The organism is Ancylobacter moscoviensis (assembly GCF_007559435.1).
Classification (GTDB): domain Bacteria; phylum Pseudomonadota; class Alphaproteobacteria; order Rhizobiales; family Xanthobacteraceae; genus Ancylobacter; species Ancylobacter moscoviensis.
Genome location: NZ_VMBP01000006.1, coordinates 1 through 56,956 on the forward strand (window position 1 = coordinate 1; position 56,956 = coordinate 56,956).

Sequence of the window (56,956 nt, forward strand, 5' to 3'; positions counted from 1 at the left end):
GAGCTCTTCTTCCGCGACAACACCATGATGCTCTTCGCCGACGCCAAAAAAATGGTCGAGGATATCGTCAAGAATCTGTAATCAGGTTCGAAATTCGAAATAAGCGGCCGGAGGTCTTTTCCGGCCGTTTTCTTTTTCTGCGACATTCGAGGCGACTGCTTAACCCGCTGTCAACCAAACCCCGCCTAGCTTGCCGCCATGACGCGCGGCGTATCCTGGTTTCTCGTAGCCCCGCTCGTCCTTCTGGGGCTTTCCGGTTGCAAGTTCGGGCTCGAGCAGCGCGAACGATGGCGCACGGATGCCGAGGAACGGTGCGTGGCGGGGGGCCTCGTTAAGCCCTCCGCCTACACCATCCCCATCAAGGAGATCGACGGCGCGGGAACCTGCGGCATGGACCGCCCGTTCCGCGTGCTCGCCTTCAACGAAGGCGCCGTCGAGGTCTCGCCCAAGGCGACGCTCGCCTGCCCGATCACCGCTTCCGTCGACCGCTGGCTGCGCGACGACATCCAGCCCGCCGCCATGGCCTGGTTCGGCCAGCCGGTGGCGAAGATGAAGCAGATGTCCGCCTATTCCTGCCGCAACATGAATGGCGGGCCGCGCGGCAAGATTTCCGAGCACGCCTTCGGCAATGCCTTCGACATCGGCGGCTTCGTGCTCGCCGACGGGCGCGAGGTCACGGTCAAGAAGGGCTGGAAGGGCCGGCCGGACGAGCAGGGCTTCCTGCGCACGGTGCAGGCCACCGGTTGCCAGCGCTTTTCCACCGTGCTGGGACCGGGCTCCAACATCTATCACTACGACCACATCCATGTGGACCTGATGCGGCGCGCCTCCGACCGTTCCGCCTGCAATCCCCGGGTCACGCCCCCGCCGCCGCCGAACCTGCCCGTCTACAAGGCGCCTGCCTATAAAGCCCCGCTTTTTGGCGCTCCCTGGGGAGAGTCGTCCGCCGCGCCGGCGGAAGAGCCCGTGGGCGTCCCGGCCGGCGAGGAAGGATTGGCGCCGGAGGATGGCTACGGCTCCGCGCCGCCGCCGTCCGCGCCGCAACCCGCCGCCCGACCGGCTCCGGCCCACATGCCGGCGGCCGGCGAGCCGATGGTGCTGTCGCCGCCACCATCCGACCCTTATGCGAGCAGCTACCCCGCCGCCGATCCCTATCCGGCACAGGCGACCCCGGCCGCGCCTTCGCAAAACTATCCGGGCCAGACTTATCCGGCGCAGGGTTATCCCGCTCAAGCCTATCCCGCGCCGTCGGCCTATCCCTCGCCCGCGCCCTATCCGGCGGCGTCGGATTACCCGTCGGCCTATCCGGCGGCGCCCGCCGCGGTGCCTCCCGCGGCCGCGCCGAGCCGTCGCGCCCCGCCCGGCGTGCCGCTGCCGCCGGCGAGCATTCCGCTGGCCAAATGGCTGGGGCTCGATCCCACCCCGACCGGCTCCACCGGCAAGGCCCGCTCCTACACCGACGGCCGGTGAGCCGCAGGGCGTTCGCCGTCAGTCCAGCAGCGTGTCGAGCCCGCGCCTCACACCGATCCAGCCCTTAACCTTGCGGGCGGCCAGCAGCGTGCCCGCCACATAGGGCGCGGCCGAGGCGCCGGCGTCGTGGCGGATGGTGAGGCGTTCGTCCGGCGCGGCGAAGATCGTTTCCACGCCGAGAACGAAGGAGGGCAGGCGCAGCGCGTGCACTCGCACCTCGCGCGCCCCTTCCCCGAAGGCGCCGCCGCGCGTCGCCGGCACGCCGACGACATCCGCAACCGGCCGGCTGGTCGCCGGCTGGCGCACCTCGGCCAGTGCCTCCGCCAGCTCGCGCCCGGTACCGGAGGGCGCATCCGGCTTCCCGGCCGAGGCGTAGTCGATGATCTCGACATCGGCGACGTACTTCGCCGCTTCCAGCGTGAAGCGCTTCAGCAGCGTGGCGGTGATGGAGAAATTGCCGGCGGCGAGCAGGCCGGCCTCGTGCTGGCGCGCCACGGCGTCGAGCTCGGCATAGTCGGCGGCCCCGAGGCCGGAGGTGCCGATGACGACGCCGAGGCCGGCCTTCAGGGCGGCGAGCGCGTTGGCCTTCACCACGCCGGGCTTGGTGTAGTCGATCAGCACATCGGCGGGGACGGCGAGCGCCTCCTCGACGCTGGCGAAGACCGGCACGCCGGACGGGGCGCCGCCGAGCGCGATGCCCAGATCCTTGCCGGCATGGCTGCGGGCGACGCCGGCGACGAGCTCGAGATCGGGCGCCGCGGCGAGCGCCGGCGCGAGGGCGCGGCCGACCCATCCGGTGGCGCCGGCGAGGATGATGCGGATCGACATGGCGGGCTCCTTCGGCTGGCGGGGAGCGAAGGAGTAGCAAAGCGGCCGTGTCGGCGCCATGCCGGCATCGTACCGGCCCGGGGCGGGCAGGCCGTGGAAACATGTCCGCGCGGCGACGGCAGGAAGAAGAGTGCCAGCCGGCCTGTAAGCCGGGTTCTGTAAGGCGGGATTGCTCCCGCGTGACGGCCATTCCTCTGGGACGCCAGTTGCCTGGCGCCTCGAGCAGTCAACCCGGGCGGCTGTCCGAAGACGGGACCTGAAGCGAAGCTTCGTGCCACCCCTATACGACTTTGCTCCCGGTGGGGTTTGCCGTGCCGCTTCCGTTGCCGGACGCGCGGTGCGCTCTTACCGCACCGTTTCACCCTTACCGCGGGCGAACCCGCGGCGGTCTGATTTCTGTGGCACTTTCCCTGGGGTCGCCCCCGCCGGACGTTATCCGGCACCGTGTCTCCGTGGAGCCCGGACTTTCCTCGGCATCCCTGGGGATGACGCGGCCGTCCGGCCGGCTGGCAGGTTCAGCACATGAGGGAGAGCGGCTCCGGCGTCAAGTCCGAAGATGCCGGCCGGGGAGGGAGCGCACGGGCGGGGGCGACGCGAAACCAGTGAGCCCCCGCCGCGCGCAAGACGATGACCAGCGTCAGTTGGAGGCCATGATGGTGCGGGCCTTGCTGCAATAGACCCGCGCGGCCGAGGACATGCGCTTGGCGCCGTGGCCGCCCTGATAGCGCATGACGGTGCCGCAGGTGTCGCCGGCGGCGAGGCGATAGGCGCCGGCGAGATAACGCATGCCCCAGCGGATATTGGTGGCCGGCTCGTAAAGCGCGGCGCGGCTGCCGGAATAGCCCATGCCCTTCGCGGTCTGGTGCTTGATCTGCATGAGGCCGACCTCGCCGGCGCGGCCGGTGAGCCTCGTGTTCCAGTTGCTCTCGATACGCACCACCGCGCGGGCAAGGGCCACCGGTACGCCATTGGCGCGGGCCTCACGATCTACAAGGGAGGCAAGGTTGTTCGAGGTGGAAGGAACGTTGACTTCGGATGATTTGGTGAAGATCGACTTGGCACTGGCGATGTTCGTGCCGGAGGCGGCAAAGACGGCGACGACAAGCGAAGCACTGATTACGCGAGAAACATTCATTACGAGCCGATGGCCTTTTCGTCTGACTGCGACGGCCGGGAAAAATCAGCTCGAATCTGTCTCGAATGAGGCCGATACGATTTCAGGATTGTCGCAATCCCTGCATCGGTTGGTGTTTTTCGGTAACCTATACCTCTGGCTGTGGCGCAACCGCAACGTTCATGAACGATACTTGCGCGTGCAAATGCCAATGCGCACGATCCTGTCGTGCGCTGCCGGCATTATGTGCGTGCGCATATTTCAGGCGATATTCGGCGGCTCTGCCGGCTCGGGTTCCGCCGTGCCCGGACGCGAGGCGCACAGGGCATAGAGCGTCGCCAGCGTCGAGACGTCCGCGATACCGTCCACCCGTGCGCGGCGGAAATGACGCTGGAAGGCACGCACCGCCGCCTCCGTTTCCTCGCAATAGGTGCCGGTGACGGGCACGCCATAGCCGTAGAAGGCGAGCATGGCCTGCAGCGCCTCGATGGGCTGGCCATGCTCGCCGCGCATGAAGTAGCGCCCGTCGCTCGGCGGGGCCTCCTCCACCAGATGGCCGACGCCGAAGCGGTGCAGCACCTCCCAGGGGAATTTCTCGCCGGGGTCTTCCTTGCGCATCGGCGCGACGTCCGAATGGGCGAGCACCCGGTCGGGCGGGATGGGATGGCGTGTCAGGATGTCCTTGCACAGCGCCGTCACCGCCTCGATCTGGATCGCCGGAAAGGGCGGATAGCCGAAGTCGTGGCCGGGATTGGCGATCTCGATGCCGATGGAATGCGAATTGATGTCGGTGGCGCTGGCCCAGTGCGCGGCGCCGGCATGCCAGGCCCGGCGCGCCTCGGGCACGAGCTGGGCGATGCGTCCGTCCTCGAATACGACATAGTGCGCGGAGACCTGCCGCTCCGGCGAGCGCAGCCACTCTACCGCCTGGTCGGTCGATTCCATGCCGGTGTAGTGCAGCAGCAGCATGTCCGGGCCGGCCACGCCGAGGCGCTCGCCATGGTTCGGCGAGGGCAGCACCTGCGCCACCAGAGGCGAGTCCGGCGCGAAGGGCGGGGCGGGCGGATTGTCGGTCGGCGGCTCTGTCATGGCTCGCAGCTACGCCCGGCCGGTGCCGGATTCAACCGATTCTTAAGGTTCATGGGGCGTTAATGGCCAATCGCCGGCCGTGGCGGAATCACCGTGTCGCAACCGGCGGCGCGGTGTTGAAGTCGCAGTCGTTCCATTGACGCCCAATGTATCCCATGCTATCCCAAGTCATCCCGTTGCAGTACCGAGTCAGCGAAGCCGATGGCGCGTTTGCCGCGTCCGTCGACGGGCTGTGCTTGGTCTCCGGAAAGCCTGTAGCGGGGCGTGCAACGGGGCGTGTTTGCGTAGGGGCGTGCCGGGCCGATGGAACGTTTCGTATCGACCTATGCGATGCGGCTCGATTCCAAGGGCCGGATGTCGATCCCGGCGCCGTATCGCGGGCTTCTCGCGCGGGACGGGCTGGAGCATCTCTACTGCCATCCGGCGCTCGACCTGCCGGCGCTTCAGGCGGGCGGGACGCGGCTGATGGCGGGGATCGACGCCTTGATCGAGCGCTATCCGCCCTATTCGGAGGCGCGCGAGGAACTGGCCGGCGCACTCTACGGGGCGATCGAGATGCTGAAACTCGATCCGGAGGGCCGCGTCGTGCTGAGCGAGGGTTTGAAGACGCACGCGCATATCAGGGACGAGGCGGTTTTGGTCGGCCTCGGCGACAGTTTTCGGATCTGGGAGCCACAACGCTTCCGGGCGCATCTCGCGGAGGCCACGGCGAAGGTGCGTGCGCTGAAGCAGCAGATCGGCTCTCAGGGGGCGACGCGGGAATCCCGCGCCGATGGGGCATGATGGCGGGTCGCGGCGGTTCGGAGACGGACGCTGCCGGCGGACCGGCCCGCCATCTGCCTGTCCTGCTCGACGAAGTTCTCGAACATCTCGCCCCGCGCGACGGCGGCGTCTATGTGGACGGCACCTTCGGCGCCGGCGGCTACACGCGCGCCATTCTCGGCGCAGCGGCCTGCCGGGTGATCGCCATCGATCGCGACCCGAACGCCATTCGCGACGGGCAGGCGCTGGTCGAGGAAAGCGGCGGGCGCCTCTCTCTTGTTCATGAGCGTTTCAGCGAACTCGCCGAGGTGGCCACGGCCGTCGGCGAGCCGCTGGTGGATGGCGTGGTGCTCGACATCGGCGTGTCCTCCATGCAGATCGACGAGGGTGAGCGCGGCTTCTCCTTCCGCCGCGACGGGCCGCTCGACATGCGCATGTCGAGCGAGGGGCCCTCGGCCGCCGATCTGGTGGCGAAGCTCTCCGAGACCGATCTCGCCAACGTCATCTACCGTTTCGGCGAGGAGCGCCGTTCGCGGGCGGTCGCGCGGGCCATCGTTGAGGCGCGCGGCCGGGAGCCCATCGAGCGCACGCTGCAGCTCGCCGACATCGTGGCCAAGGTGGTGCGCGCCAAGCCGCACGAGCCGCATCCCGCCACCCGCACCTTCCAGGCGCTGCGCATCGCGGTGAACGACGAGCTGGGCGAACTCGCCCGGGCGCTCGAGGGCGCCGAGCGCATCCTGCGGCCGGGCGGGCGGCTGGTGGTCGTCACCTTCCATTCGCTGGAAGACCGCATCGTGAAGAATTTCCTCGCCAACCGGGCGAAGGTCGCGACCGGCTCGCGCCATATGCCGGCGGTGCAGGGCGCGGCGCCCAGCTTCACGCTGGTGGCGCGTGGCGCGGTGGAGCCGGGCGAGGGGGAACTCGCCCGCAACCCGCGCGCCCGCTCCGCCAAGCTTCGTGCCGCCGAACGCACCGGCGCTCCCGCCCATGCGTCCGGCGACCTGTCGTCATTGCTGCCGCCGCTCCCGGTTCTGGACACCCATCGCCGTCGCTGAGGTCGAGACATGTTCCGCGTACTCAATGCCGTCTCGGTCATCGCGCTTCTCGCTGCGGCGGGCGCCGTCTACCACGTCAAATATTCCTCGGCTTTCGAGGCGCAGGAGATCGCGCAGCTTCGTACCGAGATCCGCGCCGAGCGCGACCGCATCGCGCTGCTGCACGCCGAGTGGGCGCGCCGGACCGCGCCGGACCGCATCCAGGCCCTCGCCAAGAAGCATCTCGACATGCAGCCGCTCGACGTCGAACACATGGATCGGCTCGCCAGCCTGCCGTCCAAGCCCGCGCCCAACGGCGACGCGCTCGGCGGCATGATCGAGGCGCTGGTCGACGGGCCCTCGCCGGAGCCGGTGCCCTCGGCCGCGAAGCCGGCTGCCAAGCCGTCGAAGCCGTCCGCGCCGGTGGCCCGCCTTCCGGACGACGCGCCGCTGCCGGAAGGGCCGTTCTCGGAGGATACCCTGCCGCTCTCCGCCATGCCGCCGGCCGGCAGCATGGCGCCCCAGCGTCCCAGCCTCGTGGGCCCGCAGGGGGTCATCGGTGCGCCGCTCAATCCCGCGGCGGAAAGTCCGTTGCTGCCGCCTGCGGCGGTCGGCCAGTAGTCCCGGAGTCGCCGCCATGTCCGCGTTGCTCGCGTCCCTCTCGTCCCGCCTGAAGACCATGCTCGCCGCGCTGCCGGCCCGGCTCGCGCGCCTGCCGCTGACGCTCCTGCGCGCGTTCATCGGCGTGGTGCGCGCCGCCTTCGGGCGGGAGCGGCCGGAAGCCCATGCGGTGGCGCGGGCGCGCCTTCTCTTGTGTATGCTGGTGTTCGCCGGGGTCTATCTCGCCATCGGCGGGCGGCTCGCCATGTTCGCCTCCGCGCCCGAGGGAACGCTGGCGCGGCGCGGCGCCGGTTCCGACGCGGTGGCTTCCGCCCGCCCGGACGTGCTCGACCGCAACGGGCTGGTGCTCGCCACCGATGTGAAATCGTCCTCGCTGTTCGGCGAGCCCAAGCGGCTGATCGACGTCGACGAGGCGGTGGAGGCGCTGACCGCGGTCCTTCCCGACCTGAACGCCGACGAACTGCGCCAGCGGCTTTCCACCAATCGCGGCTTCGCCTGGCTGAAGCGCGACATCACCCCCCAGCAGCAGCGCGAGATCTACAATCTCGGCCTGCCGGGTATCGGCTTCATGACCGAGAACCGCCGCATCTATCCCGGCGGCACGCTGGGCGCCCATGTGATGGGCTCGACCAACATCGATAACCAGGGCATCGCCGGCATCGAGAAGTGGGTGGATTCGCGCGGCCTCGCCGAGCTGCACCTCGCTGGCTTCGCCTCGGACCGCCAGCAGGAGCCGGTGGAGCTGGCGATGGACCTGCGCGTGCAGCACGTGCTGCGCGATGAGCTCAACGCCGCCAAGGAGAAGTTCAAGGCCATCGCCGCCGCCGGCACGGTGGTGGATGTGCGCACCGGCGAGATCGTCGCCATGGTGTCGCTGCCCGACTTCGACGCCAACGATCCGGCGCGCTCGCTGGACCCGAAGAACCTCAACCGCCTCACCACCGGCGTGTTCGAGATGGGCTCGACCTTCAAGGCGCTGACCTTCGCCATGGCGCTGGACAGCGGCCGCTTCAACATCAACTCGACGCTGGACGCGCGCGGCGCGCTGCATTTCGGCCGCTTCAAGATCAGCGACTACCACGCCGAGAACCGCGTACTGACACTGCCCGAGGTCTTCCTCTACTCCTCGAACATCGGCACGGCGAAGATGGCGCTGGCGCTCGGCGTCGACGCCCACAAGGCGTTCCTCGCCAAGGCCGGCCAGCTGGAGCGGCTGCGCACCGAGCTGCCCGAGAGCGCGATGCCCATCGTGCCCAAGCGCTGGGGCGAGCTGAACACCGCGACCATCGCCTTCGGCCACGGCCTCGCCGTCGCGCCGCTGCAGGCGGTGATGGCGGTGAACGCGCTGGTGAACGGCGGCTATCTCATCCCGCCGACCTTCCTCAAGCGCACGCCGGAAGAGGCGCGGGCGCTGGCCAAGCCGATCATCAAGCCGGAGACCAGCGCCAAGATGCGCTATCTCCTGCGCCTCAATGCCGAGAAGGGCTCGGCCAAGAAGGCCAACGCCCCCGGCTTCTATGCCGGCGGCAAGACCGGCACCGCCGAGAAGGTGATCAACGGGCGCTACTCGAAGACCAAGCTGCTCACCACCTTCACGGGCGTCTTTCCGATGGACAACCCCCAATACCTCGTGCTGGTGATGCTCGACGAGCCGCAGGCGGCCGAGGGCACCTACGGTTTCGCCACCTCCGGCTGGAACGCCGCGCCGACGACGGGCAAGATCATCTCCCGTATCGGCCCCATGCTCGGCATCATGCCGCGCACCGACGTCCCGCCAGCGGAGAGCCTGCTCGCCAACACCACGCTGGCGCGGGCCCAGTAACGCGCGCAGGCCGATTTCCGGTGCGTCACCGCCCTGGAATCGGCTATGCGGAACATGCAGCCGGAGGTGGCCGCCCTTACGGCCGGTCCGGCAGGAGGCGTCGAAGGACGCGGGATGACGGGCATGCCTGATCCGATACGACCCACCGCCGACTGTCCGCAGAACCTCACTCTGGGCGACCTGATCGGCGATGACGCGGACTATGCCGGCGCCGACCGTGCGCTTGCCGTCGCCGGTCCGGTGCTCGACAGCCGCAAGGCGCGGGCGGGCGACGTGTTCTTCGCCCTGGCCGGGGCGAAGGCCGACGGCATGGCGTTCGCGCGGGACGCCATCGCGCGCGGCGCCGTCGCGGTGGTGGCGGAGACGGAGCGCCCCGCCTCCCTCGATCCAGCCATCGCCTATGTACGCGTCGGCAATGCCCGCCGCGCCGTCGCGCTTGCCGCCGCGCGCGCCTTCCCGCGCCAGCCCGAGACCATCGCGGCGGTTACCGGCACGTCCGGCAAGACCTCGGTCGCGACCTTCACCCGCCAGATCTGGCAGAAGCTCGGCCATGCCAGCGCGAGCCTCGGCACGCTCGGCGTGGTCGCGCCTTCCGGCGCCGTCTACGGGTCGCTCACCACGCCCGATCCGATCGAGCTGCACCGCACGCTGCACACGCTCGCCGGCGAGGGCGTGACGCATCTGTGCCTGGAGGCGTCCTCGCACGGGCTCGACCAGCACCGGCTCGACGGCGTGCGGCTGAAGGCCGGGGCCTTCACCAATCTCTCGCGCGATCATCTCGACTATCATCCCACCATGGAAGCCTATCTCGACGCCAAGATGCGGCTGTTTCGGGATCTCGTGCCGCGCGGCGGCGGCGCGGCGGTGTGGGTCGACACGGCGGAGGGCAGCCACGTCGCGCAGGTCGCCGCCGACCATGAACTGAACGTGCTCGGCATCGGCGTCGCCGGCGCCGGCATCTCGCTGCTGTCGCGGCAGGACGAGGGACTCGGTCAGCGCCTCGAGATCGAGGCGGACGGCACGCGCCTGTCGCTGAAGCTGCCGCTCGTCGGGGCCTTTCAGGCCTGCAACGCGCTGGTCGCGGCGGGCCTCGCCATGCTCACCGGCGCCGGTGCCCGCGAGGCGCTCGCGACCCTGGAGACGCTGGAGGGCGTACCCGGCCGGCTGGAGCTGGTCGGCGTGAAGCCGGGATCTCGGGACGGTGCCGGCGTCTTCGTCGACTATGCCCATAAGCCGGACGCGCTCGCCAACGCGCTCGACGCGCTGCGGCCCTATGCGACGGGCCGGCTGATCGCGGTCTTTGGCTGCGGCGGCGACCGCGATCGCGGCAAGCGGCCGCTGATGGGCGCCATCGCCGCCGAGAAGGCGGACGTGGTCATCGTGACCGACGACAATCCGCGCAGCGAGGACCCTGCGGCGATCCGCGCCTCGATCCTCGCCGCCGCCCCCGAGGCGCGGGAAATCGGCGATCGTGCCGAGGCGATCAGTGCTGCCATCGCCATGGCGCGGAGCGGGGATGTCGTGCTGATTGCCGGCAAGGGTCACGAAACCGGCCAAATCATCGGCGACCGGACGCTGCCTTTCTCGGACCGCGACGTCGCGGTCGAATTTCTCGGGGGATGATCGCCATGGTCGGCGCTACGGCCGCTGCCTCCTCGCCGCTCTGGACGCCCGCCGACCTCGCCGGGGCGACCGGCGGCACGCTGTCGGGCGCGGCGAGGGCGATCGGCGGCGTGTCCATCGACACCCGCACGCTGCAGCCGGGCGACGTGTTCTTTGCTATTCGCGGCGAGAACAGCGACGGCCATGCCTATGTCCGCACGGCGGCCGATCGCGGCGCGGCATTGTGCGTGGTGGAGCGCGCCCGGGCGACCGAAATGCCGGAGGGCGTCGCGCTGCTCGCCGTCGACGACGTGCTGCTGGCGCTGGAGGCCGCCGGCCGCGCGGCGCGGGCGCGGACGGCGGCGCAGATCGTCGGCGTCACCGGCTCGGTCGGGAAGACCACCACCAAGGAAGCGCTGCTGCTGGCGCTGGGCGCCGACGGGCCCACCCATGCCTCGGCGGCGTCCTACAACAACCATTGGGGCGTGCCGCTCTCGCTCGCCCGCATGCCGGCGTCGAGCGCCTATGGCGTGTTCGAACTCGGCATGAACCATCCCGGCGAGATCACGCCGCTGGTCGCGATGGTGCGTCCGCACGTGGCGGTCGTCACCACCGTCGAGCCGGTGCACATCGCCCAGTTCGACAGCGTCGAGGCGATCGCCGACGCCAAGGCGGAAATCTTCACCGGCGTCGAGCCGGGCGGCGCGGCGGTGCTCAACCGCGACAACCCGCATTTCGAGCGCCTCGCGGCGGCGGCGCGGGCGGCCGGCATCGCCAACATCGTCGGCTTCGGCGAGGCGGCGGAGGCGCAGGCGCGCCTCGTCTGCGTGAAGCTTCAGGCGCAGAGCTCGACCGCCATGGCCGACATCATGGGCGAGACGGTCAGCTTCAAGATCGGCCTGCCCGGCCGGCATATCGTGCAGAACGCGCTCGCCGTGCTCGCCGCCGCCAAGCTTGCCGGCGCCGATCTCGCGCTGGCGGCGCTCGCCCTGTCCTCGCTCGGTCCGCCGCCCGGACGCGGCGTGCGCACGCCGCTCGCCGTGAAGGGCGGGCTCGCGACGCTGATCGACGAAACCTACAACGCCAATCCCGCCTCCATGCGCGCCGCGCTCGCCGTGCTCGGCACCACGCCGGTGGCCGGGCGCGGGCGGCGGCTCGCCGTGCTCGGCGACATGCTGGAGCTCGGGGCGGCCGGCGAGGCGATGCACCGCGACCTCGCTCCCGCTGCCGACGCGGCCGATCTCGTCTTCTGCGCCGGGCCGCTCATGCGCGCGCTCTGGGAGGTGCTGCCGGAGAACCGCCGCGGCGCCTGGGCGCCGGATGCGCAGGCGCTGCTGCCGCTGGTTGCCGAGCGCCTGCGCGGTGGCGACGTGCTGATGGTCAAGGGTTCGAACGGCAGCCGCATGGGCCCGCTCGCGCGCGGCCTTGCCGAACGCTTCCCCGCCGGCGCGCTCGCCGAGCCGGCCGAAAGCCCGGAATGAGCGACGCTTCCCGCCATAATCCCGATCCGAGCACGCGGCGCGCCGCGCGCGTGCCGCTGTGCCTACCGGAAGGTTGATCCCCCATGCTGCAATGGCTTGCCGAACTCCAGGGAAGCGTCCCGGCGGTTAACGTGTTCCGCTACATCACCTTCCGCACCGGCGGGGCGATCATCACCGCCCTTCTCTTCGTCTTCATGTTCGGGCCGGCCATCATCGCCCTGCTGCGGCTGAAGCAGGGCAAGGGGCAGCCGATCCGCACCGACGGGCCGCAGTCGCACCTGCTGACCAAGAAGGGCACGCCCACCATGGGCGGGCTGATGATCTTCTCCGGCCTGATGGTCGCCACGCTGCTGTGGGGCAACCTCTCCAACCCCTATGTCTGGGTGGTGCTGTTCGTGACCATCGGCTTCGGGCTGATCGGCTTCTACGACGACTATCTGAAGGTCACGAAGCAGACCCATAACGGCCTTTCCGGCAAGGCACGCCTCGCCATCGAGGCGCTGATCGCCGGCACCGCCGCCGTGGTCATCATGCATGTCGGGCGCGAGCCGCTGTCCTCCTCGCTGGCCTTCCCGTTCTTCAAGGACCTGCTGATCGACCTCTCCTGGTTCTTCGTGATCTTCGGCGCCTTCGTCATCGTCGCCGCCGGCAATGCGGTGAACCTGACGGACGGGCTCGACGGCCTCGCCATCGTGCCGGTCATGGTGGCGGCGGCGAGCTTCGGGCTGATCTCCTACCTGTCCGGCAACGTGCTGTTCGCGGATTATCTGCAGATCCACTACGTCGCCGGCGTCGGCGAGCTGGCTGTGATCTGCGGGGCGCTCATCGGGGCGGGCATCGGCTTCCTGTGGTTCAACGCCCCGCCGGCGCAGATCTTCATGGGCGACACCGGCTCGCTGGCGCTCGGCGGCCTGCTCGGCACCATCGCGGTCGCCACCAAGCACGAGATCGTGCTGGCGGTGATCGGCGGGCTGTTCGTGCTGGAGGCGGTGTCGGTGATCGTGCAGGTGGCCTCGTTCAAGCTCACCGGCAAGCGCGTCTTCAAGATGGCGCCGATCCACCACCATTTCGAGCAGAAGGGCTGGACCGAGCCGCAGATCGTCATCCGCTTCTGGATCATCGCCGTGGTGCTGGCGCTGATCGGGCTGTCGACGCTGAAGCTGCGGTGAGGGCGCGCTACAGCGCCAGCACCTGCTTCACGTTGTTGGCGTGCACCGCCTCGTAGGGCGCGAAGTAACGGATCGCCCCCGCCGCGAGATCCTCGGCGACGAAGGTGGAGAGGTCCTGATCGGCCAGTGCCATGTCGATGCGCGTGTGGAGCAGCTTTTTCAGGTAGCGGATCGTCGCGTCGATGAATTCCGGCCCGTAGCCGCCGCCGGCGATGATGTCCGGCGCGCCATGATTGGGCAGGATGCGCTGGTACCCCCATTCCCGGATGCGCTTCAGCTCCTCTATGTGCACCCCGAGCCGGTCGGGCTCGCCGACATAGGTGACGGTGTCCTCGAGCGTGTCGCCAGCGAGCATGAGGCCGAGGTCCGGCAGCAGCAGGATCAGCCCGTCACTGCTGTGAATCTCCGCCGGCCGCAGCTCGACGCGCAGCCGGCCGACCTTCAGCTCCGTCGGCCCGGTGATGACGCGGTTCGGCATGACCAGCGGGTGGATCGGCGGGTCGGCGTTCTCCAGCGCCACGCGATTGGCGGCGAGCGCCTGCTCGGTGCGGTTGAGCGCGATGATCTCGCAATCGGCGAACACCTCGTTGCCGGCCACATGGTCGTCGTGCCAGTGGCTGAGCGCCACGCGGATCGAGCGCATGCCCGCTTCCTCCAGCGTCGCGCGCATCATCCGCGCATGGGTGAGCGAGATGTGGGTGTCGTAGAGGATTGCCTCCTCACCATCGACCACGGCATAGACGCAGACGCCCAGCGCATAGGCGCCGTCATCGAGCCAGTTCGGCCCCGCCGCGTGGGCCCGCGCGCCCTCGATCCGCCCGTCATAGAAGGCGTAGATGTTCGGGTAGGGGCGCAGCACCCGCATCGTCGATCCGAGGGGAAGAAGGGCAGGCGCGGCCATGGCGAATTCTCATGCGTGGGGCGACTCCCGGATCATTTCATCGGCCCCGGAAATGCGCTAGCCAGATGTGCCCGCATCGGGCCGCCCATTCGAGGTCTTTGCGCACCATGATCCCCGTCACGTCCCTGAAAGACCGCCCGGTCGCTCTGTTCGGCCTCGGCGGCTCCGGCCTCGCCACCGCCCGCGCGCTGATCGCCGGGGGAGCGCGGGTGACGGCGTGGGACGATTCCCCGGCCTCGGTCGCCAAGGCGGCGGAGGAGGGCATCCCGACGGGCGATCTGCGCGCGCTCGACTGGAGCGATATCGCCGCGCTGGTGCTGGCCCCCGGCGTGCCGCTCACCCATCCCGAGCCCCATTGGAGCGTGGGGCTGGCGCGGGGCGCGGGCGTCGAGGTGATCGGCGACATTGAGCTGTTCTGCCGCGAACGCCGGCTCGCCACCCGCCGTCCGCCGCTGGCCGCCATCACCGGCACCAATGGCAAGTCCACCACCACCGCGCTGCTCGCCCATCTTATGAAGGTCGGCGGGCGCGACGTGCAGATCGGCGGCAATTTCGGCCCCGCCATTCTCGGGCTGGAGCCGCCCAAGCCCGGCCGCGTCTATGTGATCGAGTGCTCCTCCTATCAGGTCGACCTCGCCCCGAGCCTCGATCCGTCGGTCGGCATCCTGCTCAACCTGTCGCCCGACCATATCGACCGGCATGGCACGATGGAGCACTACGCGGAGGTCAAGGAACGCCTTGTCGCCGGGGTCGAGGCCGGCGGCACGGCGGTGATCGGTGTCGACGACGACTGGTCGCGCGCCATCGCCGACCGCGCGGAAGCCGCAGGCAAGTATGTCGTGCGTCTCTCGGTGCGCGAGAAGCTCGACGATGGCATCTGGCTCGATGGCGACACGCTCGTAGTGGCCGAGAAGGGCGCGACGGTCTTCACCCTGCCGCTGGCCGGGATCGGCTCGCTGCGTGGCGCGCACAATGCCCAGAACGCGGCGGCCGCCTTCGCTGCCGCCCGCGCGCTCGGCCTCGCGCCGGAGGTGATCGCCGCCGGCATTCGCAGCTTCCCCGGCCTCGCCCACCGGATGGAGCAGGTGCGCACCATCGGCGACGTGCTGTTCGTCAACGATTCCAAGGCCACCAACGCCGACGCCGCCGAGCGGGCGCTCACCTCCTTCGACGACATCTTCTGGATCGCCGGCGGCAAGCCGAAGGAGGGCGGCATCGTGCCGCTGAAGCCGTACTTCCCGCGCGTGCGCAAGGCCTATCTCATTGGCGTCGCCGCCGAGGATTTCGCCGCCACGCTGGGGGACGCGGTGCTCCATGAGATGAGCGGTACGCTCGATGCCGCGGTGGCGAGTGCGGCGCGCGATGCGGCCGCTTCCGGCCTCGCCCATCCGGTGGTGCTGCTCTCGCCGGCCTGCGCCAGCTTCGACCAGTTCCGCAATTTCGAGGTGCGCGGCGACGCCTTCCGCGATCTCGTGAACGCCTTGCCGGCGCGCTGAGGAGGCGGGCGCGCATTAAGCGCCCGTCAACCTTAATCGTCCGATACTCCGGCCGTGTGTTTCCCGGAGTGGCGTACATGATTTCGCGTGCCGAAAGGACGGTGGTTGGCGAGTGGTGGTGGACCATCGACCGGCTGCTCCTCGGGGCTCTCGCCGCGTTGATGATCATCGGCATCGTCCTGGCGCTCGCCGCCAGCCCGCCGGTGGCGGCCCGGCTCGGCATTGCCGACCCGTTCCATTTCGTGAACCGTCAGGTGATGTTCCTGGTGCCGGCGCTGATCGTGCTCATCGGCACGTCCTTCCTGTCGCCGCGCAACATCCGGCGCATCGCGCTGGTGCTGTTCTTCGTCTTCCTCGCCCTCGTCTGCGCCACGCTCGTCGTCGGGCCGGAGGTGAAGGGCGCGCGGCGCTGGCTCACCGTCGCCGGCATCACCGTGCAGCCGTCGGAATTCCTCAAGCCCAGCTTCGTCATCATCGCCGCCTGGCTGTTCTCCGAGAGCGTGCGGCGGCCGGAGATGCCGGGCCAGATCCTCGCCATCGGCCTGCTGGGCATGGTGGTGACGCCACTGGTCATGCAGCCGGACTTCGGCCAGACCATGCTGGTCTCGCTGGTGTGGGGCAGCCTGTTCTTCCTTGCCGGCCTGCGTATCATCTGGGTGATCGGCCTTGCCGGTGTCGGCGCGACGGGCCTGTTCATCGCCTACACCATGGTGCCGCACGTCACCCAGCGCATCGACCGCTTCCTCAACCCGGATTCGGGCGACACCTACCAGATCGACCTGTCGATCAGCAGCTTCCTCAATGGTGGCTGGCTGGGGCAGGGGCCGGGCGAGGGCAGCTTTAAGAAGCTTCTGCCGGACGGCCACACCGACTTCATCTTCGCCGTGGCGGGCGAGGAGTTTGGCGCCGTGCTGTGCATGATGATCGCCGGCCTGTTCGCCTTCATCGTTCTGCGGGCGCTCTCGCGGGCGATGAATGACGAGGATCCTTTCGTGCGCTTCGCGACGGCCGGCCTCGCCATCCTGTTCGGGCTCCAGTCCTGCATCAACATGATGGTGAACCTGCACATGATGCCGGCCAAGGGCATGACGCTGCCCTTCGTGTCCTATGGTGGCTCCTCGCTGCTGTCGCTGGCCTATGGCATGGGCATGCTGCTGGCATTGACGCGCCGCCGCCCGCGCACCGCGACGCTCGCCGAGCTGGAGCGGCTCGGCACGCGCCTCGGCGCTCCGGTTCCCCATCCGGCGTGAGGGCGTCATGAGTGTGAACGGCAAGGGCCCGAACGCGAAGCCGCTCGTCGTCCTGGCCGCCGGAGGTACCGGCGGCCATCTCTTTCCGGCCGAGGCACTGGCCGGCGTGCTGGCGCGGCGCGGCATCGACGTCGATCTGGCCACCGATGCCCGTGCCGCCCGCTATGCCGGAGACTTTCCCGCCCGGCGCCTGCATGTCCTGCCGGCGGAGACGGTGCGCGGGCGCTCGCCGCTCGCGCTGGCGCGCACCGCGCTCACCCTCGGCGCCGGCTTCCTCAAGGGCTACCGGCTGATGCGGTCGCTGAAGCCCGCCGCCGTGGTCGGCTTCGGCGGCTATCCGACCCTGCCGCCGATCCTCGCCGCGCGCTTCGCCGGCTTCCCGACACTGATCCACGAAGCCAACGCGGTGATGGGGCGTGCCAATTCCCTGCTCGCACCGCGCGTCACCGCCATCGCCACCGGCTACCCCGACATCTGCGCCGCCGATTCGGCCCTCGCCGCCAAGGCGCACCACACCGGCAACCCCGTCCGTCCGGCGGTGATCGAGGCGGCCGGCATTCCCTTCGCGGCGCCGGCACCGGACGGCCCGATCGACCTTCTGGTGTTCGGCGGCAGCCAGGGAGCGCGGGTGATGAGCGAGATCGTGCCGCCGGGCGTCGAGAGGCTCGATCCGGCCCTGCGGGCCCGGCTGAACATCGTCCAGCAGGCGCGCGAGGAGGACATCGAGGCGGTACGGGCAACCTATGCCCGGCTCGGCGTCAGGGCCGAGCTGGCCCCCTTCTTCGGCGATCTGCCGGCGCGCATGGCCCACGCACATCTGGTCATCGCCCGTTCCGGCGCCATGACGGTGGCGGAGCTGGGCGTCATTGGACGCCCCTCCGTCCTCGTGCCGCTGCCCGGCGCGCTCGATCAGGATCAACTCGCCAACGCCACCGCGCTGGCCAATGGGGGTGGGGCGGTGCTGATGCCGCAGAGCCATTTCACCCCCGACAGCTTCGCCGAGCTGGTGACGCGCCTCGCCGCCGATCCGGGCCGCCTCGCGAGCATGGCGGCGGATGCGCGCCGCATGGGCCGCGCCGACGCCGCCGAGCGGCTGGCCGAACTCGTCGTCACAATTGCCAGAATCGATGCCTAGCGAACACGCCACAAGCCGGGTGACGCGCCGGGCCGCCTCGTTTATTTCTGCGCGCCCGGAAGTTGTGCCGGCGCCTCTCCCGCGCGCAGGCGGAAGGAAGAAACGATGAAACTGCCGCTCTCCCTCGGTCCCATCCATTTCGTCGGCATCGGCGGCATCGGCATGAGCGGCATCGCCGAGGTGCTGCACAATCTCGGCTACACGGTGCAGGGTTCCGACGTCTCCGAGAGCGCGAATGTGAAGCGCCTCGTCGAGAAGGGCATCAAGGTGAAGGTCGGCCACGCGGCCGAGAATATCGAGGGCGCGGAGGTTCTGGTCGTTTCCTCCGCCATCAAGCGCGACAACCCCGAGCTGGTCGCCGCCCGCGCCAAGCGCCTGCCGGTGGTGCGCCGTGCCGAGATGCTGGCCGAGCTGATGCGGCTGAAGAGCTGCGTCGCCATCGCCGGTACCCACGGCAAGACCACCACCACCTCGCTGGTGGCGACGCTGCTCGATGCCGGCGGTTTCGATCCGACCGTCATCAATGGCGGCATCATCAACGCCTACGGCACCAATGCGCGCCTCGGCGACGGCGAATGGATGGTGGTGGAGGCAGACGAGAGCGACGGCACCTTCCTCAAGCTGCCGGTCGAGGTTGCTGTCGTCACCAACATCGATCCCGAGCATCTCGACCACTTCAAGACCTTCGAGGCGGTGCAGGCGGCGTTCCGCAGCTTCATCGACAACCTGCCCTTCTACGGCTTTGCGGTGATGTGCACCGACCATCCCGTGGTGCAGGACCTCGTCGGTCATGTGGAAGACCGCCGGGTCATCACCTATGGCGAGAATCCGCAGGCGGATGCGCGCCTGATCGAGCTCGACCTGCGCGGCGGGGTCTCGCGCTTCAGCGTGCTGTTCCGCGACCGCAACGGCGACCTCGTGCACGAGTTGCGCAATCTCGTGCTGCCCATGCCGGGCCGCCACAACGCCCTGAACGCCACGGCCGCCATCGCGGTGGCGCACGAGCTCGGCGCGACCGACGAGCAGATCCGCACCGCGCTGGCCGGCTTCGGCGGCGTGAAGCGCCGGTTCACTCGTACGGGAGAGGTCAACGGCGTCACCATCTTCGACGATTACGGCCATCACCCGGTGGAGATCGCCGCCGTCCTGCGCGCCGCGCGGGCCTCGACGGAAGGGCAGGTGATCGCGATCGTGCAGCCGCATCGCTACACGCGCCTGCAATCCCTGTTCGACCAGTTCTCGACCTGCTTCAACGACGCCGATCATGTGATCGTCGCCGACGTCTATCCCGCCGGCGAAGCGCCGATCCCCGGCATCGACCGCGATCATCTGGTCGAGGCGCTGCGCGCGCGCGGCCACCGTTCGGTGATCGCGCTGCCGGGGGCGGATGCGCTTGCCAGCATCGTGAAGGGGCTCGCCCGGCCGGAGGACTACGTGATCTGCCTTGGCGCCGGCAACATCACCCAGTGGGCCTATGCCCTGCCCGAGCAGCTGGCGAAGGAGCCGGCGGCGTGAGCTTCCCCGACATCACCGGCGAGCTATCCGCCCGCATGCCGGAACTGCGCGGGCGGATGATCGCCAACCAGCCGCTGGCCGATCTCACCTGGTTCCGGGTCGGCGGTCCGGCGCAGGTTCTCTTCACCCCGGCGGACGAGGGCGACCTCGCTTATTTCCTCCGGCATCTGCCGGCGGACATCCCGGTGATGGTGGTCGGCCTCGGCTCGAACCTCATCGTCCGCGAAGGCGGCGTGCCGGGCGTGGTGATCCGGCTCGGGCGCGGCTTCAACGAGATCAAGGTCGAGGAAGGTCATCGCCTGCGCGTCGGCACGGCGGTGCCGGATGTGAAGCTGGCCCGGGCGGCGGCGGATGCCGGAATCGACGGGCTTGCCTTCTACCGCGGCATCCCCGGCGGCATTGGCGGCGCGCTGCGCATGAACGCCGGTGCGCACGGCGGCGAGACGAAGGACGCGCTCGTCGAGGCCCGTGGCGTCGACCGCGCCGGCAACATCCGAGTGTTCGCCAATGCCGATTTCGGCTTCACCTATCGCCATTCCGGCGCACCGGCGGATGTGATCTTCACCAGCGCCCTCTATCAGGGCCGGCCCGGCGAGACGGCGGCGATCCTCGAGGAGATGGACCGAATCACCCAGGCGCGGGAGGCCTCCCAGCCGATCCGCGAGAAGACCGGCGGTTCCACCTTCAAGAACCCGCCCGGCCACAAGGCCTGGCAGCTCATCGATGCCGCGGGTTGCCGCGGACTGACGCTGGGCGGCGCCCAGATGTCGCCTATGCACTGCAACTTCCTGATCAACACCGGCGGCGCCACCGCTGCCGATATCGAAGGGCTGGGAGAGGAAGTGCGCCGCCGCGTGAAGGCCCATTCCGGCGTCGAGCTGGAATGGGAGATCAAGCGGATCGGCATTCCGGCCTGAACAGAGGCGCCCGGCCGGGCGTCAGGAGAAGACCATGTCCAAGCATGTCGCCGTCCTCATGGGCGGCTGGTCGGCGGAGCGCGACGTGTCGCTGCGCTCGGGGGAGGCCTGCGTCAGGGCGGCCGAGAGCGTCGGCTACCGCGTCTCGCGTGTTGATGTCGGGCACGACATTGCCGAGGTGCTGACGCGGCTCCGGCCGGATGTGGCGCTCAACGCCCTGCACGGACGGCCCGGCGAGGACGGCACCATCCAGGGCATCCTCGAGATCCTGCGCATCCCCTACACCCATTCCGGCGTGCTGGCTTCGGCGTTGGCGATGGACAAGGCGCAGGCCAAGATCATCCTCGCCGCGCATGGCGTGCCCGTGCCGGAGGGGCGCGTGGTGACGCGCGCGGAAGCGGCGCGCGCGCATGTGCTGCCGCGTCCCTATGTGCTCAAGCCGGTCTCGGAAGGATCGTCGGTCGGCGTGTTCATCGTCCGCGAGGACCAGGAGCACCCGCCGCAGGAGCTGCATCGCCCCGATTGGACGCATGGCGACCTGCTTCTGGCCGAACGTTACATCCCCGGACTGGAGCTTACCTGCGCCGTCATGGGCGGAGAGGCGCTCGACGTCATCGAAATCCAGTCCGCCGTAAGGTTCTATGATTACGAGGCAAAATACGCCCCGGGCGGTTCTGTTCACATTCTTCCGGCCCGAATTTTACCGAATGTTTACCAAAAGGTGCGGATGTTAGCGGTTAAGGCGCATGGCGCGCTCGGCTGTCGGGGCATCAGCAGGTCGGACTTCCGATACGACGATCGGACCGGGGACGAATCCGGTCTGGTCTGTCTGGAAGTGAACACCCAGCCCGGAATGACCGAGACGTCGCTTGTGCCCGAACTGGCTGCCCATGCGGGCCATTCGTTCGGTGAGCTTGTACGATGGATGGTGGAGGACGCTTCGCTCGATCGCTGACCCCCAGGCAGGCGCCTGCGGGCAAGCGACCCGGCGCGGCCACAGGTGATTCGCAGCGTGACGTGCGAGGCCGGATGCCGAGCCGCCATCAGGCGGGGGCGGCGCCGGCCGAAGGGCGCACCCGCATACTCGATCGCGCCATCATCGGCGGTCGGCGATTCCTCGTCGGCCTTTCCGCCTCGCGGGCGATGAGCTGCGGCGCCGGAACCTGGTTGACGGCGCTGCTCTTCGCCGCCACCGGCATCTACGGCCTCGAGCGTGGCGGCCATATGCCGACCGCGATCGAAACCGTCCGCGACATGGGCGATGCCGCCGCGAATCTCGCCGGTTTCCGGATCGCCAACGTCAACCTTTCCGGCCAGAATCACGTCACCCCCGGCGACATCCTCGCGACGGCGGGCGTGAAGCCGACCTCCTCGCTGGTGTTCCTCGACGCCGAGGGCGCGCGCACCCGGCTTGAAGAACTCGCCTGGATCAAGCGTGCCACGGTGCAGAAACTCTATCCCGACCGTCTGGACATCCAGATCGTCGAGCGCGAGGGATTCGCGCTCTGGCAGAAGGACGGCAAGATCAACGTCATCGCCCGCGACGGCACGGTGATCGCGCCCTATTCCGACGATGCCCGCTACATTCGCCTGCCGATCGTCGTCGGCGACGGCGCCGAGAAGAGCGTGGTCGAGATCGTCGAGGCCCTGAGCCTCGTGCCCGGCGTGCGCGACCAGGTGCGCGCCGCGATTCGTGTCGCCGATCGCCGCTGGACGCTGAAGATGCGCAACGGCATCGACGTGCGCCTGCCCGAGCGCGGCCTCGTGGATGCGCTCCAGCAGCTTGCCGTGCTGGACAAGGACAAGTCTCTGTTGAGCCGCGACATCACCATCGTCGACCTTCGCCTGCCCGACCGCGTGTCGGTCCGTCTCTCCGATGCCGCCTACGAGGCGCGCCAGGCCGAGCTGAAGGCCCGGGCCAAGGCGAAGAAGGGGAGCAATACATGAGACCGCGCGCTCCGTTCGAGATCGCCCCGAAGATGCGTCCGCTCTCGCCCCGCCGCACCGGCGTGGTCGGGGTGCTCGAGGTCGGCACCTCCAAGATCGTGTGCATGATCGCCCGGCTGAAGCCGCGCGATTCTTCCTCCAGCCTGCGCCGCCGCAGCCACTCGGTCGACGTGCTCGGCATCGGCCACACCAGCGCGCATGGCATGAAGGGCGGCACCGTCATCGACATGGAGCGTGCCGAGCACGCCATCCGCCGGGCGGTCGACGCCGCCGAGCGCATGGCCGGCGCGCAGATCGCCTCCGTCGTCGTCTCGCTCGCGGGCGGCCGTCTGTCCTCCGAGCACTTCGCCGCCGAGGTCGACCTGCCGGAGCCGGCGGTTGCCGAGGGCGACATCCGCCGCGTGCTCGACGCCGCCTCGACCTTCGCCGTCGGCGAGGGGCGCACCATCCTTCACGCCCTGCCGGTCGGCTACGCGCTCGACGGCGTGGGCGGCATCGGCGAGCCGCGCGGCATGCTCGGGCGCCGGCTCGGTGTCGACCTTCACGTCATCACCGCGGAAGCGGCGGCGGTGCGCAACCTGCTGCTGTGCATCGAGCGCTGCCATCTCGGTGTCGAGGCCATGGTCGCCGCGCCCTACGCCGCCGCGCTCTCGACCTTGGCCGACGACGAGGCCGAGCTCGGCGTGACGCTGATCGATTTCGGCGCCGGCACCACCACGGTGGCGGTGGTCGAGAACGGCCATTGCGTGCATGTCGACGGCATCGCGCTTGGCGGCCAGCATGTCACCAACGACGTCGCGCGCGGCCTCTCCACCCGCCTGATGGACGCCGAGCGGCTGAAGAGCCTGCATGGGGGCGTCATGGCGATGAGCGCCGATGAACGCGAGATGCTCACCGTGCCGAGCATTTCCGACGACCATCACGACCTGCCGCGGGCGCTGCCGAAATCGCGCCTCGTGCGCATCATCCGCCCACGGGTGGAAGAGATCGTCGAGCTGTTGCGCGACCGGCTGAACGCTTCCGGCCATGCGGCCGGCGCGGGCCAGCGCGTCGTGCTCACCGGCGGTGCCGCGCAGCTCACCGGTCTTGCCGAGCTGGTGGGCAAGATCCTCGGCCCGCAGGTGCGCATCGGCCGCCCGCTGGGCATCTCCAAGCTGCCGGAGGCGGCGCGCGGGGCGCCCTTCGCCGTCGCCACCGGCCTTCTCGTCTATCCGCAGGTCGCCGGACTCGAGCACTTCGAGGCCCGCCGCCACCGCACCTCCCATGCGGAGGGTGACGGCTATTTCTCGCGCGTCGGACACTGGCTCAGGGAGGCCTTCTGACGTGCTTCGCGCAACCCGTTTCCACATAACCCGCGCCGGCGGAACCGGCACCAAAGTGATCGAGACGGGCTCCGTGCCCTCCGGCGTTAGGGGACAACAGAAATGACGATCAACCTCCAGGCACCTGACATCCGCGAACTGCGTCCCCGGATCACCGTGTTCGGCGTCGGCGGCGCAGGCGGCAACGCAGTCAACAACATGATCACCGCCGGCCTTTGCGGCGTGGATTTCGTGGTCGCCAACACCGACGCGCAGGCGCTCACCCTCTCCAAGGCCGAGCGCATCGTGCAGATGGGCGTCGCGGTGACGGAAGGCCTCGGCGCCGGCTCGCAGCCGGAAGTCGGCCGCGCCGCCGCCGAGGAAGCGCTCGACGAGATCCGCGATCACCTCGCCGGCGCGCACATGGTGTTCATCACCGCCGGCATGGGCGGCGGCACCGGCACCGGCGCCGCCCCGGTCATCGCCCGCGCGGCCCGCGAACTCGGCATCCTCACCGTCGGCGTCGTGACCAAGCCCTTCCACTTCGAGGGCCAGCGCCGCATGCGCATCGGCGAGATGGGCATCTCCGAGCTGCAGAAGGGTGTCGACACCCTCATCGTCATCCCGAACCAGAACCTGTTCCGGGTGGCCAATGAGCGCACCACCTTCGCCGACGCCTTCGCGATGGCGGACCAGGTGCTCTATTCGGGCGTGGCCTGCATCACCGACCTGATGGTGAAGGAAGGCCTCATCAACCTCGACTTCGCCGACGTCCGCGCCGTGATGCGCGAGATGGGCAAGGCGATGATGGGCACCGGCGAGGCTTCCGGTGAGAAGCGCGCGCTGCACGCGGCCGAGGCGGCGATCGCCAATCCGCTGCTCGACGAAGTCTCGATGCGCGGCGCCCGCGGCCTGCTGATCTCCATCACCGGCGGCAAGGACCTTACCCTGTTCGAGGTCGACGAGGCGGCCACCCGCATCCGCGAGGAAGTCGATCCGGATGCCAACATCATCCTCGGCGCCACCTTCGACGAGACGCTGGAAGGCCTGATCCGCGTGTCCGTGGTCGCCACCGGGATCGATCCGGCGGTGATCCCGGAGCAGATCCCGCATAGCCTCGGCAACGTCGCCGACATCGGCGGGCGCCGGGTCTCCAATGCCGGCCGTGCGGCCGTCGAGGCCCGCCGCGACGCGGCGCTGCGTTCGGTCGCGTCCGCGCTGGTCGACGACTACGCGTCGGTCGCCGAGCCGACCTTCGCCGGCCCGGCCGCCGACGACCACATCTACGGCGGCGAGGAGACCTATGCTCCCGCTCCGGCGGCGATCGACGACGTGACCATCCGCCCGCTGGCGCCCAAGCCCGCGCTCTACGCGGACCCGGAGCCGGCGCCGATGGTCAACGAGGCGGCCTATGAGGATCACGCCATCGAGCCGTTCATTCCGCCGCAGGCCGAGCGTCCCTCGCCGCGCATGCCGCGTGTCGACGAACTGCCGATGCCCGCGCAGAACCAGATCCGCGCCGCGCGCGGCGAGGTGCCCGAGCATCATCAGGCCGAGAAGAAGCGCATGACGCTGCTCCAGCGTCTCGCCAATGTCGGCCTCGGCCGTCACCAGGACGAGGAAGAGGTCGATCCGCCGGCCGAGATGCGTCCGATGGTGCGCCGCGCCGCGCAGCCGGAGAGCCGTCCGCTGGCCGACATGCGTCCGGAAGTGTCCGAGTTCGCCAAGCGTCCCGCCCAGCGCCCGGCCGAGCCCCGCGCCGCGCGTCCGGCCGAGGACGACCATCTCGACATCCCCGCCTTCCTGCGCCGGCAGGGCTGAGGGGCCGATACGGCGGTCTTCCGCGAGGGCGGAAGCCGCCTGTTACAGAGCCTGTAACGCAACGCAGCACCCGGGTCGCGAGGCCCGGGTGTACTCTTTTGAGATTAAACGATTTTTTAGGATTTTGCGGCAGCGTAGGAACGGTAACAGAAGGTAAGCAAGCGTGATTTGGCGCCGGGTGGGGGCGTCGTTATCTTGCCAGCCAACGATAAGCCGCCGGTTCGGATTCGCTTCCGTACCTCACAACATGGCGGTCGAATTTGTTGGTTCTTGGGGAATGGGGAAAGCGGCTCCGCTTCGTGTGGACGCTTTGTGGACTGAATGAACGCTGTACGGCAGACCACTCTTGGCGACTGCGTGACGCTTTCCGGCGTCGGCGTTCATTCCGGCAAGCAGGCCCGGTTGAGCATCGCTCCCGCTGAAGCCGATACCGGCATCGTTTTCCACCGTACCGATTCGTCCCAGTCCGTCCGCGCCTGCCGTGGCGCCGTGCGCGGCAGCGACCTCGCCACCGTACTGCGTGATTCGAGCGGTCCGGCCGTTTCCACTGTCGAGCACCTGCTGGCCTGCTTCGCCGGTCTCGGGGTCGACAATGCGCATGTCGAGCTGGACGGGCCGGAAGTGCCGATCCTCGACGGCAGCGCCGGGGAGTTCGTGGCGGCGGTCGATGATGCGGGCATCGTCGAGACCAACCGGCCGCGCCGGTATCTGCGCGTGCTGAAGCCGGTCCGCATCGAGACCGAAACCGGCTATGGCGAACTGACCCCTTACGATTTCGGTTTCCGGCTCGAGGTTGAGATCGACTTCGCCCACGCCGCCATCGGCCGCCAGCGCTTCGCGGCCACCATGTCGCCGGACGTGTTCCGCAAGGAGCTGGCGTCGGCCCGCACCTTCGGCTTCGTGAGCGATGTGGAGCGTCTCTGGCAGGCGGGCTATGCGCTCGGCGCCTCGCTCGACAACACGATCTGCCTCGGCGAGGACGGCATCGTGAACACGACCGGTCTGCGCTACGCGGACGAGTTCGTCCGCCACAAGGCGCTGGACGCGGTGGGCGACCTCGCCATTGGCGGCCTGCCGATGATGGCGCGCTACCGTTCCTATCGCGGTGGCCACAAGCTCAACTTCGCCGTGGTCGACGCTCTGCTTTCCGACCGCACGGCCTATGAGGTTGTCGAGGCCCGCATTCCGGCGCGCCGCAGCGTCAGCGCCAATGCCGGCGTGGTCGCGGTGGCCGTCCCGGCCTATGCGCCGGAGCTTTGAGGCTGTTTTCCCGTCCCCTGCGCGTCCTTTGCGCAACAGATACGGATTTACCGGCGCTCGCCCACACCTCTTTGCTCTCTACATCCCAAGGCGCCATAATCCGGTCGGAAAGCGGCCTTAGCGCCTGATCGCGCAACACGGCGGCGAAGTAGCGACCAGATCGGGATCGAACTTGTGATGCGTCTTCTCAGTCTCGGCCGGCCCAGCGCGGCTCTTTCGGCGGAACGCCCGGCGCACGCGCGTGGAGGGCTGAGCGCCGGCGCCTTCGCCGTCCGGCTTGCCGGCCTCGTCATGGTCGGCGCGACCCTCGGCGGATGCGCGAGCTGGTTCGACACCAACAAGGAAGAGACGGTCTTCCCCGACGTTCCGGCGGAGCAGCGCTACAATGAGGGCCTGACCCTCATGGCGAAGGAAGACTATGCCGAGGCGATCAAGCGCTTCGAGGACGTGGATCGTCAGCATCCCTATTCGGAATGGGCGCGCAAGTCCTTGCTGATGATTGCCTATGTGAACTACTCCATGGGCAAGTACGACGAGTGCGTCGCGGCGGCCAAGCGCTATCTGGCGCTGCATCCGGGCTCGGACGACGCGGCCTATGCGGCGTTCCTCGTCGCCTCGTCCTATTACGATGAGATCCCCGACATTTCCCGCGACCAGGCGCGCACGCAGCGTGCGATGGACGCGCTCGATGAGGTGGTTCGCAAGTACCCCAACACCGAGTACGCCGTCAGCGCCAAGAAGAAGCTCGAGGTCGCGCGCGACCAGCTCGCCGGCAAGGAAATGATGATCGGGCGCTACTATCTGGAGCAGCGCAACTACGCCGGCGCCATCAACCGCTTCAAGGTCGTCGTCACCCGCTACCAGACGACGCGCCATGTCGAGGAGGCGCTGTATCGCCTGACCGAAGCCTATATGGCGCTGGGCGTGATCAACGAGGCCCAGACGTCGGCGGCCGTGCTCGGCTACAATTTCCCGGATAGCTCCTGGTACAAGGACGCCTACAAGCTCGTTCAGTCGCGCGGGGTGAATCCGCAGCTCAACGAGCAGTCCTGGATCGCCAAGGCCTTCAAGGGATTCTCGCTGGGCTGATCTCTGGGCGGGGCGCCAAGCGCCTCTTCCGTCCTGTGACGTGTTCTGCGAACAAAATGAGAACGCCCGGTGCGCGCGGCTGCGCAAGCTGCTAGAAAGGCGCGTCCCGCTGTTCCGCGCGGAATCGTTCTGGAGCGTCACGCATGCTGGCCGCCCTGTCGATCAGGGATATCGTGCTCATCGAGCGGCTCGATCTGTCCTTCCGGCCGGGTCTCACCGTTCTGACCGGCGAGACCGGCGCCGGCAAGTCGATCCTCCTCGATGCCTTCACCCTCGCGCTCGGCGGGCGCGGCGACGGTTCGCTGGTTCGGCAGGGTGAGGCGCAGGGACAGGTGACGGCGGAATTCGACCTGCCGGTCGACCATCCCGTGCGGGGCCTGCTCAACGAAGCCGGCATCGACGATGACGGGGCGCTCGTTCTGCGCCGCGTGCAGCACGCGGACGGGCGCACCCGTGCCTTCGTCAACGACCAGTCGGTGAGCGCGCAGATGCTGCGCAATCTCGGCCGGCGGCTGGTCGAGATCCACGGACAGCATGACGACCGGGCGCTGGTCGACCCCGCCTCGCACCGCGCCTTGCTCGATGCCTATGGCGGCCTTGCGCCGCTGACCGAGGAGGTCGGCAGCCTCTGGCGGAGCTGGCGGGCGGCCCGGGCGGAGGCGGCGGAAGAGAAGGCGCGGCTCGACGAGGCGGCGAAGGAGGCCGATTTCATCCGCCACGCGGTGGAGGAACTCACGGCGCTGGCGGCCGAGCCGGGCGAGGAGGAGCGCCTCGCGACGCGACGTACCGAGATGATGCGGTTCGAGAAGATCGCGACCGATCTCGCCGACGCGCAGGACGCCGTCGGCGGCGCCAGCTCGCCCATTCCCGGCCTTGCCGCCGCCGTACGCCGGCTGGAGAGGCGGGCCGGCGAGGTGGAGGCGCTGGTGCGCCCGGCTGTGGAGGCGATCGACGCGGCGCTGAACGCGCTGGAACTCGCCCGCGCGCATCTCGACGCGGCGTTGCGTGAGGCGGATTTCGATCCGCACGAACTGGAGCGGATCGAGGAGCGGCTCTTTGCGCTACGTGCGGCCGGGCGCAAATTCGCCTGCACGGTGGACGAGCTGCCCGCGGTGGCGGTGCGCTTCGCCGAGCAGCTCGATGCGCTCGATCACGGGGCGGCAACGCTCAAGCGACTGGAAGCCCGCGCGGCCGAGGCCGAGACGGCCTACCGGCACGCGGCGCGGCAGCTTTCCGAAAAGCGCCGCGCGGCGGCCATGGCACTCGACACCGCGGTGAACGCCGAGCTGCCGCCGCTGAAGCTGGAACATGCGCGCTTCATCACCGACTGCCAGAGCGACGAGAGCGGCCAGGCCGATGGTTATGACCGCATCGAGTTCTGGGTGCAGACCAACCCCGGCACGCGCCCGGGGCCGATGATGAAGGTGGCGTCCGGCGGCGAGCTGGCGCGCTTCCTGCTGGCGCTCAAGGTGGTGCTGGCCGACAGGGGATCGGCGCCGACCCTCGTCTTCGACGAGATCGATACGGGCGTCGGCGGGGCCGTGGCGGACGCCATCGGTGCCCGGCTGGCACGGCTCTCCGACCGCGTGCAGGTGGTCGCGGTTACCCATGCCCCGCAGGTCGCGGCGCGCGCCGGCAATCATTTCCGCATCGCCAAGGAAGCGATGAGCGATCTCGACCGGGTGGCGACGCGCGTCGCGCCGCTGGCGCCCGATCATCGCCGCGAGGAGATCGCCCGCATGCTTTCCGGCGCCGAGATCACCTCGGAAGCCCGCGCGGCTGCCGAGCGGCTGCTCAAGGGCGCCGAATCCGTTAAGTGAACGCCATGAGCGCATCCACCGCCGACATCCCCGTCGAGAAGCTGACCGCCGATGAGGCGGCCAAGGAACATTCCCGGCTCGGCGACGCGATCGCCGCCGCCGATCGCCGCTACTACCAGGAAGACGCGCCGACCATCTCCGATGCGGAGTATGACGAGCTGCGCCGGCGCTACGAGGCGATCGAGGCGCAGTTTCCCGAGCTCAAAGGCATCGACAGCCTGTCGGAGAAGGTGGGCGCGGCGCCGTCGGCGAAATTCGCCAAGGTGCGCCATCGCGTGCCGATGCTCTCGCTCGGCAATGCGTTCGCCGACGAGGAGGTCGAGGAATTCGTCGCCCGCGTCCGCCGTTTCCTCGGGCTGTCGGTCGATGCCGACCTCACCTTTACCGCTGAACCGAAGATCGACGGCCTGTCGTGTTCGCTGCGCTATGAGGGGGCGCGCCTCGTGCAGGCGGCGACGCGCGGCGACGGCTTCGAAGGCGAGGACGTCACCGCCAATGTGCGCACCATCGCGGAGATCCCGGAACAGCTGAAGGGCCGGGACATGTTCGAAATCCCCGAGATCTTCGAGGTGCGCGGCGAGGTCTATATGGGCCACGCCGATTTCACCGCGATCAACGAGCGCCAGCAGGCCGCCGGCAAGCCGCTTTTCGCCAATCCGCGCAACGCGGCGGCGGGCAGCCTGCGCCAGCTCGACGCGAAGATCACGGCCAGCCGTCCTCTGCGTTTCTTCGCCTATGCCTGGGGCGAGGTAAGCGATGGCGGCAAGGAGGGCCGGGGGCTTCCGGCCGACACTCAGTTCGGCGTGATCGAGGCGTTCCGACGCTGGGGGCTGCCGACCAACCCGCTCACCGTTCGCTGCCATTCGGCGGCCGAGCTGCTGGCGCATTATCATCGGATCGAGGAACAGCGCGCAGCTCTCGGCTACGACATCGACGGCGTCGTCTACAAGGTCGACAGCCTCGCGCTGCAGAACCGGCTCGGCTTCGTCTCGCGCTCGCCGCGCTGGGCGCTGGCGCACAAGTTCCCCGCCCAGCGGGCGATCACGCAGCTGGAGCGGATCGAGATCCAGGTGGGGCGGACCGGCGCGCTCACCCCGGTCGCCAAGCTGACCCCGGTGACGGTGGGCGGCGTCGTGGTCTCCAACGCTTCGCTGCACAACGAGGATTACATCCGGGGCATCGGCGGCAGTGGCGAGCCGATCCGCGGGACTTTCGAAGACAAGCCGGTGGACATACGCGAAGGCGACTGGGTGACGATCCAGCGGGCGGGCGACGTCATCCCGCAGGTCGTCGACGTGGTGCTGGAGCGCCGCTCCCCCGATGCGAAGCCCTACAGCTTCCCCACCATCTGTCCCGCTTGCGGTTCGCATGCCGTGCGCGAGGAGGGGGAGGTGGTACGGCGCTGCACCGGCGGGCTGATCTGCCCGGCGCAGGCGGTGGAGCGCATCCGCCACTTCGTCTCGCGCGACGCCTTCGATATCGAGGGGCTGGGCGAGAAACAGGTGCAGGCCTTCCACGACTGGGGGATGATCACCCAGCCGGCCGACATCTTCACGCTGGTGGCCCGCGATTCCGATCCCACCTCGCTGACCCGGCTGAAGAATCGCGATGGCTGGGGCGAGACCTCGGCGAAGAACCTCTTCGCCGCCATCGAGGCGCGCCGGCATGTGCCGGTCAACCGCTTCCTCTATGCGCTCGGCATCCGCCATGTCGGGGAGACCAACGCCAAGCGGCTGATGCGGCATTTCGGTTCCATCGAGGCGCTGCGCGAGGCCGCGTTGGCGGCCGTGCCGCCGGGCGAGGAGCACCCCAAGGGCAACGAGGCTTGGGCCGAATTGGTGGGGATCGAGGGCATCGGCTCGGTCGTCGCGGAGGCGGTGGTCGATTTCTTCAACGAGCCGAACAATGAGGCGGCGCTCGATGCCCTGCTGAAGGAAGTGACCACCGAGCCGATGGAGGCGGTGGCGAGCGGCGGCGCGGTCGGGGGCAAGACGGTGGTGTTCACCGGCGCGCTGGAGAAGATGACGCGCGACGAGGCGAAGGCCATGGCGGAGCGGATTGGCGCCAAGGTCGCCGGCTCGGTATCGAAGAAGACCGATTATGTCGTGGCCGGCGCCGATGCCGGCTCCAAGCTCGCCAAGGCACGCGAACTGGGCGTCGCGGTGCTTACCGAAGACGAATGGTTGGCGCTGGCGGGCGCCGGTTGACAGGTGGGGCCACGGCGTCCGACCGTGGCGCCCCCCCTTCGTCCCGGAGACGTATCGTGTCCGCCACTGCCCTGCTCATCATCGATCTTCAGAACGATTATTTTCCCGGCGGGAAGTATCCGCTGGTCGGCATTGAAGCTGCGGCGGAGGCTGCGGCCGGCCTTCTGCGCGCCGCGCGGGAGAAGGGAATTCCCGTCGTCCATGTGCGGCACGAGTCGCCGAAGGTCGACGCTCCGTTCTTCGGCAAGGGCACCGCGGGTGCAGAGATCCATCCGGCGGTGGCGCCGCAGCCGGAAGAGCCGGTGATCGTGAAGCAGAACGTGAATTCCTTCCTGCGCACGGACCTCGACGAGGTGCTGAAGAGCAAGGACGTCGGTGCGCTCGTTGTGGTTGGGGCGATGAGCCATATGTGCGTCGACGCCGCCACGCGGGCGGCGCTCGACCTCGGCTACGGTGTCACCTTGGCGCATGACGCGGCGGCGACCCGTGATCTTGCTTTCGGCGGTAGCGAGGTGCCGGCGGCGAACGTGCAGGTGGCGATGATGGCGGCACTGCAGTTCGCCGGCGCCGCGATCCGCCCGGCGGGAGAGATCGCCGCCGAATGGCGGGGCTGAGCGAGCCCCGCCTATACCCTGCCGGTGAGCATCATCACGATCAGGATCACCAGAAGAATGGTGACGAGACCGCTGGGGCCATAGCCCCAGCTGCGGCTATAGCCCCAGCTCGGCAGGGCGCCGACAAGTATCAGGATAAGAATGATCAGGAGAATAGTGGTCATGGCGGTGTCTCCGTCTGCCACGTTGCATGGGTCAGGAGACAAACGCCGGCCGCTGGCGATGGTTCCATTAAACCGCCAAGCACATTAGAGGATGCGCCGGCCCGAATGCTTGCGGTATTCGCCGCGGTAAGAGAGCTGCCGCGATCCCGCTAGCGGGCGAGCGGAGCGGTGGCCGCGCGCAGCCAGTCGCAGGTCGCCTCGTCCACCAGCGGGCCGACCGATGCCAGCACACGTGCATGATAGGCATCCAGCCAGGCGATCTCGTCAGCGGTGAGCAGCGCGGTCTCGATCACCCGCCGGTCGAACGGCGCGAGCGTCAGCGTTTCGAAGGCCAGCAGCGTCTTCTCGGCGCCCTCGACGGCGGGGCCATCGACAACGATCTCAAGATTCTCCAGCCGGATGCCGTAAGCGCCGGTCTTGTAGTAGCCGGGCTCGTTCGAGAGCACCATGCCGCGCGCCAGAGGCACCGTACCGAGCTTGGAGATGCGTGCCGGCCCCTCATGCACAGAGAGATAGGCGCCGACGCCGTGACCGGTGCCGTGCTCGAAATCGAGCCCGGCGGCCCAGAGGAACTGCCGGGCGAAGGGGTCGAGCTGCGCGCCGGAGGTGCCGAGCGGAAACACGGCGCGCGCAATCGCCATGTGGCCCTTGAGCACCCGGGTGAAGCGGTCGCGCATCTCTGGCGTCGGCACGCCGACAGCGATGGTGCGCGTCACGTCAGTGGTGCCGTCCTCGTATTGCGCGCCGGAATCGATGAGGAAAAGTTCGCCGGGGTGGATCGCCCGGTTGGTCGCCTCGGTGACGCGGTAGTGCACGATGGCCCCGTTCGGGCCGGCACCGGAGATCGTAGGGAAGGAAACGTCCTTCAGCGCGCCGGTTTCGCGGCGGAAGGTTTCCAAAGCCGCCACGGCGTCGATCTCGGTCAGCGTGCCCTTTGGCGCCTCGGCATCGAACCAGGCCAGGAAGCGGGCGAGCGCCGCGCCGTCGCGCAGATGGGCGGTGCGCATGCCGGCGAGCTCGGCCGCGTTCTTCGCCGCCTGCATCAGCGCGACCGGGCTCGGGCCGGAGGAAACCTTGCCGCCCGCCGCCTCGATGCGCGCAGCGAGAAGGGCGGGAGCGGTCGCCTGATCGAGCCGCAGGGTAGCGCCGGAACCGGCGATCATTTCCACCGCGCGCTCCAGCAGCACCGGCTCGGCGATCTCCGCCACCTGCGCGAGGGCATCGCGCGCCGTATTGGAGAGCTTGCGTCCGTCGACGAACAGGGTCGGGCGCCCCTCCTTTGGCACGAGAGCCCAGGAGAGCGGCAGGGGTGTGAAGGCGACGTCTCCGCCGCGGATATTGAAGATCCAGGCGACCGAATGCGGATCGGAGATCACCAGCGCATCGAGCTTCTGCTCGGCGAGGGCCGCCTGCACGCGGGCGATCTTGTCCGCCGCCGCCTCCCCGGCCAGTGCCGCCTCGCGCAGCATGACCGGCGCGAGCGGCGCGGCCGGCCGATCGGTCCATACCGCGTCGACCGGGTTGCCCTCGACAGCGGCCAAAGTGCCGCCGGCCGCCGCAACCGACTGGCGCAGCTTGCGTTCCCCGTCCACCGTGATCAGCCACGGGTCGTAGCCGAAACGTGCTCCGGCGGGGAGGTTCTTCTCCAGCCAGCGCTCGGGCGTGGTCTCCGCGAGGGGGACGACCTCGAAGGAGGCGGTGTCGACCTGATCGGCGGCCTGCAGCGTGTAGCGTCCGTCCACGACGATAGCGGCCTTGTCGCGCAACACGACGGCGACGCCAGCCGAGCCGGTGAAGCCGGTCAGCCAGGCGAGGCGCTCGTCGCAAGGCGGGACATATTCGTTCTGATGCGCGTCGGCGCGCGGCACGATGAAGCCGTCCAGCCCGCGCCGTTCCAGCTCCGCCCGCAGCAGCTTGAGTCTTGCCGTACCGAGGGAGGGAGCGGCGGCGTCGGAAAAGGTCTGGAACTTGGCTTCGAACATCACGTCACTCGGGTCTCGCAGGCACGTCGCCGGTCAGTTGCGCGAGGCGATGCCGCGCCCGGCATCGGCCAGCGATTTGGCGCCGAAGGCAATGAACATCACGCCCACGAGGCGGGTAATGAGGAGGCCGTGGCGCAGAAAGACGCGCCGCACCGGCGCCAGCCCGGCGGCCCAGACGAGGATGATGTCCGCGACGATGAAGCCGGCGAACGCCGCCAGCAGCAGCTGAGGGGCGGCATCCCAGGAGAGGCCGGAGGCGTATTGCGCCGTGAGCGCCGTGAACATCGCTACCGAGACCGGGTAGGCCTTCGGATTGGTGAGGCCGAACAGCACGCCGGTCATCAGCGGACGGCTGGAGCCGGCCGGCGCTGCCGCGCCCTCGCGCGACATCAGCGCCTTGGCGCCGAGCCAGCACAGATAGAGCCCGCAGAAGATGCCGAGCATGTCGAACAGCGTCGGGCCGAGTTGGTTCACGCCGATGATGGCGGCGAAGGCGAGGGCGCTCCAGGCCACGTCGCCGATCAGGTGTCCGCCGACGAAGCGGGCGCCGGCCGGGCGCCCATGCGTCGCCGCCAGCGAGAACAAGGCGAGGAAGGCAGGCCCCGGCGACAGCACGTAGAGCGCGCCCGCGAGCGCGGTCATCAGATAAAGGCCGTTCGACATGGGGGCTCGCTGGACGAATGTTGGCGATTGCGCCAGCATCGGCGCGAACGGGGATGACGTCAATTGCTGCGGGCGCATGGGAGGAGCCATGGTCGTCGCATCGCGGGTGATCATGCGTATCCTGACCGCGGCGCTCGCGCTGGCCTTTGGCGCGCCCGCCGCCGTACCGCCCGCGCGGGCGGATTCCGAGCTGCGGGTCGGCACCTATCTCGACAACAAGCCCTGGCAGTTCCGTGACGGGACAGGCGCGGTGGTCGGCTTCGAGGTCGATCTGGTCGAAGCCATCGGCGCGCAGATCGGGCGGAAGGTGGTGATCCACGAAATGGTGTTCGGGGAGATGTTTCCGGCGCTGGAGGAGGGCCGGATCGACCTCGCCATGTCGACCATCAGCATTGTGGCGCCGCGCGTCGGCCGTTTCGACTTCACCCAGCCCTATTACGAGACGACGCAGGGGGTGGTGGTGATGCGCAATTCTCCCATCCGCTCGCTCGGCGACCTTGCAGGGCGGACGGTCAGCGTCATTCCGCAGACCACGAGCGACCTGTGGGTGACGGCGAACAAGGAGCGGCTCGGCATCGCCGCCATCCGCAAGGCGGAAGGGCTCGACGAAGGGCTGGCGTGGCTGGGCGAGGGAAGCGTCGACGCGCATGTCGGGGACATCCCGGCGTTGCTCTACCGCCTGCTCGGGCGCTCCGATCTCGCCGTGGTGGCGCGCGTGCCGAGCGATGAGCGCTACGCGCTGATGCTGGCGCGGAATTCTCCCCTGACCGAGCCGATCGATGCCGCCATCACGAAGATGAAGCGGGACGGAACGCTGGCACGGATTCATCAGAAATGGTTCGGGATTCCGCCCGAGCCCGACGGCCCGACGGCGATGGTGCTGCCGCGCCCGTAAAAGGTGAGGCGAAACGCGATTTCGGTGCCGCCCTCGCCAAATGGGCATGCCGGTGCCATTTTGTTCCTCCAAGAATCACGTGACATGACTGTGAGCAGGCCGTTGGCCGACCCCCGTAAACAGCCGGACGGCGATCCGTTCGACATTCCTTTCGACCTGCCGGAGCGCGCTTCGGCGGACAGGTCCGCCGATGTGCCAGCCGATCTGCCGGCGCCTGCTCCGCGCCCCGGTGGCATTGCCGCGCGCGCGGCGGCGCTGGCCAATCCCGGCCGGTCGGCCGGCGGGAGCGGTGTCTATCTCGACGGGCTCAACCCCGAGCAGCGCGCGGCTGTCGAGGCGACCGAAGGGCCGGTCCTGGTGCTGGCCGGCGCGGGCACGGGCAAGACGCGGGTGCTGACCACCCGCATCGCCCACATCCTCTCGCTCGGCCTCGCCTGGCCCTCGCAGATCCTCGCCGTGACCTTCACCAACAAGGCCGCGCGCGAGATGAAGGAGCGCATCCACGCCATGGTCGGCGAGGAGGTGGAGGGCATGCCGTGGCTCGGCACCTTCCACTCCATCGGCGTGCGCATGCTGCGCCGGCACGCGGAGCTGGTCGGGCTGAAGTCGGGCTTCACCATCCTCGATACCGACGACCAGATCCGGCTGCTCAAGCAGCTGCTGCAGGCCGAGAACATCGACGAGAAGCGCTGGCCCGCGCGCCTGCTGGCCAACACCATCGACGGCTGGAAGAACCGCGGCCTCAGCCCCGACCAGGTGTCGGCGGGCGAGGGGGCGGCCTTCGCCAATGGCCGGGGGCAGAAGCTCTACGCCGATTATCAGGCGCGTTTGAAGGCGCTGAACGCGGTCGATTTCGGCGACCTGCTGCTGGAGAGCATCCGTCTCCTGCGCGAGAATCCGGACGTGCTCGCCGACTATCACCGGCGCTTCCGCTACATCCTCGTCGACGAGTATCAGGACACCAACGTCGCGCAATATCTTTGGCTGCGCCTGCTGGCGCAGGGCTCGCGCAATGTCTGCTGCGTCGGCGACGACGACCAGTCGATCTATGGCTGGCGCGGCGCCGAAGTGGACAACATCCTGCGCTTCGAGAGCGATTTCCCCGGCGCGAAGGTGGTGCGGCTGGAGCGCAATTACCGCTCCACCGGCCACATCCTCGGCGCGGCGGCGCATCTCATCGCCCATAATGAGGGGCGGCTCGGCAAGACGCTGTTCTCGGAAGGAGCCAGCGGCGAGAGAGTGACGGTGACGGGTGCCTGGGACAGCCAGGAAGAGGCCCGCGCCATCGGCGAGGAGATCGAGGACTTCCAGCGCGGGGGGCATGCGCTGGCGCAGATCGCCATCCTCGTGCGCGCCTCCTTCCAGATGCGCGAGTTCGAGGACCGCTTCGTCACGCTGGGGCTGAACTACCGCGTCATCGGCGGCCCGCGCTTCTACGAGCGCGCGGAAATCCGAGACGCGCTGGCCTATCTTCGCGTCATCGCCTCGCCGGCCGACGACCTCGCCTTCGAGCGCATCGTCAACGTACCCAAGCGCGGCCTCGGCGACGCGGCGCTGCGCCAGATCCATGACCATGCCCGCGCGGCGCAATTGCCGCTGATCGAGGCGGCACGCGAATTGGTCGGCAGCGAGGAGCTGAAGCCCAAGGTCCGCCTCACCCTGCGTGATCTCGTCGGCGCGTTCGACCGCTGGCGCGAGCAGATGGCGACCATGCCGCATCACGAGCTGGCCGAGATCGTGCTCGACGAGAGCGGCTACACCGAGATGTGGCAGAAGGACCGCTCGGCCGACGCTGCCGGCCGGCTGGAGAACCTGAAGGAACTCGTGCGCTCGATGGAGCCGTTCGAGAACCTGATCGGCTTCCTCGAGCACATCTCGCTGGTGATGGACGTCGATGGCGGCGGCAATGGCGACGCCGTCAACATCATGACGCTGCATTCCGCCAAGGGGCTGGAATTCGACACCGTGTTCCTGCCCGGCTGGGAGGAGGGCGTGTTCCCCAACCAGCGCGCGCTCGACGAGCAGGGACGTGCCGGGCTGGAGGAGGAGCGCCGCCTCGCCTATGTCGGCATCACCCGCGCCCGGCGGCGGGCCAAGGTGTTCTTCGCCTCCAACCGGCGCATCCACGGCCTCTGGCAGTCCAGCGTGCCCAGCCGCTTCCTCGATGAATTGTCGGAGAAGGACGTGGAGGTGACGGAATCGCGCGGCGGCCAGGGCTGGGGAGGTGGCCAGGCCGGCCGCTACGGCTACGGGCCGAGCCGCTTCGACCAGGCCGAGACCTTCGGCTCGAGCTATTCGACGCCGGGCTGGCAGCGGGCGCAGAGCGCGGCCAGATCGGGCGGCGGGTCTTCCGGCGGCGGGTTTTCGGACCGTCCCTCGCGCTATGCCGCGAGCGAGGGCGCGCGCGGCGGGCGGGTCATCGAGGGCGAGCTGATCGCCAAGTCCACCGGTGCATCGTCGCGTTTCGGCATCGGCGACCGGGTGTTCCACCAGAAGTTCGGCTATGGCGAAGTGGCCTCGGTGGAGGGCAACAAGCTCACCGTCCAGTTCGACAAGGCCGGCGAGAAGAAGGTGGTCGACAGTTTCGTCGAGGCGGCCTGAGCGGCGACGCGCTGGCGTTCCGCGCCTTCCTCGCTTAACAGAGCGCGACCGATCCGCCGCGAGGAATGCCGAATGCTCGAAGGACTGCCGCCCAATGGCGCCACCCATGTGATGCGCGTGGAGGCGCCCGAGCATGAGGCGCGGGCCATCGCCGACATCATCTCCGAGAGCTTCGATCCGGCCGAGGTGGCGACTGCCGCCTTCGAGGAGCAGGATCTCGCCGAGGGGGCGTCCTGGGCGATGGAGGCCTATTTCGGCGAGGCGCCGGACGAGGACAGCGTCCGCGACCTGATCCGCCTCGTGGCGCCGGACCATGCGGACAAGGCCGAGTTCCTCACCCTCGACAAGAAGGACTGGGTGGCCTCCTCGCTGGAAGGACTGGCGCCGGTCGCGATCGGCCGTTTCGTCATCCATGGTGCGCATGACCGGGACCGGCTGCCGCCGAGCCGCATCGGCATCGAGATCGAGGCGGCGCTCGCCTTCGGCACAGGTCACCACGGCACCACCAAGGGTTGCCTCTCGGCGATCGCCGCCTATGGCAAGCAGCGCCGTCCGGCGCGCACGCTCGACGTCGGCACCGGAACGGGCGTGCTGGCCATGGCGGCGGCGCGGCTGTTCCATGCGCCGGTCGTCGCCAGCGACATCGACCGGGTGGCGGTGGTGACGGCGCAGGCCAATGCGAAGGCCAACCGCGCCGCGCCGCACATCCATTTCCTGCATGCGCCGGGTCTCGGGGCGGGCGAGTTCCGCCGGCAGGGGCCTTACGACCTCATCGTCGCCAACATCCTGCTGCCGCCGCTGAAGGCGATCGCCCGGCCACTGCGCCGGCTGCTGGCGCCGGGCGGGACGGTGGTGCTGTCGGGGTTGCTGCCCTCGCACGCCAATGCGGCGCTGGCCGCCTATTGCGCGCAGGGGCTGCGGCTGAAGCGGCGGCGGGACATCGAGGGCTGGACGACGCTGGAGCTGACAGCCGATTCAGGGCGCAACGAGACACCCGCCGGTCGGCGGTGAGGAGACGTCAGGAAGGAACGCCGCTCACGACAGCCGGATCGGCATGTTGACCGGCCGACCGAGCCCTTCCGGGATCGGCAGCGCGCCATGGGCGGCCTTCATCAGCGCGAGGCGTTCCAGCACCTCGTCGGGGAACGGCGCCACACGGCGGGTGCCGGCCTCGACATGCTGGGCGATCTGCTCGCAGGTCGCCGCGATCCAGCCCTCGCGGGCATGGTGCAGTTCCTGGAACAGATGCATGCGCTTGTCGTCGTAGTTGACGAGGCGCAACGTGACCCGCACCTCCTGTCCCACGCGAAGCTCGCGCAGGAAGCGTTGATGGGCCTCGATCGTGACGAACGAGGCGCTGCGGCTCTCCACCCGATGGGGGCCGAGACCCACGAGGAAGACGGCCTCGTCGACCGCACGGTCGAACAGCAGGCCGTAATAGGCTGCGTTGAGCTGCCCGTGGTGATCGCCCCAGTTCGGCTCGACCGTCATCACGGACGAAACAAAAGGAGCGAAGAACACGGGCTCGAAGTCGATCCCGTCCAGCATGACACCATCCCGACCGCGAGCGCGTGACCGCTCTGCCTTATTGACAAGCATTGTGCCGACTTTCAGTGCAGTCGTCACCTGTCCTGATGGCGATTGAATGACTGAATTCTTGCGATCCGGGGGTATCGCCGTGCCTTTTGCGCGGCGGGGCGCCGGAGGCGGGGGTCGCGGCGGACACCGATAAGGTATATGCGATGGTCGCCGCGTGGTTAGCGGCAGGCAGCGAGAAGAGGAGAGCGGGATGAACGAGGTATTGCAGGCGCGTCCCGCGACGGAAAAGGCAGGCGAAGCGGTTAGCGCAGTCATCGCCGAGCTCTCCGCCCATTTCGGCGACCGGCTGGCGACCGGCCGCGCCATTCGCGAGCAGCATGCCAACACCGTCACCTGGCTGCCGAACGAGGCACCGGACGCCGTGGTCTTCGTGGAGAGCACGGAGGACGTTCAACTTGTTGTGCGCAGCTGCGCCCGATACCGCGTTCCGGTCATCGCCTTCGGCACCGGCTCCTCGCTGGAAGGGCAGATCAATGCGCCGAAGGGCGGTATCTCGATCGATCTCTCGCGCATGAACCGGGTGCTTTCGGTGCACCCCGAGGACCTCGACTGCGTGGTGGAGCCGGGCGTCACCCGCAAGCAGCTCAACGAGCATCTGCGCGATGTCGGCCTGTTCTTCCCCATCGATCCCGGCGCGGATGCCTCGCTCGGCGGCATGGCTTCCACTCGCGCTTCCGGTACCAATGCGGTGCGCTACGGTACCATGAAGGACAACGTGATCTCCGTGACCGCCGTGCTGGCGAATGGCGAGGTGATCACCACAGCGCGGCGGGCAAGGAAGTCGTCGGCGGGCTACGACCTCACCCGGCTCTTCGTCGGCGCCGAGGGCACGCTCGGCATCATCACCAACCTGACGCTCAGGCTCGCGGGCATTCCTGAAGCGATCTCCGGCGGCGTCTGCGGCTTCCCGACCATCCGCGCCGCCTGCGACGCGGTGATCCTCACCATCCAGTCCGGCCTGCCGGTCGCCCGTATCGAACTGCTGGACGAGGTGCAGGTGCGGGCCTGCAACGCCTATTCGAAGCTCGATCTCGTCGAGCAGCCCACGCTCTTCGTGGAGTTCCACGGCACCGAGGCCAGCGTGCACGAGCAGGCCGAGCGTTTCGGCGAGATCGCGGCCGAGTATGGCGGCGGCGCGTTCAAGTGGGCGACGCGACCCGAGGACCGCACGAAACTCTGGCAGGCACGGCATGACGCCTACTGGGCCTGCCTGCCGCTGAAGCCGGGCGCCAAGGCACTGGCGACCGATGTCTGCGTGCCGCTGTCGCGCCTCGCCGACTGCGTGGACGAGACCAAGCACGACATCGAGGAGATGGGCATGATCGCGCCCATCGTCGGCCATGTCGGCGACGGCAATTTCCACACCGTCACCCTTGTCGACATGGACGATCCGCACGAGGTCGCGAAGGCGAAGGACTTCATCTCGCGCATGGTGGAGCGCGCGCTCGCCATGGGCGGCACCGCCACCGGCGAGCACGGCGTCGGCCAGGGCAAGCGCAAATACATGGAAGCCGAGCACGGCACGGCGACGCTCGATGCGATGCGGGCCGTCAAGCTGGCGCTCGATCCGCACAACATCATGAATCCGGGCAAGATCCTGCCCTGAGCGGGATCCGGCTCCAAGAGACCTTCCAAACGGCGTCCGCGGCGCAAATGACACTTTGCGGGTGTCGCGGAGAATGCAAAAAATATCAACAATCTAGCGTAGGATGGTTCGACGGCCCCGCTTTCCGGGACGGGGCGCGCCGGGGCGGGTGGACCGGAGGAGTCGCGTGCAGAACCTGCTGCTGACCATTGCGAGCGCCATCATACTGGCCGTCGCGGCGGCTTTTGCCGCGCCGTTCGTCGTCGACTGGACGCAGTGGCGCTCCGTCTTCGAGGCGCAGGCGGCGCGTGCCATCGGCGCCCCGGTGGTGATCCGCGGCCCCATCGAGGCGCAGATCCTGCCCACGCCGCACATCGTGCTGCGCGACGTTTCGGTCGGCGTCGACGGCGGCGGCACGGGGATGGCGGCGGCGGAGCTTGCCGGTCATCTCTCGCTCGGCGCGCTGATGCGCGGCGAGGTGGTCGCCGACCGGCTGACCCTGACCCGGCCCCGCCTGCGCGTGGTGGTCGATGCCACCGGCAAGTTCGTTCTTCCCACCGGGGCCACGCGGGCCGCGGGCTTCAGCATCGCCGAACTGGACATCCGCGACGGCACGCTGGAACTCGTCGACCGCGCCAACGGGCGCACGCTCAAGCTCGACGACATGGACCTGACCGGCGCACTCGGCGGTACGCTGGGGCCGGCGCGGCTCGATGGCGAAGTGGAGACCGCCGGCGTGCGCCGCCGGCTGCGCGCCTCGCTCGCGACCTTCGCGCCGGACGGCACGGCGAAGCTGCGGCTCGGCGTGCAGAATGTCGGCTCGCCCTTCAGCATCGATGCCGACGGCGTGCTCAGCCTCGCCGGCGGAAAGCCGGGCTTCCGCGGCCGCGCCTCGCTTGCCGCCGCCACCGATCCGGCGCCCGCCCTGCGTGGCGCCGACGGGAAGGCGCCGGCCGTGCCGACCTTCTCCGACGTGCTGAAGGGATGGAGCCTTGCCGGCACGGTGGAGGCAAGCCCGCAAGCGGTCAGCGCCAGCGACCTCAGCCTCACGCTGGAAGGAGCGCAGCGCCCGGTCGAGCTGACGGGCATGGCCAGCTTCACCGGCGGCAACGAGAAGCAGCCGGACACCCGGCTGGAACTGAAGCTCTCCGCCCGCCAGATCGACCTCAACGCGATGACCGGCGGTGCCGCGCCCCTGGCCGCCGTCGATGCGCTGGCCGCGACCATCGCCCCGCTGGCGGGGGTCGCCATCAGCGGGACGCTGGACCTGACCAGCGACACCGTACTGCTCGCCGGCGCGGCGATGCGCGAGGCACAGGCGGGGCTCGACTGGTCCCCGGCCGGCTGGCGGGCACGCACCATCGAGGCCCGGCTGCCGGGCGGGGCGCGGGTCGCGCTTTCCGGCAGCCTGCCGAGCGTGGCGGGCAAGACTGATCCGAACGCGGCGCTGTTCGGCGGAACCGTGGTGCTGGAGGCACAGGACCTGCCGGCCTTCGCCGGCTGGGCGGCGCCGGAGGCGAGCGCGTTGGTCACCAACCTGCCGGCCGGCGCGGCGCGTCTCGCCGGCGAGCTCAGCGCCAGCGCGTCGCGCGTCGCCTTCGACAAGCTGGACCTGACCGCCGGAGACAGCCATTTCACCGGCACCGCCGCTTACAGCGTGCCACAGGACGGCGTGCGCGGCCGGCTCGACGCCGTTCTGGCGACGGACAATATCGACCTCGACGCGCTGCTGCCCTCGGCGCGGCGGCTGATCGGGCTCGGGACCGAGCGCTTCGACCTCGGCCTCAGCCTGACCGGCCGGCAGGTGCGCTTTGCCGGCGCTAATGCGAAGAGCGTCGACGTGATCCTGAAGGGCGACGCCGAGGGGCTGGGCATCGAGCGTCTTGCCATCGACGATTTCGCCGGGTTGGACCTGACCGGCTCGGGCCGGCTTGCCGCTCTAGGCAGCGCCGAGGCGGGCGCCAACGGCCGCTTCGAGGCGCAGCTTTCCGGCAAGCGGGCGGAAGGGCTGCCGGCGCTGGCGCGCGCCTTCGGCCTGACGCAGATCGAGCCGTTCCTCGCCTCGGCCGGCCCGATGCTGGCGCCGGTCGATGTGCGACTGGTGCTCGCCTCGGAGGCGGGACGCACCAGCGTCGAGGCGGGCGGGCAGCTCGGCAGCCTGTCGGGCGCGGGCAAGGTCGGCTTCGGTGCCGACCGGCGGCCGCAGGGGCGCGTTCAGTTCGACGCGAAGGACGGCGGCGCGGTGCTCTCGCGCCTCGGCGTTCCCGGCCTGCGGGGCAATCTCGGGGCGGGGCGGCTGGTCGTCGATCTCGGCGAACGCGTCGACGCGACGCTGACGCTCGGCGGTGCGAGCCTGCGGGGGCAGGGAAGCCTCGCGCTGGACGCCGAGGGACGCGTGCAGCCCGATCTCGCGCTCACCCTCGACGGCGCCAACCTCGCCGTGCTGTTGAGCGACGTCGCGTCGGGCGACGCGCGCGCCGTGCCGGCGAGCCTCAAGGGCGCCCTCGGCCGCGACGGCGAGACATGGTGGGTGCGCGGCCTCTCCGGCTCGATCGCCGGCCAGCGGCTCGACGGCAGCCTCGCCTATGCGCCGGGCCAGCCGGTGCGGGCGGAACTGACGACGGCGAAATGGAGCCTGCCGCAGGCGCTCAGCCTCGTCGTCGGCGCCTCCGGCGGGGAGGGCTGGTCGAAGACGCGCTTCGGCACGCCGATGCTCGCGACGCTGGCGGCCGAGCTGGCGCTCAACGTCGGCCAGTTCGAACTGCCGGGCGGTCTGGCGCTCAGTGATGCCAGGCTGCGGGGCAAGCTTTCGGGCGGGCGCCTCGCGGTGGAGGAGATCGCCGGCCAGCTGGCGGGCGGCAGCCTCGCCGGGCGCTTCAATCTCGGGCGCGAGGGCGAGAACGTCCAGTTCGACGGGCGCTTGTCGCTGGCCAATGCCGACGGCGCGGCGCTGCTGGCGGCCGCCGGGGCGAAGCAGCCGGGCGTGCGCGGCCGGGTGACGGCGACGCTGGACCTCACCGGACGCGGCAACTCGCCCTTCGTGCTGGCGAGCCGCCTCCAGGGGCAGGGCAATCTGGCGATCGAGGGGCTGGAGATCGACTATAACGATCCGACGGCCCTGCAATATGTGATGCTGGCGACCGATCGCGGGTTGCCGCCCGACCGGCAGAAGCTGGTCCAGCTCTTCAATGAGGGGCTGTCGCGCGGCCCACTGCGGCTGCAGCGGGTGGAGAGTGCCATCAGCGTCGTTGACGGTGTAGCGCGCACCAGCGCGGCGCGGATCGCTGCCGGCGAGCAGCGTTTCGGTGTTTCCGGCGTGCTCGACATTGCCGCGCTCGGCTTCGAGGCGACGCTGGAACTGCAGGATGTGGCGCAGGGGGGACTGCCCGCCGTGCCGGCGGCGGCGGTGCAATGGCGTGGCCCGCTGGCCGCGCCGGAACGGCGCTTCGACATCACCGCGCTGACGGCGGCCATCAACATGCGGGCGCTCGACCGCGAAACCAAGCGGCTGGAAGCGGAATTCGGGCGTACGCCGCTGACCGATGGCGGGCAGGCGACCGGCAATCCCGCTGTCGGCAGAGGCCGCGAGGAGCCGGCGCCGGCAGCGCCCGCCCAGCCGCCGGCTTCGCCCCCGGCCGCCGCATCGCCATCGCGTCCGGCGCCGCAGTCCTATTATTACGGGCAGTATTCCGCGCCCGGCGCCCAGATGCCGGGAGAACTCGCGCCGGGTAGCGCCGCGCCGCCGCTGGGGCCGCCGGTCGATATTCCGGCCGATCCGCTGCAGAGCCCGATCATGGCGCCGCCGCTGGCGCCGTGAGGCGGCTCAGCCGGTAATGAATTCGTCGGCGGCGTAGCCCTGCAGATAGAGCAGGGCGGTGAGGTCGCCATGGTCGATGCGCACCTGCGCGGCGGCCGCCACGGCCGGTTTGGCGTGGTAGGCGACGCCGAGACCGGCCTCGCCGATCATCGCGAGATCGTTGGCGCCGTCGCCCACCGCCAGCGTCGCGTCGTAGGGCAGTCCGAGCGCCTGCCGCGTCTCGACCAGCGCGGTCAGCTTGGCTTCGCGGCCGAGGATCGGTTCCTCGACGAGGCCGGCGAAGCTCTCCCCATCGGCGAGCAGCACATTGGCGCGGTGGGCGTCGAAGCCGATCATCTCCGCGACGCGCGCGGTGAACAGGGTGAAGCCGCCGGAGACGAGCAGGGTGCGCGCGCCGTTCGCCCGCATGGTGCGCACCAGCGCCGTGCCGCCGGGGGTGAGGCGGATGCGGTCGGCGATCACCTCGTCGACGACGGCGAGCGGCAGGCCCTTGAGCAGCGCCACGCGCTCGCGCAGCGCCGGCTCGAAGGCGATCTCGCCGCGCATGGCGCGCTCGGTTATCTCGGAAACATGCGTCTTCATGCCGGCATAGTCGGCCAGCTCGTCGATGCATTCCTGCCCGATCATGGTGGAATCCATGTCGGCGAGGAAAAGCTGCTTGCGGCGTCCCTCGGCCGGCAGCAGGGCGACGTCGACGGGCACCGCGCCCAGCGCCGCTCGCACGGCGTCGATGTCGGTGGAGCCGGAGAAGCCGATTTCGGCGGCGATGCCGGGGCTGAGGAGGCGGGCCTCGCCGGGCGCGGGCAGCGCCGAGCGGGCCGCGGCGATCACCGCGGCATCGACCGCCGGGGCGGCCGGATTGGAGATGAGGACGGCGACGTGGGAAGCGTGATCGGACATTGCGGCGACAGAGACCTTGCCGCCGGGCCGGCGACGGGCAAAAAGGCGGGATGAGACCCATGAAGCGGAGACGGGCGTGACCGGAAATGCTTCGCGCCCGCGCGCGGTGCTTATTGCAGGACCGACCGCGAGCGGCAAGTCGGCGCTGGCGCTCGAACTCGCGGAACGGGCGGGCGGCGTCGTCATCAACGCGGATTCCATGCAGGTCTATCGCGATCTCCGAGTGCTTTCCGCCCGGCCGACCGCCGGGGAGGAGGCGCGCGCGCCGCATCGTCTCTACGGCCATGTCGACGGTGCGCAGGATTATTCCGTCGCGCACTGGCTGGAGGACGCCCGGCGCGTCCTTTCAGAAAGCGAGGCGGAGGGACGCCTGCCGATCTTCGTCGGCGGCACGGGTCTCTATTTCAAGGCACTGACGCTCGGCCTTTCGCCCATGCCGGTCATTCCCGCCGAGGTGCGGGCCCGCGTGCGTGCGTTCGCTCCTGATGCGCCGGCCCTGCATGCGCGTCTCGTCGCCGTCGATCCCGAGACCGCCGCGCGCTTGCGTCCCTCCGATACGCAGCGGCTGATGCGCGCGCTGGAAGTGTTCGAGGCGACGGGCCGTCCGCTGGCGCTCTGGCAGGACGAACGTGCCGAGCCTCCGGTGCTGGCGGCGGACCAGGCGTTCAAGCTCTTTCTCGCCACCGACCGGACGGTGCTGCGCGCGCGCATCGCCGAGCGCTTCCACGCGATGATGGAGGAAGGCGCGCCGGAGGAGGCGAGGGCCCTGCTGGCACGCGACCTGCCGGCCGACCGGACCATCCTCAAGGCGCATGGCGTGCCGTGGTTCCGGCGCTGTTTCGCCGGCGAGATCACGCAGGATGAGGCGGTGGCGGGCGCCATCCTCGATACGCGCCATTACGCCAAGCGGCAGGATACCTGGTTCCGCCACCAGCTCGAGGGCTGGACGGCGGTGACGGCCCCGGAAGCCCGGAGGCTTCTCGAAGAGGTGTCATCCTGATGTGCGCTTATCGGAGTTCCTAAAGGCCAAGCTCCGACAATCCAGGATGATCGGCCGGACGCGGACTGGAGCGGTCCCAATGAAACTTGCGCTCGTTTTCCCTGATCGGCAGGTCGTTGATGCAGGCGTAGCGACGCTGCATCAGGCCGTCTTCGGCGAACTCCCAGTTCTCATTGCCGTAGGAGCGGAACCAGTTGCCGGAATCATCGTGCCATTCATAGGCGAAGCGTACGGCGATGCGGTTGTCGGTGAAGGCCCAGAGTTCCTTGATCAGCCGGTAGTCCAGTTCCTTCGCCCATTTGCGCGTGAGGAAGGCGACGATCTCGGGGCGGCCGTTGATGAATTCGGCGCGGTTCCGCCACTGGCTGTCCGGCGTGTAGACCCGCGAGACGCGCTCGGGATTGCAGGAGTTCCAGCCATCTTCGGCGCCGCGAACCTTCTGGATTGCCGTCTCGCGGGTGAAGGGCGGGAGAGGCGGGTGTGTTTCCGACATGAGTCACCTCTGGCGAAGCGCGCTCAGGCCCGTGCCGTCCGTCGAACGGGCAGCGGGCGCAGGCGCAGGGCGAGGGCGCTGGCGACGGCGACGGCCGCTCCGAGGCCGGCGACCCACCAGGCGGGGCGGATGGAATAGGAAAAGGCGAGATTGGCCGCCAGCACGCGCGCGGGATCGACGCCTGTCGCGGCGAGATACCACCCGGCTTCGAGAAGCGCCGTGGCGAGGCCCGAGAACGCGGCCAGCGCGAGGAGGGCACCAAGGCTGCTACCGTAGCCATGGCGTTGCAGCACGCGCCATCCCATCAGCCAGACGAAGAAGCCGGCCATCAGCGTCGGCTCGGTCACGTCGAGCTTCTGCTGCATGAAGAAATGCAGGATGCCGAGCGCCGTCACCGGATAGACGAGCATCTGCAGCCGCGACCAGCGCTCGGCGCCCATGCGCCGCACCGCGCCGTCCCAGGAGGTAGCGGCGAGCGCGATCAGGCCGAGCACGGCGGCGAAGCCGATGGTGAGATAGATCCGCAGCACGATCTCGCGCGCGGCGGTCGACAGGCTCGCGGTATCAATGAGGTAGAAGGTGAAATGGACGCCGACGAGGAAGGCGGCGCCGAGGCCGAGCGTGCGCCGGGCGTTGAGGAGCTTCGGCCAGTTGAACAGCCGCCGCGCCGGCGTCACCGCCAGCGTGACCAGCAGCAGCCGGATCGCCCAGTCGCCGACGAAGCGGATGACCTCGATCAGCGGCCGGGCGGTCAGCGCCGGGTCTTCCCCGAGGGCGCCACCGCCGAGGCCGGGACCGGCCCCCAATCCACCGCCGCCCAGCCCACCGCCTGGAAGTCCACCGCCTGCAAGCCCACCGCCGCCCAATCCGCCGCCGACCCCGAAAGGGTCCTGCGGCGCGAAGCCGCCGCTCAGGGCACGGGCGGCCAGCAGGGCAAGGGGAAACAGGACGACGACGAGCGCGCCGATCTTCTCGGGGCTGAGCTTGCCGGAATTCTCGCGCAGGAAGGGCATGGGCGGACCGTGAGCGTTGCGATGCCCATCATTACGCCGGCCGGTGTGGCGATCTTACAATAACGCACCCGCACTTTCGCGTGAGACCGGCGCCGCGTGAGACCGGCGGCGTGCGCCGCCGGCGCGCGGCGGTGGTTCACTCCTCGAAGATGCGCGTCACATGGCCCATCTTGCGGCCGGGACGAGCTTCTTCCTTGCCGTAGAGATGCAGGTGGGCGCCGGGCTCGTCGAGAACGGCGAGCCATTCGTCGGCCTCGTCGCCGATGAGATTGGTCATTTCCACCCGGCCGAGCCGCTCGACCGCGCCGAGGGGCCAGCCGGCGATGGCGCGCACATGCTGCTCGAACTGGCTGGTGACGGCGCCGTCCAGCGTCCAGTGCCCGGAATTGTGCACGCGCGGGGCGATTTCGTTGACGATGAGGCCCTGCGTGCCGTCCACCACCACGAGGAACATCTCGACCGCGAACACGCCGACATAGCCGAGCGCCTCGCCGATGCGCCGCGCGATCTCCCGCGAGACCGCCTCGACGGCCGGGGTTACCTCGGCCGGGACGGTGGAGCGGTAGAGAATGTGATGGCGGTGCTCGTTCTGCGTCACCTCATAGGCGGCGAAGCGCCCGTCCCCGGTACGGGCGGCGACGACGGAGACCTCGCACTCGAAGGGCACGAAGCCTTCGAGGATCGCCGGCTGGTGGCCGATCGCGGTGAAGGCGGCGGCGAGATCGTCGCCCTCGCGGATGATCACCTGTCCCTTGCCGTCATAGCCGAAGCGGCGCGTCTTCAGCACCGCCGGCCGGCCGATCTCCTGGAGCGCCTGCTCCAGCTCCGCCACGCTGTTCACCGCGGCGAAGGGGGCGGTCTCGATGCCGAGGCGGGAGACGAAGGTCTTCTCCTCCAGCCGGTCCTGGGTGATGCCCAGCGCCTTCGCGCCCGGATGCACCGGCACGTGGCCGGCGAGGAAATCGGCGGTGTAGACCGGCACGTTCTCGAATTCATAGGTGACGACGTCGACCGACCGGGCGAAGCGCTCCAGCGCGGCGAGGTCGTCATAGGCGGCCTGCGTGTGGGTGCTGGCCACGTCGAAGGCCGGGCTGCCGGCCTCCGGCGCGTAGATGTGCGCCTTCAGCCCCAGCGGGGCGGCGGCGAGGGCGATCATGCGGGCGAGCTGGCCCCCGCCGAGAATGCCGATGGTGGCGCCGGGCTTCAGCATGTAGGACGCGTTCACTCGGGCCGCTCCGTCACGGCGGCGGTGCGCGCCGCCCGCCACTGCGCCAGCCGCTCGGCCAGGGCCTCGTCGGAGACGGCGAGGACGGCGGCGGCGAGCAGGCCGGCATTGGTCGCCCCGGCCTTGCCGATGGCGAGGGTGCCCACCGGGATGCCGGCGGGCATCTGGACGATGGAATAGAGGCTGTCGAGGCCGGAAAGCGCCTTCGATTCCACCGGTACGCCGAAGACGGGCAGGGTGGTGAGCGAGGCGACCATGCCGGGCAGATGGGCCGCGCCGCCGGCGCCCGCGATGATGACCTTGTAGCCGGCCGCCTTCGCGCCCTTGGCGAAGTCGTACATGCGGTCGGGCGTGCGGTGGGCGGAGACGATGCGGCAGTCATGGCCGACCCCCAGCGCCTGCAGCGTTTCGGCCGCGTGGCGCATGGTCTCCCAGTCCGACTGGCTCCCCATGATGATGGCGACGGGCCGCCGGTCGGTGGCCGTTCCGGCCGTCAGGTCGCTCATTCTCTTGCTCGTACCCCCGCGGGAAAGGCGCGGATTATAGGAATCGCGGCATCTTCGGCAAGGGATGACGGGGCGCCCCGCGTTTCGTTCTCCCCAATGTCGCGCGGAACGAACATGCTTAACACGACCTTTACTCGCGCAGGGCAAGGTGCGCGCTGGAGATCGGCCGGATTCGGACACTCTGCCGTCATCGTGAGTTGAACGGTTGAGGGTTCGCGTTGGAATGTAGTTGGATACCCAAGGGCGTCCCTACGGCCGGTCCGGCGTGGTGAGAGAGGAAGCGGAGACATCGATGTCCGGTCGCGGCGAGTATGGTGCGGGGCGTAGCCACGGCGTGCAGTCTTCGGGAACGCGGCGCCTGAGGGGCGCGGCGGCGCTGCTGCTGTCGGCGGCGACGGGCCTGGGGCTGGCGACCTTCAGCGGCAAGCTGACCGGCAATCCCTTCACGGCACGGGCGCAGGAGCTGACCGGCGCCGCCATCGCCGTCGATCGCGCGGGCAGCGGCACCGGCGACACCGTGGCGGCCTTCGATTCGTCCTCGGCCGGCATGCGCGACACCGGACATGCGGCCTCGCCCCTGCCGGTGGTCGCCGACGACCACGCCCCCTTCGACATGGCCGGCGAGCGCCGCCGCGTGGGACCGGCGCCCGGCGCCGCGCTCGCCATGCATGCCGAGCCCGCCCCCTTCGCGCTGCAGGCGGATGTGCCCGCCGAGCCGGCGGTCGGTCGCGGCGCGCCGGAGACCGGCACCGGCACGGCGACGCCGGGCGCGGCTTCCGGGAACGCGGCGACGCCCGCCACTCCCGCTCCGGCGGCGGCGACGCCCGGCGCCGCGCATCCCACCGCCGCCAGCGTTCCGGACGCGGCCGCGCCGGGAGCCACGGTGCCGGCACGCCTCACCGAGATGATCGGTAATCAGCTCATCCGCTTCACCCCCAATGTGGGAGAGCAGCAGGCGCTGGCGGCTTTCTACGGCGCGCGGGGCTATCAGCCGGTCTTCACCGGCGGCAAGGGCATCGCCCCGCTCGGCCAGATCGCGCTCGACCAGTTCGCGGCCTCGGCGGTGGAAGGGCTGAACCCGGCGGACTACCTCGTGCCGGCGCTGCCGGCCTCGCCGAGCGATACGCAGCTCGCCGAAATGGAACTGCGCCTCGCGGCGACGACGCTGCTCTATGCGCGCCATGTGCAGAGCGGGCGTTTCGACCCGAAGATCATCTCCAAGGACGTCGATCCAAACCCGACCGTTCCGGACCCCGCCGCCGTGCTGGCGACGGTGAGCACGGCGCCCAATGCGCGCGCCGCCTTCGAATCCTTCGCCCCGCAATATGACGAGTATCGCCTGCTCAAGACCCAGCTCGCGCGGCTGATGACCGAGGGTCAGGCGGTCTCCCACGCGGCGATCCCGCCGGGTCCGTCGCTGCGTCCGGGCGACAATGATCCGCGCGTGCCGCTGCTGCGGGCGCGGCTCGGCATCGGCGGCGCGCCGGAGGATTCGGTCTACGATCCGATGCTCGTGGACGCCGTGCGCGAGTTCCAGCGCCTGTCCGGCCAGAGCGCGGACGGCATTGTCGGCCGCGGCACGCTGGCGGCGCTGAATGCCGGGGCCAGTGGCGACCGGCTCCACGACATCGTGGCCAACATGGAACGCTGGCGCTGGGTGCCGCACGACGTGGCGCCGGTCTATGTGATGGTGAACATCCCCGAATACATGGTGCGCATCGTCGTCAACGAGCAGGCCGTGCACGAGACCCGCGTGGTCGTCGGCAAGCCCGAGAACCAGACGCCGATCATGTCGGAGAACATGCAGTACGCGGTGTTCAACCCGTCCTGGAACGTGCCGCCCGGCATCATCCGCAACGAGATGCTGCCCAAGCTGATGGCCGACCCCTATGCGCTGGAGCGCCAGGGCATCGACGTGGTGCGCAACGGGCGCATCATCGATCCGGGCTCGGTGAACTGGAGCCGGGGCGCGCAGGGCTATTCCTTCCGCCAGGCACCGGGCGAGCGCAACGCGCTGGGCCGCATGAAGTTCATGTTCCCGAACAAGCACGCGGTCTATCTGCACGACACGCCGAGCCGCTCGCTGTTCTCCCGCGACCGCCGGGCCTTCAGCCATGGCTGCGTGCGCGTGCACGAGCCGCTGGCCTTCGCCGAGGCGCTGTTCGCCGTCGGCTCGCCGGGCGAGGGGTGGAGCCAGCAGCGGCTGTCGCGGCTGGTCGGGGGCAATGAGAAGTCGCTGCCGCTCAAGCAGCGCTTCCCGGTGCACCTCGTCTACTTCACCACCTATGTCGACGGCACCGGCCAGCTGGTCACCCGCGAGGATATCTACGGCACCAACGCCGCGACCAAGGCGATCCTCGGCCTCGACGGCACGCGGCGGGTCGCCGATCGCGGCGCGGCGGTCCGCCCGCGCTGACGCCGTCTGCTGGCGCGGAAGGCTCATCCTCGTTTCTCGCATATGCGAAGGCGCCTGTAGCGCGCCTTCGCGGGGCTGCGTGCACAGTCGCCTGTGGCTCATTTGACACGCATCAGAGAAAAATCCGCCGATGTGTGATGAGCTGTCGAAAATTTGACGGTGCGGCACTCTTTTGCCACAGTCGCTTCTTAGCCAGAGAGGCAATAGGCGTGGGGGTGAGGTCGTAATGACCTCTTAACCAAACCCGAGAAGACTATGTTCACCATGTACGGCCCGGACGTGTTGTCCGTGTCGTCTCAAGGAAACGTTCAGTTCGGGTTCCGATTCGTGCGCATCAATCTCGCTCTTCGCTCCGGAAAGTCTGTCGCCGCCGTCGCGCTCGCCGTGGCCGCGACGCTGTGCAGCGCGAATTTATTGCAGGACGCCGTCGCGAACGGCGACACGCGCACGCTGAGCTTCCAGCACGTCCATTCCGGTGCCAGCGCCACCGTCACCTTCAAGCGGAACGGCCGCTACGATCCGGCCGCGCTGAAGCAGCTCAACATTCTCATGCAGGATTGGCGCCGCAAGGAGCCGACCAACATGGACCCCCAGCTCTTCGACATCGTCTGGGAGGTCTATCGCGAGGTCGGCGCGACGCAGCCGATCCAGGTGATCGGCGGCTACCGCTCCCCGGCGACCAATTCCATGCTGCGCTCGCGCTCGCGCGGCGTCGCCAAGTCCAGCCAGCACATGCTCGGCAAGGCGATGGACTTCTACATTCCCGGCGTGCCGCTGGCGAAGGTCCGCGAGGCCGGGCTGCGCCTGCAGCGCGGCGGCGTCGGCTTCTACCCCACCTCCGGCTCGCCCTTCGTGCATATGGACACCGGCGGCGTGCGCCACTGGCCGCGCATGACCCGGCCCGAGCTCGCCCGCGTGTTCCCGGACGGCAAGACCGTGCACATCCCGGCCGACGGCAAGCCGATGTCCGGCTATGCGATGGCCCTCGCCGATATCGAATCGCACGGCTCGCGTGCCGGCGGCGCCGGTGCCGCCTTCGCCTCGAACAGCCGCGGCACGGCGTCCGGCAAGCCGGCCAAGAATCTCTTCGCCGCCCTGTTCGGCAAGGATGAGGACGAGGAGGAGAGCGCCGCCCCGGTCGTCGCGGCTGCCGCTCCCGCCAAGCCGGCGCCGGCGGCCGCCCCGGCCGTGGATGACGAGGAAGCCCCTGCGGCGCCCGTCGCCGTCGCCTCCGCCGCTCCGGTGCCGCGTCCCCAGCCCAATCCGCTGTCGCGCGTCGCGGCCCTCGAACCCGCCGCGATCCCGGCTCCGGCCGACAACCGCGCGGAGCTGGCGGCGCTCGCCGCCGCCGTCCCGCTGCCGCAGGCGCGTCCCGCGCAGGCGCCAGACGCGACCATGGTGGTCGCCAGCGCCGGTGCGCCCGTGCCGCGGCCGCAGGCCCGTCCCGGCGACGCCGGCGGCCTGCCCGAGCTCATCGTGCGCGGCACCGACGGCGCCGGCCCGGCGCTCTCCTACGCGGACGCCACCGCCCCGCTCTTCCCGTCCGAGCGCCTCCAGCCCGGCCGCGCGCCGGCCGGCGCGGCCGATGCCGCCCGTCCGACCCCGGCGGCCGCCGCTCAGGCGCGCAACAAGCGCCGCAGCCACTCGGCGGACATGCTGGCGGAGATCCGTCGCCTGTTCAGCGGCCCGACGGTGGCCAACAACGTCAACCTGCGCACGCCGGAGCTGCACCGTTTCGCGGCCTTCGTGGCGCCGCCGCGCCAGGTGGTGGAGACGCATTTCGGCACCGATGGCACGAATGGCCTGTCGACCACGCAGTTCACCGGGGCGGCGATCGTCGCGGTGCCGGTGGTGGCGATGGTGTCGGGGCCGGCGCCGATCAAGAAGCGCCTGTGAGGCGACGCCCGCCATCGCGCGGGCGTCAGAGCGGCGTTTCGACCTGATCATCAAACAAAAAGCCCCGGGAACGGCCTGTTCCCGGGGCTTTTTGTTCGGCGGCAGCGATCGTGCCGGAGAGCGGTGGCCTCAGCCGACCATGCCCAGCGCCTGCAGGTAGAGATCGACGATCGCCTCATGCTCGGCCCGCTGGTCGGCATCCTGCTTGCGGATCTTCAGGATCTCGCGCAGCGCCTTCACGTCGAAGCCGGTGCCCTTGGCTTCGGCGAACACGTCCTTGATGTCGTCGGAAATGGTCTTCTTCTCCTCCTCGAGGCGCTCGATGCGCTCGATGAAGGATTTGAGCTGCTCCTTGGCGAAGCCGGCGGCGGCGTCGGACAGCGGCTGGTCGTTGGGAATATCGGACATGGTCTCTCCAGGGCGGCGGGCGGAGCCCGGCGTCTAGAACACAAATTGGGCGGCGATCAGGAACGGAACAGAGCCGGCCCGTCAAGGCGCGGATGGTGCCCGAGGGCCGCAGGGCCGCCGCCTACGCCCGCTATCCACTGGCAAAGGGGCGGGTTCGGCGCCGGACGGGCCGCACATGGCAGGAGGGGTCAGTGCGAGCCCGGCCCGGTGAAGGCGGCTTTCTGCTCGGGCGTCGCCTCGGCCTGATAGGTGGCCTTCCACTCCTCATAGGGCATGCCGTAGACGGCCACGCGGCTCTCGTCCTTGGTCAGCGGCACGCCGCGTTCCTTGGCGGCGTCGAGATACCAGTTCGACAGGCAGTTGCGGCAGAAGCCGGCGAGATTCATCAGGTCGATGTTCTGCACGTCGGTGCGCGCGCGCAGATGCGCGACGAGGCGGCGGAAGGCGGCGGCTTCCAGCTCGGTACGGGTCTTGTCGTCGAGTTCGCTCATTGTGTGCCTCCCGGCATGGCGCGTGTGACGTCTGCGACGTGGCGCCGTCTTCGCTAGATAGGCGGAACAGGGCCGGTGCGCGAGCCGTAGGAGCGCACTTCGTGCAGTTCGGGCCGGGCGAGCAGTGCCGGCAGCAGGCCGGCAAGGCGGTCCGCCCACCGGCGCTGGCCATCCTCTTCCGCGATCAGGTCCTGCCGGATCTCCAGCAGCGTATGGGCGAGGCCGCGCAGCGTGCCATGGCGGAACAGGCAGTCGCCGCGCAGCGCGCCGTCATAGGGCTCGTTGTCGCCGACGATGAGGTCCCCTGGCGCCCTGAGCCCGTCGATCAGCTCGCGGCTGAGGCGCGGATCGCTGTCCCACAGCACCGCGGCGTGCCAGGGGCGCGCCACGCCGCGCCAGACGGGCGTGAAGCTGTGCATGGAGAAGATGGCGGGCACGATTCCCCGCTCCAGCGCGGCGTCGATCTCCGCATCGATGGCGGCGTGATAGGGGCGGTGAAAGCGGGTGAGCCGGCGCTCGATCTCGTCCGCGGCGGCGTGACGGTTTCCGGGAATCACCGCGCCGTCGGAAAGGCGCATCACCAGCGTGGGATCGTCCTCGCCGCGGTTGGGGTCGATCAGCAGCCGCGAGAAGCGGGTGAGCAGCGCCGGGCAGCCGAGCCGGTGGGCCAGCATGCGGGTGACGCCGGCGGCGCCGATATCGTAGCCGATGTGGCGGTCCAGTTCGGCCTTGGGCAGGCCGAGCGAGCCATAGCCGGGGGGCAGCGCATTCGAGGCGTGGTCGCAGATCAGGATGAGGCCGCTCTCCAGCCCGCCGGGGATCCGCTCGAAGGCGGCGAAGCCCGGTGCGGCACGGTCGGGCTGTTCCCTTCCGGCGAGATCATCCGTCGCAAGGTCTTCCGTCGAGAGGCGGCGCATATTTCCCCGTGGGCTTCGACTAAGTACGGAGAGGATAGTGACGTGGGGCTCCCCGTGCCATAGGAATACGCCCGTTTCGCGTCGTGCGGCGGATTCGAACCCGTTCGCGCGCAATAATGC

Annotated in this window: 47 protein-coding genes and 1 other RNA gene; 31 read left to right on the plus strand and 17 right to left on the minus strand. The window is 69.4% G+C overall.

The genetic code is table 11. The features are described from left to right. A partial coding sequence (locus tag FO470_RS16500) for an NAD(P)(+) transhydrogenase (Re/Si-specific) subunit beta (RefSeq protein ID WP_144342786.1) occupies positions 1-81 on the plus strand: 81 nt, incomplete at its 5' end. Positions 82-315: 234 nt separating this feature from the next. Continuing rightward, positions 316-1,470, plus strand: a complete 1,155-nt coding sequence (locus tag FO470_RS16505; RefSeq protein WP_246659622.1) for an extensin-like domain-containing protein — start codon at positions 316-318, stop codon at positions 1,468-1,470. Positions 1,471-1,488: 18 nt separating this feature from the next. Here FO470_RS16505 and dapB read toward each other — a convergent pair whose 3' ends face one another. The 4 genes from dapB to FO470_RS16525 form a co-directional block, all read right to left on the minus strand. Beyond that, entirely contained in the window at positions 1,489-2,298 is an 810-nt protein-coding gene (dapB, locus tag FO470_RS16510; RefSeq protein ID WP_144344090.1) for a 4-hydroxy-tetrahydrodipicolinate reductase, read from the minus strand. A 129-nt stretch (positions 2,299-2,427) separates the two neighbouring features. Continuing rightward, positions 2,428-2,808: RNase P RNA component class A (gene rnpB, locus FO470_RS16515), an RNA gene on the minus strand. 127 nt (positions 2,809-2,935) lie between these two features. After that, positions 2,936-3,433, minus strand: a complete 498-nt coding sequence (locus FO470_RS16520; RefSeq protein ID WP_144344091.1) for a lytic transglycosylase domain-containing protein — start codon at positions 3,431-3,433, stop codon at positions 2,936-2,938. A gap of 240 nt (positions 3,434-3,673) precedes the next feature. Next, positions 3,674-4,501, minus strand: a complete 828-nt coding sequence (locus tag FO470_RS16525) for an N-acetylmuramoyl-L-alanine amidase (RefSeq protein ID WP_144344092.1) — start codon at positions 4,499-4,501, stop codon at positions 3,674-3,676. Positions 4,502-4,804: 303 nt separating this feature from the next. Here FO470_RS16525 and FO470_RS16530 point away from each other — a divergent pair, with 303 nt between their 5' ends. From FO470_RS16530 to mraY, 7 genes are all read left to right on the plus strand, one after another. Then, the gene (locus tag FO470_RS16530; RefSeq protein WP_144344093.1) at positions 4,805-5,284 is read left to right on the plus strand and encodes a division/cell wall cluster transcriptional repressor MraZ; all 480 of its coding nucleotides are present in this window, start codon (positions 4,805-4,807) and stop codon (positions 5,282-5,284) included. Then, positions 5,281-6,318, plus strand: a complete 1,038-nt coding sequence (gene rsmH, locus FO470_RS16535; RefSeq protein WP_186292000.1) for a 16S rRNA (cytosine(1402)-N(4))-methyltransferase RsmH — start codon at positions 5,281-5,283, stop codon at positions 6,316-6,318. The genes FO470_RS16530 and rsmH overlap by 4 nt, the downstream gene beginning before the upstream one ends. A 9-nt stretch (positions 6,319-6,327) precedes the next feature. Further along, the gene (gene ftsL, locus FO470_RS16540) at positions 6,328-6,918 is read left to right on the plus strand and encodes a cell division protein FtsL (RefSeq protein WP_144344094.1); all 591 of its coding nucleotides are present in this window, start codon (positions 6,328-6,330) and stop codon (positions 6,916-6,918) included. A 16-nt stretch (positions 6,919-6,934) separates the two neighbouring features. Then, a complete protein-coding gene (locus FO470_RS16545; protein ID WP_144344095.1) occupies positions 6,935-8,740 on the plus strand; it encodes a peptidoglycan D,D-transpeptidase FtsI family protein in 1,806 nt (601 codons plus the stop codon). Positions 8,741-8,863: 123 nt separating this feature from the next. Beyond that, the gene (locus tag FO470_RS16550; protein ID WP_186292001.1) at positions 8,864-10,363 is read left to right on the plus strand and encodes a UDP-N-acetylmuramoyl-L-alanyl-D-glutamate--2,6-diaminopimelate ligase; all 1,500 of its coding nucleotides are present in this window, start codon (positions 8,864-8,866) and stop codon (positions 10,361-10,363) included. Positions 10,364-10,368: 5 nt separating this feature from the next. Next, positions 10,369-11,823 carry a UDP-N-acetylmuramoylalanyl-D-glutamyl-2,6-diaminopimelate--D-alanyl-D-alanine ligase gene (locus FO470_RS16555; RefSeq protein WP_144344096.1) on the plus strand — a complete coding sequence of 485 codons (1,455 nt, stop codon included), beginning with the start codon at positions 10,369-10,371 and terminating at the stop codon, positions 11,821-11,823. 83 nt (positions 11,824-11,906) lie between these two features. Beyond that, positions 11,907-12,992 carry a phospho-N-acetylmuramoyl-pentapeptide-transferase gene (gene mraY, locus FO470_RS16560; protein ID WP_144344097.1) on the plus strand — a complete coding sequence of 362 codons (1,086 nt, stop codon included), beginning with the start codon at positions 11,907-11,909 and terminating at the stop codon, positions 12,990-12,992. A gap of 7 nt (positions 12,993-12,999) precedes the next feature. Here mraY and FO470_RS16565 read toward each other — a convergent pair whose 3' ends face one another. Continuing rightward, positions 13,000-13,893 carry an MBL fold metallo-hydrolase gene (locus FO470_RS16565; protein ID WP_144344098.1) on the minus strand — a complete coding sequence of 298 codons (894 nt, stop codon included), beginning with the start codon at positions 13,891-13,893 and terminating at the stop codon, positions 13,000-13,002. 107 nt (positions 13,894-14,000) lie between these two features. On the opposite strand from FO470_RS16565, the gene murD reads away from it, so the two are divergent. The 14 genes from murD to FO470_RS16635 all read left to right on the plus strand — a co-directional run bounded on the left by murD (position 14,001) and on the right by FO470_RS16635 (position 32,265). Then, positions 14,001-15,389, plus strand: a complete 1,389-nt coding sequence (gene murD, locus FO470_RS16570; protein ID WP_144344099.1) for a UDP-N-acetylmuramoyl-L-alanine--D-glutamate ligase — start codon at positions 14,001-14,003, stop codon at positions 15,387-15,389. Positions 15,390-15,466: 77 nt separating this feature from the next. Then, positions 15,467-16,639 carry a putative lipid II flippase FtsW gene (gene ftsW, locus FO470_RS16575; protein WP_144344100.1) on the plus strand — a complete coding sequence of 391 codons (1,173 nt, stop codon included), beginning with the start codon at positions 15,467-15,469 and terminating at the stop codon, positions 16,637-16,639. 7 nt (positions 16,640-16,646) lie between these two features. Further along, positions 16,647-17,774, plus strand: coding sequence for an undecaprenyldiphospho-muramoylpentapeptide beta-N-acetylglucosaminyltransferase (murG, locus tag FO470_RS16580; protein ID WP_144344101.1), 1,128 nt, complete (start codon positions 16,647-16,649; stop codon positions 17,772-17,774). 105 nt (positions 17,775-17,879) lie between these two features. Further along, positions 17,880-19,289 carry a UDP-N-acetylmuramate--L-alanine ligase gene (gene murC, locus FO470_RS16585; RefSeq protein ID WP_144344102.1) on the plus strand — a complete coding sequence of 470 codons (1,410 nt, stop codon included), beginning with the start codon at positions 17,880-17,882 and terminating at the stop codon, positions 19,287-19,289. Continuing rightward, positions 19,286-20,206 (plus strand): UDP-N-acetylmuramate dehydrogenase, encoded by a 921-nt coding sequence (murB, locus tag FO470_RS16590; RefSeq protein WP_144344103.1) that lies wholly within the window; start codon positions 19,286-19,288, stop codon positions 20,204-20,206. Before murC ends, murB begins: the two co-directional genes overlap by 4 nt. Before the next feature lie 34 nt (positions 20,207-20,240). Continuing rightward, entirely contained in the window at positions 20,241-21,161 is a 921-nt protein-coding gene (locus FO470_RS16595; RefSeq protein WP_144344104.1) for a D-alanine--D-alanine ligase, read from the plus strand. A gap of 74 nt (positions 21,162-21,235) precedes the next feature. Continuing rightward, positions 21,236-22,153, plus strand: coding sequence for a cell division protein FtsQ/DivIB (locus FO470_RS16600; protein ID WP_144344105.1), 918 nt, complete (start codon positions 21,236-21,238; stop codon positions 22,151-22,153). Continuing rightward, positions 22,150-23,475 (plus strand): cell division protein FtsA, encoded by a 1,326-nt coding sequence (gene ftsA / locus FO470_RS16605; protein ID WP_244616783.1) that lies wholly within the window; start codon positions 22,150-22,152, stop codon positions 23,473-23,475. The genes FO470_RS16600 and ftsA overlap by 4 nt, the downstream gene beginning before the upstream one ends. 102 nt (positions 23,476-23,577) lie before the next feature. Further along, positions 23,578-25,275 carry a cell division protein FtsZ gene (gene ftsZ, locus FO470_RS16610; protein ID WP_144344106.1) on the plus strand — a complete coding sequence of 566 codons (1,698 nt, stop codon included), beginning with the start codon at positions 23,578-23,580 and terminating at the stop codon, positions 25,273-25,275. Positions 25,276-25,596: 321 nt separating this feature from the next. After that, on the plus strand, positions 25,597-26,535 hold the full coding sequence (gene lpxC, locus FO470_RS16615; RefSeq protein WP_144344107.1) for a UDP-3-O-acyl-N-acetylglucosamine deacetylase: 939 nt from the start codon (positions 25,597-25,599) through the stop codon (positions 26,533-26,535). A 177-nt stretch (positions 26,536-26,712) separates the two neighbouring features. Next, entirely contained in the window at positions 26,713-27,624 is a 912-nt protein-coding gene (locus FO470_RS16620) for an outer membrane protein assembly factor BamD (RefSeq protein WP_144344108.1), read from the plus strand. A gap of 143 nt (positions 27,625-27,767) precedes the next feature. Continuing rightward, entirely contained in the window at positions 27,768-29,444 is a 1,677-nt protein-coding gene (gene recN, locus FO470_RS16625) for a DNA repair protein RecN (protein WP_144344109.1), read from the plus strand. Positions 29,445-29,449: 5 nt separating this feature from the next. Then, positions 29,450-31,651, plus strand: a complete 2,202-nt coding sequence (gene ligA, locus FO470_RS16630) for an NAD-dependent DNA ligase LigA (protein WP_144344110.1) — start codon at positions 29,450-29,452, stop codon at positions 31,649-31,651. Positions 31,652-31,707: 56 nt separating this feature from the next. After that, entirely contained in the window at positions 31,708-32,265 is a 558-nt protein-coding gene (locus FO470_RS16635; RefSeq protein ID WP_144344111.1) for a cysteine hydrolase family protein, read from the plus strand. Between the two features lie 11 nt (positions 32,266-32,276). Here the strand turns inward: FO470_RS16635 and FO470_RS16640 are convergent, their stop codons facing one another. The 3 genes from FO470_RS16640 to FO470_RS16650 all read right to left on the minus strand — a co-directional run bounded on the left by FO470_RS16640 (position 32,277) and on the right by FO470_RS16650 (position 35,074). Further along, positions 32,277-32,429 (minus strand): DUF3309 domain-containing protein, encoded by a 153-nt coding sequence (locus FO470_RS16640; RefSeq protein WP_144344112.1) that lies wholly within the window; start codon positions 32,427-32,429, stop codon positions 32,277-32,279. 149 nt (positions 32,430-32,578) lie between these two features. Then, on the minus strand, positions 32,579-34,411 hold the full coding sequence (locus FO470_RS16645) for an aminopeptidase P family protein (RefSeq protein WP_144344113.1): 1,833 nt from the start codon (positions 34,409-34,411) through the stop codon (positions 32,579-32,581). 33 nt (positions 34,412-34,444) lie between these two features. Continuing rightward, positions 34,445-35,074: a LysE family translocator gene (locus FO470_RS16650; protein ID WP_144344114.1), complete on the minus strand. Its 630-nt coding sequence runs from the start codon at positions 35,072-35,074 to the stop codon at positions 34,445-34,447. 88 nt (positions 35,075-35,162) lie between these two features. Between FO470_RS16650 and FO470_RS16655 the strand changes: the two genes are divergently transcribed. From FO470_RS16655 to FO470_RS16665, 3 genes are all read left to right on the plus strand, one after another. Continuing rightward, complete coding sequence (locus FO470_RS16655) at positions 35,163-35,969, plus strand: substrate-binding periplasmic protein (protein WP_159599916.1); 807 nt, start codon at positions 35,163-35,165, stop codon at positions 35,967-35,969. A gap of 84 nt (positions 35,970-36,053) precedes the next feature. Beyond that, positions 36,054-38,570, plus strand: a complete 2,517-nt coding sequence (locus FO470_RS16660; protein WP_186292002.1) for an ATP-dependent helicase — start codon at positions 36,054-36,056, stop codon at positions 38,568-38,570. A 72-nt stretch (positions 38,571-38,642) separates the two neighbouring features. After that, the gene (locus FO470_RS16665) at positions 38,643-39,581 is read left to right on the plus strand and encodes a 50S ribosomal protein L11 methyltransferase (RefSeq protein WP_144344117.1); all 939 of its coding nucleotides are present in this window, start codon (positions 38,643-38,645) and stop codon (positions 39,579-39,581) included. A 24-nt stretch (positions 39,582-39,605) separates the two neighbouring features. Here FO470_RS16665 and FO470_RS16670 read toward each other — a convergent pair whose 3' ends face one another. After that, positions 39,606-40,118 carry a thioesterase family protein gene (locus FO470_RS16670; RefSeq protein WP_144344118.1) on the minus strand — a complete coding sequence of 171 codons (513 nt, stop codon included), beginning with the start codon at positions 40,116-40,118 and terminating at the stop codon, positions 39,606-39,608. Positions 40,119-40,359: 241 nt separating this feature from the next. On the opposite strand from FO470_RS16670, the gene FO470_RS16675 reads away from it, so the two are divergent. Next, positions 40,360-41,775: an FAD-binding oxidoreductase gene (locus FO470_RS16675; protein WP_144344119.1), complete on the plus strand. Its 1,416-nt coding sequence runs from the start codon at positions 40,360-40,362 to the stop codon at positions 41,773-41,775. 166 nt (positions 41,776-41,941) lie between these two features. Continuing rightward, complete coding sequence (locus FO470_RS16680) at positions 41,942-45,571, plus strand: AsmA family protein (RefSeq protein WP_144344120.1); 3,630 nt, start codon at positions 41,942-41,944, stop codon at positions 45,569-45,571. Between the two features lie 6 nt (positions 45,572-45,577). Here FO470_RS16680 and serB read toward each other — a convergent pair whose 3' ends face one another. After that, positions 45,578-46,471 carry a phosphoserine phosphatase SerB gene (gene serB, locus FO470_RS16685; RefSeq protein WP_144344121.1) on the minus strand — a complete coding sequence of 298 codons (894 nt, stop codon included), beginning with the start codon at positions 46,469-46,471 and terminating at the stop codon, positions 45,578-45,580. 76 nt (positions 46,472-46,547) lie between these two features. On the opposite strand from serB, the gene miaA reads away from it, so the two are divergent. Further along, positions 46,548-47,471, plus strand: coding sequence for a tRNA (adenosine(37)-N6)-dimethylallyltransferase MiaA (miaA, locus tag FO470_RS16690; protein WP_186292003.1), 924 nt, complete (start codon positions 46,548-46,550; stop codon positions 47,469-47,471). A gap of 19 nt (positions 47,472-47,490) precedes the next feature. On the opposite strand, the gene FO470_RS16695 is transcribed toward miaA, so the two are convergent. From FO470_RS16695 to purE, 4 genes are all read right to left on the minus strand, one after another. After that, a complete protein-coding gene (locus FO470_RS16695; RefSeq protein WP_144344123.1) occupies positions 47,491-47,964 on the minus strand; it encodes a nuclear transport factor 2 family protein in 474 nt (157 codons plus the stop codon). Positions 47,965-47,987: 23 nt separating this feature from the next. Beyond that, positions 47,988-48,977 carry a protein-methionine-sulfoxide reductase heme-binding subunit MsrQ gene (locus FO470_RS16700; RefSeq protein WP_144344124.1) on the minus strand — a complete coding sequence of 330 codons (990 nt, stop codon included), beginning with the start codon at positions 48,975-48,977 and terminating at the stop codon, positions 47,988-47,990. 136 nt (positions 48,978-49,113) lie between these two features. Further along, on the minus strand, positions 49,114-50,187 hold the full coding sequence (locus FO470_RS16705) for a 5-(carboxyamino)imidazole ribonucleotide synthase (RefSeq protein WP_186292015.1): 1,074 nt from the start codon (positions 50,185-50,187) through the stop codon (positions 49,114-49,116). Positions 50,188-50,198: 11 nt separating this feature from the next. Then, on the minus strand, positions 50,199-50,708 hold the full coding sequence (purE, locus tag FO470_RS16710) for a 5-(carboxyamino)imidazole ribonucleotide mutase (protein WP_144344126.1): 510 nt from the start codon (positions 50,706-50,708) through the stop codon (positions 50,199-50,201). 292 nt (positions 50,709-51,000) lie between these two features. Between purE and FO470_RS16715 the strand changes: the two genes are divergently transcribed. Together FO470_RS16715 and mepK are read left to right on the plus strand one after the other, a co-directional pair. Then, positions 51,001-53,124: a L,D-transpeptidase family protein gene (locus tag FO470_RS16715; protein ID WP_144344127.1), complete on the plus strand. Its 2,124-nt coding sequence runs from the start codon at positions 51,001-51,003 to the stop codon at positions 53,122-53,124. Between the two features lie 327 nt (positions 53,125-53,451). Further along, complete coding sequence (gene mepK / locus FO470_RS16720) at positions 53,452-55,020, plus strand: peptidoglycan L,D-endopeptidase MepK (RefSeq protein WP_144344128.1); 1,569 nt, start codon at positions 53,452-53,454, stop codon at positions 55,018-55,020. A 129-nt stretch (positions 55,021-55,149) separates the two neighbouring features. Here the strand turns inward: mepK and FO470_RS16725 are convergent, their stop codons facing one another. From FO470_RS16725 to FO470_RS16735, 3 genes are all read right to left on the minus strand, one after another. Next, complete coding sequence (locus tag FO470_RS16725) at positions 55,150-55,428, minus strand: DUF2312 domain-containing protein (RefSeq protein WP_144344129.1); 279 nt, start codon at positions 55,426-55,428, stop codon at positions 55,150-55,152. 188 nt (positions 55,429-55,616) lie between these two features. Beyond that, positions 55,617-55,919 carry a DUF1244 domain-containing protein gene (locus tag FO470_RS16730; RefSeq protein ID WP_144344130.1) on the minus strand — a complete coding sequence of 101 codons (303 nt, stop codon included), beginning with the start codon at positions 55,917-55,919 and terminating at the stop codon, positions 55,617-55,619. 53 nt (positions 55,920-55,972) lie between these two features. Further along, positions 55,973-56,836: an N-formylglutamate amidohydrolase gene (locus FO470_RS16735; protein WP_144344131.1), complete on the minus strand. Its 864-nt coding sequence runs from the start codon at positions 56,834-56,836 to the stop codon at positions 55,973-55,975. Between the last annotated feature and the right edge of the window lie 120 nt (positions 56,837-56,956).

Excerpts from the sequence above, each read along its gene's own strand:
- dapB (WP_144344090.1), bottom strand. The coding sequence starts at position 2,298 with ATGTCGATCCGCATCATCCTCGCCGGCGCCACCGGATGGGTCGGCCGC.
- FO470_RS16520 (WP_144344091.1), bottom strand. The coding sequence starts at position 3,433 with ATGAATGTTTCTCGCGTAATCAGTGCTTCGCTTGTCGTCGCCGTCTTT.
- FO470_RS16525 (WP_144344092.1), bottom strand. The coding sequence starts at position 4,501 with ATGACAGAGCCGCCGACCGACAATCCGCCCGCCCCGCCCTTCGCGCCG.
- FO470_RS16530 (WP_144344093.1), top strand. The coding sequence starts at position 4,805 with ATGGAACGTTTCGTATCGACCTATGCGATGCGGCTCGATTCCAAGGGC.
- rsmH (WP_186292000.1), top strand. The coding sequence starts at position 5,281 with ATGATGGCGGGTCGCGGCGGTTCGGAGACGGACGCTGCCGGCGGACCG.
- ftsL (WP_144344094.1), top strand. The coding sequence starts at position 6,328 with ATGTTCCGCGTACTCAATGCCGTCTCGGTCATCGCGCTTCTCGCTGCG.
- FO470_RS16545 (WP_144344095.1), top strand. The coding sequence starts at position 6,935 with ATGTCCGCGTTGCTCGCGTCCCTCTCGTCCCGCCTGAAGACCATGCTC.
- FO470_RS16550 (WP_186292001.1), top strand. The coding sequence starts at position 8,864 with ATGCCTGATCCGATACGACCCACCGCCGACTGTCCGCAGAACCTCACT.
- FO470_RS16555 (WP_144344096.1), top strand. The coding sequence starts at position 10,369 with ATGGTCGGCGCTACGGCCGCTGCCTCCTCGCCGCTCTGGACGCCCGCC.
- mraY (WP_144344097.1), top strand. The coding sequence starts at position 11,907 with ATGCTGCAATGGCTTGCCGAACTCCAGGGAAGCGTCCCGGCGGTTAAC.
- FO470_RS16565 (WP_144344098.1), bottom strand. The coding sequence starts at position 13,893 with ATGGCCGCGCCTGCCCTTCTTCCCCTCGGATCGACGATGCGGGTGCTG.
- murD (WP_144344099.1), top strand. The coding sequence starts at position 14,001 with ATGATCCCCGTCACGTCCCTGAAAGACCGCCCGGTCGCTCTGTTCGGC.
- ftsW (WP_144344100.1), top strand. The coding sequence starts at position 15,467 with ATGATTTCGCGTGCCGAAAGGACGGTGGTTGGCGAGTGGTGGTGGACC.
- murG (WP_144344101.1), top strand. The coding sequence starts at position 16,647 with ATGAGTGTGAACGGCAAGGGCCCGAACGCGAAGCCGCTCGTCGTCCTG.
- murC (WP_144344102.1), top strand. The coding sequence starts at position 17,880 with ATGAAACTGCCGCTCTCCCTCGGTCCCATCCATTTCGTCGGCATCGGC.
- FO470_RS16595 (WP_144344104.1), top strand. The coding sequence starts at position 20,241 with ATGTCCAAGCATGTCGCCGTCCTCATGGGCGGCTGGTCGGCGGAGCGC.
- FO470_RS16600 (WP_144344105.1), top strand. The coding sequence starts at position 21,236 with ATGCCGAGCCGCCATCAGGCGGGGGCGGCGCCGGCCGAAGGGCGCACC.
- ftsA (WP_244616783.1), top strand. The coding sequence starts at position 22,150 with ATGAGACCGCGCGCTCCGTTCGAGATCGCCCCGAAGATGCGTCCGCTC.
- ftsZ (WP_144344106.1), top strand. The coding sequence starts at position 23,578 with ATGACGATCAACCTCCAGGCACCTGACATCCGCGAACTGCGTCCCCGG.
- lpxC (WP_144344107.1), top strand. The coding sequence starts at position 25,597 with ATGAACGCTGTACGGCAGACCACTCTTGGCGACTGCGTGACGCTTTCC.
- FO470_RS16620 (WP_144344108.1), top strand. The coding sequence starts at position 26,713 with ATGCGTCTTCTCAGTCTCGGCCGGCCCAGCGCGGCTCTTTCGGCGGAA.
- recN (WP_144344109.1), top strand. The coding sequence starts at position 27,768 with ATGCTGGCCGCCCTGTCGATCAGGGATATCGTGCTCATCGAGCGGCTC.
- ligA (WP_144344110.1), top strand. The coding sequence starts at position 29,450 with ATGAGCGCATCCACCGCCGACATCCCCGTCGAGAAGCTGACCGCCGAT.
- FO470_RS16640 (WP_144344112.1), bottom strand. The coding sequence starts at position 32,429 with ATGACCACTATTCTCCTGATCATTCTTATCCTGATACTTGTCGGCGCC.
- FO470_RS16645 (WP_144344113.1), bottom strand. The coding sequence starts at position 34,411 with ATGTTCGAAGCCAAGTTCCAGACCTTTTCCGACGCCGCCGCTCCCTCC.
- FO470_RS16650 (WP_144344114.1), bottom strand. The coding sequence starts at position 35,074 with ATGTCGAACGGCCTTTATCTGATGACCGCGCTCGCGGGCGCGCTCTAC.
- FO470_RS16655 (WP_159599916.1), top strand. The coding sequence starts at position 35,163 with ATGGTCGTCGCATCGCGGGTGATCATGCGTATCCTGACCGCGGCGCTC.
- FO470_RS16660 (WP_186292002.1), top strand. The coding sequence starts at position 36,054 with ATGACTGTGAGCAGGCCGTTGGCCGACCCCCGTAAACAGCCGGACGGC.
- FO470_RS16665 (WP_144344117.1), top strand. The coding sequence starts at position 38,643 with ATGCTCGAAGGACTGCCGCCCAATGGCGCCACCCATGTGATGCGCGTG.
- FO470_RS16670 (WP_144344118.1), bottom strand. The coding sequence starts at position 40,118 with ATGCTGGACGGGATCGACTTCGAGCCCGTGTTCTTCGCTCCTTTTGTT.
- FO470_RS16675 (WP_144344119.1), top strand. The coding sequence starts at position 40,360 with ATGAACGAGGTATTGCAGGCGCGTCCCGCGACGGAAAAGGCAGGCGAA.
- serB (WP_144344121.1), bottom strand. The coding sequence starts at position 46,471 with ATGTCCGATCACGCTTCCCACGTCGCCGTCCTCATCTCCAATCCGGCC.
- FO470_RS16695 (WP_144344123.1), bottom strand. The coding sequence starts at position 47,964 with ATGTCGGAAACACACCCGCCTCTCCCGCCCTTCACCCGCGAGACGGCA.
- FO470_RS16700 (WP_144344124.1), bottom strand. The coding sequence starts at position 48,977 with ATGCCCTTCCTGCGCGAGAATTCCGGCAAGCTCAGCCCCGAGAAGATC.
- FO470_RS16705 (WP_186292015.1), bottom strand. The coding sequence starts at position 50,187 with ATGCTGAAGCCCGGCGCCACCATCGGCATTCTCGGCGGGGGCCAGCTC.
- purE (WP_144344126.1), bottom strand. The coding sequence starts at position 50,708 with ATGAGCGACCTGACGGCCGGAACGGCCACCGACCGGCGGCCCGTCGCC.
- FO470_RS16715 (WP_144344127.1), top strand. The coding sequence starts at position 51,001 with ATGTCCGGTCGCGGCGAGTATGGTGCGGGGCGTAGCCACGGCGTGCAG.
- FO470_RS16725 (WP_144344129.1), bottom strand. The coding sequence starts at position 55,428 with ATGTCCGATATTCCCAACGACCAGCCGCTGTCCGACGCCGCCGCCGGC.
- FO470_RS16730 (WP_144344130.1), bottom strand. The coding sequence starts at position 55,919 with ATGAGCGAACTCGACGACAAGACCCGTACCGAGCTGGAAGCCGCCGCC.
- FO470_RS16735 (WP_144344131.1), bottom strand. The coding sequence starts at position 56,836 with ATGCGCCGCCTCTCGACGGAAGACCTTGCGACGGATGATCTCGCCGGA.